At 63.7% G+C, this 48,855-nt stretch carries 42 protein-coding genes and 1 other annotated feature (1 of these 43 running past the window's edge); of the genes, 19 read left to right on the top strand and 23 right to left on the bottom strand.

Annotation, left to right across the window (positions count from 1 at the left end):
* The first annotated feature begins 239 nt into the window (after nucleotides 1–239).
* The 3 genes from AB5Y89_RS19910 (at nucleotide 240) to AB5Y89_RS19900 (ending at nucleotide 2,023) form a co-directional block, all read left to right on the top strand.
* A complete protein-coding gene (locus tag AB5Y89_RS19910; RefSeq protein WP_010674670.1) occupies nucleotides 240–380 on the top strand; it encodes a TIGR02808 family protein in 141 nt (46 codons plus the stop codon).
* 189 nt (nucleotides 381–569) lie between these two features.
* Nucleotides 570–1,127: a YaeQ family protein gene (locus AB5Y89_RS19905; protein ID WP_043760677.1), complete on the top strand. Its 558-nt coding sequence runs from the start codon at nucleotides 570–572 to the stop codon at nucleotides 1,125–1,127.
* 11 nt (nucleotides 1,128–1,138) lie between these two features.
* Nucleotides 1,139–2,023: an AEC family transporter gene (locus tag AB5Y89_RS19900; protein WP_368224338.1), complete on the top strand. Its 885-nt coding sequence runs from the start codon at nucleotides 1,139–1,141 to the stop codon at nucleotides 2,021–2,023.
* Nucleotides 2,024–2,224: 201 nt separating this feature from the next.
* Here the strand turns inward: AB5Y89_RS19900 and AB5Y89_RS19895 are convergent, their stop codons facing one another.
* The 4 genes from AB5Y89_RS19895 to AB5Y89_RS19880 all read right to left on the bottom strand — a co-directional run bounded on the left by AB5Y89_RS19895 (nucleotide 2,225) and on the right by AB5Y89_RS19880 (nucleotide 6,548).
* Nucleotides 2,225–3,454 (bottom strand): MFS transporter, encoded by a 1,230-nt coding sequence (locus AB5Y89_RS19895; protein ID WP_202043697.1) that lies wholly within the window; start codon nucleotides 3,452–3,454, stop codon nucleotides 2,225–2,227.
* A 55-nt stretch (nucleotides 3,455–3,509) separates the two neighbouring features.
* Nucleotides 3,510–4,280, bottom strand: coding sequence for an ABC transporter ATP-binding protein (locus tag AB5Y89_RS19890; protein WP_368224337.1), 771 nt, complete (start codon nucleotides 4,278–4,280; stop codon nucleotides 3,510–3,512).
* A complete protein-coding gene (locus AB5Y89_RS19885) occupies nucleotides 4,273–5,325 on the bottom strand; it encodes an iron ABC transporter permease (RefSeq protein ID WP_201873068.1) in 1,053 nt (350 codons plus the stop codon). The genes AB5Y89_RS19890 and AB5Y89_RS19885 overlap by 8 nt, the downstream gene beginning before the upstream one ends.
* Before the next feature lie 101 nt (nucleotides 5,326–5,426).
* The gene (locus AB5Y89_RS19880; protein ID WP_368224336.1) at nucleotides 5,427–6,548 is read right to left on the bottom strand and encodes an ABC transporter substrate-binding protein; all 1,122 of its coding nucleotides are present in this window, start codon (nucleotides 6,546–6,548) and stop codon (nucleotides 5,427–5,429) included.
* A gap of 596 nt (nucleotides 6,549–7,144) precedes the next feature.
* Between AB5Y89_RS19880 and AB5Y89_RS19875 the strand changes: the two genes are divergently transcribed.
* Nucleotides 7,145–10,363, top strand: coding sequence for an ExeM/NucH family extracellular endonuclease (locus AB5Y89_RS19875; RefSeq protein WP_368224335.1), 3,219 nt, complete (start codon nucleotides 7,145–7,147; stop codon nucleotides 10,361–10,363).
* Nucleotides 10,364–10,518: 155 nt separating this feature from the next.
* Here the strand turns inward: AB5Y89_RS19875 and AB5Y89_RS19870 are convergent, their stop codons facing one another.
* Entirely contained in the window at nucleotides 10,519–11,058 is a 540-nt protein-coding gene (locus AB5Y89_RS19870; RefSeq protein WP_010674678.1) for a glycine zipper 2TM domain-containing protein, read from the bottom strand.
* A gap of 160 nt (nucleotides 11,059–11,218) precedes the next feature.
* Nucleotides 11,219–12,016, bottom strand: a complete 798-nt coding sequence (locus AB5Y89_RS19865) for a helix-turn-helix domain-containing protein (protein ID WP_368224334.1) — start codon at nucleotides 12,014–12,016, stop codon at nucleotides 11,219–11,221.
* Between the two features lie 466 nt (nucleotides 12,017–12,482).
* Here AB5Y89_RS19865 and AB5Y89_RS19860 point away from each other — a divergent pair, with 466 nt between their 5' ends.
* The 3 genes from AB5Y89_RS19860 to AB5Y89_RS19850 all read left to right on the top strand — a co-directional run bounded on the left by AB5Y89_RS19860 (nucleotide 12,483) and on the right by AB5Y89_RS19850 (nucleotide 15,381).
* Nucleotides 12,483–14,105, top strand: coding sequence for an acyl-CoA synthetase (locus AB5Y89_RS19860; protein WP_368224333.1), 1,623 nt, complete (start codon nucleotides 12,483–12,485; stop codon nucleotides 14,103–14,105).
* A gap of 190 nt (nucleotides 14,106–14,295) precedes the next feature.
* The gene (locus AB5Y89_RS19855; protein ID WP_368224343.1) at nucleotides 14,296–14,994 is read left to right on the top strand and encodes a helix-turn-helix transcriptional regulator; all 699 of its coding nucleotides are present in this window, start codon (nucleotides 14,296–14,298) and stop codon (nucleotides 14,992–14,994) included.
* Nucleotides 14,995–15,060: 66 nt separating this feature from the next.
* Nucleotides 15,061–15,381, top strand: a complete 321-nt coding sequence (locus AB5Y89_RS19850; protein WP_048207631.1) for a hypothetical protein — start codon at nucleotides 15,061–15,063, stop codon at nucleotides 15,379–15,381.
* Nucleotides 15,382–15,473: 92 nt separating this feature from the next.
* Here the strand turns inward: AB5Y89_RS19850 and hisIE are convergent, their stop codons facing one another.
* The 11 genes from hisIE to hisG form a co-directional block, all read right to left on the bottom strand.
* Nucleotides 15,474–16,109, bottom strand: coding sequence for a bifunctional phosphoribosyl-AMP cyclohydrolase/phosphoribosyl-ATP diphosphatase HisIE (hisIE, locus tag AB5Y89_RS19845; protein WP_368224332.1), 636 nt, complete (start codon nucleotides 16,107–16,109; stop codon nucleotides 15,474–15,476).
* A complete protein-coding gene (hisF, locus tag AB5Y89_RS19840) occupies nucleotides 16,102–16,875 on the bottom strand; it encodes an imidazole glycerol phosphate synthase subunit HisF (RefSeq protein WP_010674684.1) in 774 nt (257 codons plus the stop codon). Before hisF ends, hisIE begins: the two co-directional genes overlap by 8 nt.
* A gap of 178 nt (nucleotides 16,876–17,053) precedes the next feature.
* The gene (locus AB5Y89_RS19835; RefSeq protein ID WP_368224331.1) at nucleotides 17,054–21,025 is read right to left on the bottom strand and encodes a PAS domain S-box protein; all 3,972 of its coding nucleotides are present in this window, start codon (nucleotides 21,023–21,025) and stop codon (nucleotides 17,054–17,056) included.
* Complete coding sequence (locus tag AB5Y89_RS19830; protein ID WP_323950091.1) at nucleotides 21,022–23,175, bottom strand: PAS domain S-box protein; 2,154 nt, start codon at nucleotides 23,173–23,175, stop codon at nucleotides 21,022–21,024. Before AB5Y89_RS19830 ends, AB5Y89_RS19835 begins: the two co-directional genes overlap by 4 nt.
* A complete protein-coding gene (locus AB5Y89_RS19825; protein WP_010674688.1) occupies nucleotides 23,168–24,277 on the bottom strand; it encodes a two-component system response regulator in 1,110 nt (369 codons plus the stop codon). Before AB5Y89_RS19825 ends, AB5Y89_RS19830 begins: the two co-directional genes overlap by 8 nt.
* Before the next feature lie 132 nt (nucleotides 24,278–24,409).
* The gene (gene hisA, locus AB5Y89_RS19820; protein WP_045524835.1) at nucleotides 24,410–25,156 is read right to left on the bottom strand and encodes a 1-(5-phosphoribosyl)-5-[(5-phosphoribosylamino)methylideneamino]imidazole-4-carboxamide isomerase; all 747 of its coding nucleotides are present in this window, start codon (nucleotides 25,154–25,156) and stop codon (nucleotides 24,410–24,412) included.
* 5 nt (nucleotides 25,157–25,161) lie between these two features.
* Nucleotides 25,162–25,785, bottom strand: coding sequence for an imidazole glycerol phosphate synthase subunit HisH (gene hisH, locus AB5Y89_RS19815; protein WP_124243848.1), 624 nt, complete (start codon nucleotides 25,783–25,785; stop codon nucleotides 25,162–25,164).
* Nucleotides 25,785–26,918 (bottom strand): bifunctional histidinol-phosphatase/imidazoleglycerol-phosphate dehydratase HisB, encoded by a 1,134-nt coding sequence (gene hisB / locus AB5Y89_RS19810; protein ID WP_128273211.1) that lies wholly within the window; start codon nucleotides 26,916–26,918, stop codon nucleotides 25,785–25,787. The genes hisH and hisB overlap by 1 nt, the downstream gene beginning before the upstream one ends.
* 19 nt (nucleotides 26,919–26,937) lie before the next feature.
* Nucleotides 26,938–28,008 carry a histidinol-phosphate transaminase gene (hisC, locus tag AB5Y89_RS19805; RefSeq protein WP_128273209.1) on the bottom strand — a complete coding sequence of 357 codons (1,071 nt, stop codon included), beginning with the start codon at nucleotides 28,006–28,008 and terminating at the stop codon, nucleotides 26,938–26,940.
* On the bottom strand, nucleotides 28,005–29,330 hold the full coding sequence (gene hisD / locus AB5Y89_RS19800; RefSeq protein ID WP_368224330.1) for a histidinol dehydrogenase: 1,326 nt from the start codon (nucleotides 29,328–29,330) through the stop codon (nucleotides 28,005–28,007). The genes hisC and hisD overlap by 4 nt, the downstream gene beginning before the upstream one ends.
* A 12-nt stretch (nucleotides 29,331–29,342) precedes the next feature.
* Complete coding sequence (gene hisG, locus AB5Y89_RS19795) at nucleotides 29,343–30,239, bottom strand: ATP phosphoribosyltransferase (RefSeq protein ID WP_103243148.1); 897 nt, start codon at nucleotides 30,237–30,239, stop codon at nucleotides 29,343–29,345.
* Nucleotides 30,240–30,267: 28 nt separating this feature from the next.
* Nucleotides 30,268–30,392 (bottom strand) — a sequence feature (His leader region).
* 190 nt (nucleotides 30,393–30,582) lie between these two features.
* On the opposite strand from hisG, the gene AB5Y89_RS19790 reads away from it, so the two are divergent.
* The 7 genes from AB5Y89_RS19790 (at nucleotide 30,583) to rnd (ending at nucleotide 38,119) form a co-directional block, all read left to right on the top strand.
* Nucleotides 30,583–30,828, top strand: a complete 246-nt coding sequence (locus tag AB5Y89_RS19790; protein ID WP_010674695.1) for a hypothetical protein — start codon at nucleotides 30,583–30,585, stop codon at nucleotides 30,826–30,828.
* 61 nt (nucleotides 30,829–30,889) lie between these two features.
* Nucleotides 30,890–32,809, top strand: coding sequence for an ATP-dependent DNA helicase (locus AB5Y89_RS19785; RefSeq protein WP_368224329.1), 1,920 nt, complete (start codon nucleotides 30,890–30,892; stop codon nucleotides 32,807–32,809).
* A gap of 97 nt (nucleotides 32,810–32,906) precedes the next feature.
* Entirely contained in the window at nucleotides 32,907–33,608 is a 702-nt protein-coding gene (tsaB, locus tag AB5Y89_RS19780; RefSeq protein ID WP_164882850.1) for a tRNA (adenosine(37)-N6)-threonylcarbamoyltransferase complex dimerization subunit type 1 TsaB, read from the top strand.
* A gap of 50 nt (nucleotides 33,609–33,658) precedes the next feature.
* Nucleotides 33,659–34,174, top strand: coding sequence for a Slp family lipoprotein (locus tag AB5Y89_RS19775; protein WP_039039136.1), 516 nt, complete (start codon nucleotides 33,659–33,661; stop codon nucleotides 34,172–34,174).
* Between the two features lie 9 nt (nucleotides 34,175–34,183).
* A complete protein-coding gene (locus AB5Y89_RS19770) occupies nucleotides 34,184–35,035 on the top strand; it encodes an alpha/beta fold hydrolase (protein ID WP_041215192.1) in 852 nt (283 codons plus the stop codon).
* A gap of 196 nt (nucleotides 35,036–35,231) precedes the next feature.
* Entirely contained in the window at nucleotides 35,232–36,908 is a 1,677-nt protein-coding gene (gene fadD / locus AB5Y89_RS19765; RefSeq protein WP_201888715.1) for a long-chain-fatty-acid--CoA ligase FadD, read from the top strand.
* Between the two features lie 98 nt (nucleotides 36,909–37,006).
* Nucleotides 37,007–38,119: a ribonuclease D gene (rnd, locus tag AB5Y89_RS19760; protein ID WP_042865294.1), complete on the top strand. Its 1,113-nt coding sequence runs from the start codon at nucleotides 37,007–37,009 to the stop codon at nucleotides 38,117–38,119.
* 158 nt (nucleotides 38,120–38,277) lie between these two features.
* On the opposite strand, the gene AB5Y89_RS19755 is transcribed toward rnd, so the two are convergent.
* The 4 genes from AB5Y89_RS19755 to dusC form a co-directional block, all read right to left on the bottom strand.
* On the bottom strand, nucleotides 38,278–38,646 hold the full coding sequence (locus AB5Y89_RS19755; protein WP_039039175.1) for a TraR/DksA C4-type zinc finger protein: 369 nt from the start codon (nucleotides 38,644–38,646) through the stop codon (nucleotides 38,278–38,280).
* An 81-nt stretch (nucleotides 38,647–38,727) separates the two neighbouring features.
* Nucleotides 38,728–39,693: a DMT family transporter gene (locus AB5Y89_RS19750; protein WP_323920694.1), complete on the bottom strand. Its 966-nt coding sequence runs from the start codon at nucleotides 39,691–39,693 to the stop codon at nucleotides 38,728–38,730.
* Between the two features lie 74 nt (nucleotides 39,694–39,767).
* Entirely contained in the window at nucleotides 39,768–40,595 is an 828-nt protein-coding gene (locus AB5Y89_RS19745) for an AraC family transcriptional regulator (RefSeq protein ID WP_128295888.1), read from the bottom strand.
* A gap of 56 nt (nucleotides 40,596–40,651) precedes the next feature.
* A complete protein-coding gene (dusC, locus tag AB5Y89_RS19740) occupies nucleotides 40,652–41,596 on the bottom strand; it encodes a tRNA dihydrouridine(16) synthase DusC (RefSeq protein WP_103243143.1) in 945 nt (314 codons plus the stop codon).
* A 176-nt stretch (nucleotides 41,597–41,772) separates the two neighbouring features.
* On the opposite strand from dusC, the gene AB5Y89_RS19735 reads away from it, so the two are divergent.
* The 4 genes from AB5Y89_RS19735 (at nucleotide 41,773) to AB5Y89_RS19720 (ending at nucleotide 45,937) form a co-directional block, all read left to right on the top strand.
* A complete protein-coding gene (locus AB5Y89_RS19735) occupies nucleotides 41,773–42,150 on the top strand; it encodes a YbaN family protein (RefSeq protein ID WP_039039141.1) in 378 nt (125 codons plus the stop codon).
* A gap of 132 nt (nucleotides 42,151–42,282) precedes the next feature.
* Nucleotides 42,283–42,828 carry an adenine phosphoribosyltransferase gene (gene apt, locus AB5Y89_RS19730; protein WP_010674707.1) on the top strand — a complete coding sequence of 182 codons (546 nt, stop codon included), beginning with the start codon at nucleotides 42,283–42,285 and terminating at the stop codon, nucleotides 42,826–42,828.
* Nucleotides 42,829–43,005: 177 nt separating this feature from the next.
* Nucleotides 43,006–45,483, top strand: coding sequence for a DNA polymerase III subunit gamma/tau (gene dnaX, locus AB5Y89_RS19725; protein WP_139737182.1), 2,478 nt, complete (start codon nucleotides 43,006–43,008; stop codon nucleotides 45,481–45,483).
* A 124-nt stretch (nucleotides 45,484–45,607) separates the two neighbouring features.
* Nucleotides 45,608–45,937, top strand: a complete 330-nt coding sequence (locus AB5Y89_RS19720) for a YbaB/EbfC family nucleoid-associated protein (protein ID WP_005301028.1) — start codon at nucleotides 45,608–45,610, stop codon at nucleotides 45,935–45,937.
* A 111-nt stretch (nucleotides 45,938–46,048) separates the two neighbouring features.
* Here the strand turns inward: AB5Y89_RS19720 and AB5Y89_RS19715 are convergent, their stop codons facing one another.
* Nucleotides 46,049–46,975, bottom strand: coding sequence for a LysR family transcriptional regulator (locus AB5Y89_RS19715; RefSeq protein WP_114522870.1), 927 nt, complete (start codon nucleotides 46,973–46,975; stop codon nucleotides 46,049–46,051).
* 118 nt (nucleotides 46,976–47,093) lie between these two features.
* Here AB5Y89_RS19715 and AB5Y89_RS19710 point away from each other — a divergent pair, with 118 nt between their 5' ends.
* Nucleotides 47,094–47,975 (top strand): pirin family protein, encoded by an 882-nt coding sequence (locus tag AB5Y89_RS19710; RefSeq protein WP_043152681.1) that lies wholly within the window; start codon nucleotides 47,094–47,096, stop codon nucleotides 47,973–47,975.
* Nucleotides 47,976–48,032: 57 nt separating this feature from the next.
* Here AB5Y89_RS19710 and AB5Y89_RS19705 read toward each other — a convergent pair whose 3' ends face one another.
* Nucleotides 48,033–48,855: the 3' portion of a YjiH family protein gene (locus AB5Y89_RS19705; RefSeq protein ID WP_010674712.1), read on the bottom strand. It continues 500 nt past the right edge of the window; the window shows 823 of its 1,323 coding nt (coding positions 501–1,323); the start codon falls outside the window, past its right edge; the stop codon is at nucleotides 48,033–48,035.

Below are 48,855 nucleotides of genomic sequence, written 5' to 3'. Positions count from 1 at the left end.
GCGAGGCGACCCCAAGGTCGCCTCGCTTTTTGTTGGGCGTACCTTTCCGGTTTGGGGCGGGGGCGCGAAGAAAAACGGGGCGGGGAGGGGTAAAACCTTGATCTGGCGCAAACTGGTGCCCCATTTATTACTTTGGTGGCATAGGACTCAGGCGCGGGTTGAGGTCAAATAGTCTTATCAGGAACGGGGGCGACCCCGTCACGAAAGGGACACCCATTTCACTGGATGAAGGACACACTATGAGTCTGCTTGAACACACCATCTGGACTGTATTGGGGTATGGGGCCATGCCCTTTATCTTCCTGAGCGGGTTCGTGGCAGTGGCAGTGACCTGCTGCCTGCTGCTCAATGCCTTCGGGGTCAAGTCCGCCGAGAAGTGAGTCACTCTCGTTCATGCCGCCAAATGCCAGTCTCACGACTGGCATTTGTTTTTTTGTGTCTTCTGAAGCACTTGCCCGCCCCTGATGGGGTAAAGGGAGCGCAAGACGGTCGAACCCGGCGGCCATTTTGATTACACTGACGCCCGGCATGTCCGCCCCCTTCTCTTTTATCAGGTATTCACGACTTCTATGGCGCTCAAGGCAACCATCTTCAAGGCCCAGATCAGCTTGTCTGACATGGATCGCAATCTCTATCAGGACTTCTCCCTCACCCTGGCCCGTCACCCCTCCGAGACCGACGAGCGCATGATGATCCGCCTCGCGGCCTTCGCCTGGCATGCCGCCGAGCGGCTGGAGTTCACCAAGGGGCTCTCAGCCGACGACGAGCCCGAGCTCTGGTGCAAGAACTACTCGGACGAGATTGAACTCTGGATTGAGCTGGGTCAGCCGGACGAGCGCCGTCTCAAGAAGGCATGCAACCGCTCTCGCCAGGTGGTGCTCTACCTCTATGGCGGTCGTGGCACCAGCGTCTGGTGGAAGCAGAACCAGGGCAAGCTCGGTCTGCACGACAACCTGAGCGTCATCGAACTCTCCGACAGCCAGACCCTTCCCCTGGCGGCCATGGTGGAGCGCACCATGCAGCTCACCTGCACCATCTCCGACGGCCAGCTCTGGGTCAGCAACGGCAACCAGGAGGTGACGCTGGACCCCGTGGTGCTGATGGGACGCCCGGCCCGCGAACTGTAAACGGGATACCCATGTTCAGCGCCCTGCTCAATATCGTCATTCCCGTGTTTGCGGTGGTGGGCCTTGGCGCCCTCTATGGACGGCTGCGACCGGGCGGGGCCCTGGGTTATGTCAACCGGGCCAATATCGAACTCTTCACCCCGGCGCTGGTCTTCTCGGCCCTGGTGAAATACCCCCTGGATCTCGCGGCGCACCTGCCCCTTGTGGGGGCCGGTGCCCTGGTGATCCTGCTGCCCGGCTTGCTGCTCTCCCTGCTCAAACTCAAGGCAATAGAGCGGGCCGCGCTGATCCTGCCCGCCATGTTTCGCAACACCGGCAACCTCGGCATTCCGCTGATGGTGCTCGCCTTTGGCGAGCAACAGCTCGGCGCCATCGTCATCCTCTTTGTGCTCTCCAACCTGCTCCACTTCTCGGTGGGGATGTTCATCCTCTCCGCCAGCAGCTCCCGCTGGCTCTGGCTGAGAAGCCCCGTGCTCTGGGCCGCCTTCGCCGGGCTGCTGGTGGCCAACCTGCATATCCCGCTGCCGGAATACCTGGTGACCAGCGCCGCCCTGCTCGGCCAGATAGCGGTGCCCCTGATGCTGTTTGCCTTAGGCATCCGGCTGATGGAAGGGGAGCTGGATCATCTGGGGCTGGCCATCAAGTGCAACCTGCTCTACCTGCTGGCGGGGGGCCTCTCCCTGGGGCTCGCCGTCTGGCTGCTGCCCCTCGAACCTGACTGGATACCACTCCTGATGCTGTCGGTGGCGCTGCCCCCGGCGGTGCTCAACTACATGCTGTGCGAGCAGTACCAGTGCCAGCCCGACAAGGTGGCCAGCATCGTGCTCGGCGGCAATGCGCTCTCTGTGGTGGTGATCCCCCTGGCGGTCTGGTTGGCGCTGCATCTGGGGAGTTGACCCTGCTCTGTCTTCCTCTTCAAGGACGCCCGATGGCGTCCTTTTTATTGCTATCGTGCATGTCCGATGTTGTTTTGCTCATCGAGTACAGCCGAGCTTGCTCGCGTATCTGACAAGGTCTTGAAGCCGGTTTAGCCGGATAAGGCAGAGAGTTGAAGGGGGAGAAAAGGGAATAAAACAGGGCGGCCTTGGCCGCCCTGTTTATTGATGGGGAGCAGGTTGAACCTGGCCATCCTTGCGCAGCTGGGTATAGAGACCAAACCCCGCCAGCAGGCCGGCGAGGGCCAGCAGCCACCAGATGGCGGTGGCGGGGCGGCTGCCCGCATCCCCCAGCATAAAGCCGATGAGCAGGTTGCCAAAGAGCGCCATGCAGCCCCCGGCGCTGGCATAGAAGCCGTAGTAGCTGCCGAGCTGCTCAGGGGGGGCGTAGCGGGGCAGCTGGGCGGCGAAGAGCGGGAAGCAGAGGATGGAGCCCAGGGAAAGCAGGGCCACCTGCGTCAACACGCCTGCCGTCGGCCAGGGTGCCAGCAGGGGCAGGGCGAGATAGCTCAGGCCCATCATGCCTATCCCCAGCCCCATGGCGAGCGGCACCCCCAGGCGGCGCTCCACCAGGCGGGAGGCCGGGAGCTGGAGCACGACACCGATCACCGCTGAGAGGGTGAAGACGCCGCCGAGCAGGTGGGTGGCGTCCGGCAGGCTCTGGATATGGGCGGGGAGGGCGAGGTAGAGCTGGTGGAACAGGATCTGGTAGCTGCCTGCCAGCAGGGTGAACCCCATGAAGGGGCGCTGGCGCACTATCTCCCCCCATTGGCGCAAGATGGCGCCACGGGGGCTCTGGTTGCTCACCGGGCGTTTGGGCAGCACCCGGTATTGCAGCACTCCGAGCAGGGCGAAGAGGCTCGCCGCCAGGATCCCCGTCAGGGCATAGCTCTGTTGGGTCAAGGTGAGGCCGACCAGGGGGCCGAGCAGCATGCCCGCCTCGCTGGCCAGATTGTGCAGGGCGAAGGCGCGCTGACGCTGGCTCGGGTTGTGGCATTCGCTGGCAAGGTAGGCCTGGGCACAGGGGGTGAACAGGGCCCCCGCAAAGCCGGTGAGGGCGGCGGCCAGCAGCAGGATGGGGAGGGACTCGGCCCAGCCCAGCAGCACGAAGCCCAAGGATCGTACCAGGCAGCCCCAGACGATGGCGGGATGGTAGCCGATGCGATCCCCAAGGGTGCCGCCCAGCAGGAAGAGCCCCTGCTGGCTGAAGACCCGCATCCCCATGACGAGGCCGCAGGCCCAGCCGGCCAGGCCGAGCCCGCTGCCCATGTGCTGGGCGAGGAAGGGCATCATCATGTAGAAGCCGAGGTTGAAGGCGAGCCCATTGGTGATGAGCAGGCGGGCGGCCGGGCTCATGCCCTGCCAGTCCCGCCAGTAGGAGGCGCCGTTCATAGTCGCCTCCCGCCAGCGCGTGGGGAGGTGGTCGCCGGGGTGGCGCAGCACTGTGTCATGATGTCTTTCGCAGGGTTCTGAGGAAGGGGATGCCGTGCTGATCGTGGCTTATCTCCACCGGCACCTGGTAGAGGCGCTCGATGAGGGCCGCGTCGAGCACCCGGGCGGGGGGGCCGAAGGCCTGCAGATCTCCCCCTGCCAGCACGATCAGCTGATCGGCAAATTGGGCGGCCAGGTTGAGATCGTGCAGCACCACCAGGGTGATCCACTGCTGCTCCCGTGTCTGCTGGCACAGGTGCTCCATCAGCTGCATCTGGTGGTGCAGGTCCAGGGCGCTGACCGGCTCGTCCAGCATCATGATGCGGGGGTCGCGCAGCAGCACCTGGGCGAAGAGCACCATCTGCCGCTGGCCGCCGCTCAGGGAGTAGAGGGGGCGATCCGCGAGATGGGCGATGCCGAGCGCCTGCAGGGCACGGCCGGCAGCCAGGATGTCCTCGTCCGCGAGGCGCATGGAGAGGCTGTCGAGGCGCCCCAGCACCACCACTTCGATGACGCTGAGATCCAGCTCCAGCTGGATGTTCTGGGGCATGTAGCCAAACTGCTGGCGCCACCTGGCCTGCGTCATCTGGCGGGCACACTGGTCCCCGAGGCGAATGTCGCCACTGTCCGGGGTCAGTTCACCAAAGAGGGTGCGCATCAAGGAGGTCTTGCCGGTCCCGTTCGGGCCGATGATCACATGGACCTGACCCGGATGCAGAGTGAGGCTGAGATCCCGCAGCAAGGTCTGCTGGCCGAGGGAGAGGGAGAGTCGGGATATTTCAAGCACGTTTACGCCCCCTGCCGAGGATCAACCAGATGAAGAAGGGCACGCCAATGAGCGCGGTGACGATGCCGATTGGGAAGAGGGCCCCCGGAATGATGGACTTGGAGAGCACCGAGGCCGCCGAGAGCATGCAGGCGCCGCACAGGGCGGAGAGGGGGATCAAAAAGCGCTGATCTTCCCCCACCAGCATGCGGGCGATATGGGGGGCCACCAGGCCGACGAAGCCGATCACGCCGACGAAGCTGGTGGCGGTGGCGGTGAGCAGGGCGACCAGCACCAGGGTTTTCATGCGCAGTCTGTCGACATTGACCCCGAGGCTGCGGGCGCGGGCTTCCCCGAGGCGCAGGCTGGTGAGGGCCCAGGCGTCACGGTAGATGAGCAGGGTGCAGATCAGGGTGACGACGGCGGTGATGATCAGGGAGTCCCAGGTGGTGCGCATCAGGCTGCCAAACAGCCAGAACAGGATCTGCTGGTTGAGTTCGGGGGAGGAGAGGAACTGCAGCAGGGAGAGCAGGGACTGGAACAGGAACAGCAGGGCGATGCCCGCCAGGATCAGGGTCTGGCTGCTGACATGGCGCATCATGGCCAGTCCAAACAGCAGGCAGGCGGCAAACATGCACACAATGAAGGCACCGGCCGGGATGGCCACCAGGGGAGGAAGTCCGAGGCCGCCGGTGTAGAGGGCCAGCGCCGCGCCCAGGCCCGCCGCCGCCGCGAGCCCGAGGGTGTAGGGGCTGGCGAGGGGGTTGTCCAGCAGGGTCTGCATCTGCACACCGCCAAGGCCGAGGGAGGCGCCGACCACCAGAGCCATAAGGGCGATGGGCAGGCGCATGTCGTGGACGATGGTGCGGGTCATGGGATCGGCCTGGGCGGGGGAAACCAGGGCATCGATCACGTCGTGCAGGGCCAGCAGGGAGGGGCCGGTGGCGATGTCGAGCACCAGGGTAATGCACAGGACCAGGGTGAGCAGCAGGAGCCAGTGCCAGCGACGGCGCTCCCGTTGCCGCTGCCGGGCGAGGGTCTGCTGCAGGGCAGCCAAATCATTCATGATGTCAATCCTGAAACGGGCGCCGCAAGAGGCGCCCACACAATCCAAGAGGGTTGCTGAAGAGGGCGTGGCCGAGGTGGGCCGCACCCGAATTGCCGGGGTTAGCTTGCGTCATCCTGCTTGATGCCCAGCATGAAGGTGCCCTGGGGACGGATGGGCAGGTAGTGCTGGTAGAACGCCTGATAGGTGGCCAGGGGATCGAGATCCTGGAAGAGGTCCGGATAGAGGGCCTTGGCCATGAACTCGATGAGGGCGGCATCCATGATGCTGCGGGTGGCGCCGTGATAGACCGCGTAGAGGCGACCCTCCTTCACCGCAGGCAGCTCGCTCCAGCCCGGACGGGCGGCAAAGCCTTGCAGACGCTGGCGCACGGTATCTGCCGACACATCCTGGCCGACCTGCATGGCGACAGCACTGCTCACGCTCTCGTAGCCCGCCATCAGGATCACCTCGGGCTTGCTCGCCAGCAGTTGTTCCGGGTGGATGGGGCCCCAGCGATCGACGAAGGGGGCGGCCACGTTGTCGCCACCGGCCAGCAGGGCCATGGCGCCCCACATGTCCTTGCCATAGGTGTAGCTGTACTCGGCCGGACCCTTGTCACCCAGCTCGATGTAGACCCGGGGCGGCGTGCGCTTCGCGGCGGCAATGCGGGAGGTGATGGTGTCAATCTTGGCCTTGTACTCGTCGGCCATCTTCCGGGCGCGGGCCTCCTGGCCGGTCAGCTTGCCAAGCAGCAGGGTGCTCGCCATGTGCTGTGCCAGGGTCTGGGCGTTGTAGTCGATGACCACCACCGGGATCCCCGCCTGCTCAAGGCGTGGCAGGTCGGCGCTCAGGGCCTCATATTGCCACTTCGCCAGGATCACCAGGTCGGGCTTGACCGCCAGGGTCTTCTCGATGGAGAAGCTCTGATCCTGCACGTTGCCAAGGTCCGGCACGTTGGCCAGTTGTGGCTGGCTGGCCACGTAGAGAGACCAGATGGCGGGACGGGACTTCATGAACCAGCCCAGGGACATGCCCACCAGGCGTTCGGCCCCGCCTTCACCGGCCACTGCCAGGTAATCTTCGGGATAGAAACCGAGCACGATGCGGTTTGCCGGAAGGCTCAGGGAGACCTTGCGGCCCATCACATCTTCCACTTCAACGGGGGGGGCGGCCTGCGCCATCCAGCTCACCAGGACGAGCTGGCCGAGCAGCAGCAACTTTGCCAGGGGGTGACGAAACATCTTGTAGCACCTCGAGAATAGAGACGGTCAAAAAAGAAAGTGAGAACTATTGCTATTCGCGAGCGCAAAAGCAACAAACGTTTGTGTCATCCCCTCTCTTGTTATTTCTGTCATTACTGGAACCGGTTCCACAAGAGCACCAGGAGAGCGTTCCACCCCCGGTTTTCTGCCTTCTCGGGCCACGAAGGGGACGGCGCCCGGTATGGCGCCCATGGATTTGCCCATGAACCGGAGTCTGTGAGTGGGGTTGCTCACGAGATGGTAGCGGGCAGAGGGCCGCCGTAGTGCTCCCCCCGTCTGCCCCGGCGCCGATGTCGCTCCCTGACAGAGGCCGCCAGCAGGGGCTGGGGGGCGACAACTTCCTGCGCAGCGATGGCAGACACTGCCCATTCGGGTATTGCCTGTCACCTTGGCGCAACATTTTGTTGTCATTGTTAGCCAGCTCGCAGCAGCCCCGGCGCCGACGGGGCAGAGTGGGCGCGCAGTTTCGGCCGGGGGCTGGCATGCCTCCCGTTGATGGCTGCATCCAAGGTGCTGCGGCCCGCCTTGTGCGGGGCGCCAATAACATGATCTGCAAATAAAAAAGGAAACTGACCATGTCAGGAAGACACTCTCTGGTGGCGCTGGCCGTCGGGCTGGCGCTCGCTGGACAGGCACAGGCGCAACTGCTTATCACCGAATACCTGGAAGGGTCCGGCAACAACAAGGCGGTGGAGCTGAGCAACCTCGGCAGCGACCTCGTCGATCTTTCCCAATACCGGTTGGCCCTCTACGCCAACGGCAAACCCATCAGCGAATCACCCACCAACAGCCTGGCGCTGCAAGGCACGCTGGCCCCGGGGGCCACTTTGGTGCTGGCCAACCCCTCCGCAAATGCCGAGATCCTGGCCAAGGCCAATCAGACCAGCGGCAACCTGGTGTTCAACGGCGACGATGCCCTGGTGCTCTATCGCGGCAGCCAGATAGTGGACAGTGTCGGCCAGGTGGGGATGGATCCGGGCACGGCCTGGGTGTCGGGCAACGTCTCGACCCTGGACATGACCCTGCGCCGCAAGGCCACCGTCACCATCGGCCGCACTGATGCAACCGCCCCCTTCGATCCGGCGCAGGAATACGTGGCGGCCCCGAAAGATGACGCCAGTGGTCTGGGTTGCAGTGGCGATGGCCCCTGCGATGGCACCCAGCCGCCCGCTTTCGTCTGCCCGGTGGATCAGTTGGTTCCCGTGCCCGCCATTCAGGGCCCGGGCAGCAGCAGCCCGCTGGTGCCGGCCGGCAAGTTTGAATCGGAACAGGCTTATGCCACTCGCGGCGTGGTAACCCAGGTAGTGAGCGGCCTCTACAAGGGCTTCTTCATTCAGGACGAGCAGGGGGACGGCGATCCGGCCACCTCCGACGGCCTCTTCGTTTACACCACCAAGGCCAACGCTGCCGTCGTGCCGGGGGCCGAGGTGTGCGTTTCGGGCAAGGTGAAGGAGTATTTCAACCAGACCCAGATCAACGCCGACGAGCTGGTGGTGACCCGGCCGCAATGGGCCATCCCGGCTGCGGTGGATCTGCTGCCGGTGGCGGGAGAGAGCCTGAGCCAGCTGCTGGAGCGTCACGAGGGGATGCAGGTACGGCTGGTGCCGGGCTCCAGCCTGGTGGTGACCCGCAACTTCAGCTTCGATTACGACGGCAAGCGCAACAACCTGGTGCTGGCCTATGGCGCGCCGCTCATCAAGTCGACCCAGAAATTTGCCGCCATGAGCCAGGAGGCGAGCGACTGGGCCCTTCGCAACCAGCAGAACCAGCTGGTGGTGGAGACCGACGCCAAGGCGCCGGACGGCGTGCTGCCCTGGTTCCCCGGCTTCAACGCCGAGGACGGTTACCTGCGCATCGGCGACAAGCTCAACGGGCTGGAGGGGGCCCTTGGCTACTCCTACAACCTGTTCCGGCTGGTGGCCAGCAACCGCATCGACGCGAGCCAGATTGATCACAGCGGCTGGGATCGGGTGGAAACGCCGGAACTTGCCGAGGCGGGGGATCTGCGGGTCGCGAGCTTCAACGTGCTCAACTTCTTCACCACGGTCGTGGGGGGCGATGCCAACCCCACCGGCAGCAACCGGGGCGCCCTGACGGTGGCGGAGTTCGAGTTGCAGCGCACCAAGATCGTCAGCGCCATCACCCGCCTCAATGCCGATGTGGTGGGGCTGATGGAGATCGAGAACAACGGCTACGGCGACAACTCCGCCATCGCCAATCTGGTGGCGGCCTTGAACGCCGCCCAGCCGGATGAGGCGGATCACTACCGCTGGATTGCCTCGCCGGATGGCAAGCCCATTGGCACCGACGCCATCACGGTGGGGCTCATCTACCGACCCGCCAGCGTGAGCCCGCAAGGGGCCGCCAGCCTCATCGCGCTGCCGGTGCAGCAGGCCGAGGCGGTGGACGCCAGCGGCAAGCCGGTGACCATCAATCAGGGGATGCGCGAGTCGCTGGTGCAGCGCTTCAGCTCGCCCAAGGGGGATGCGCCCCTGACCCTGGTGGTCAACCACCTCAAGTCCAAGGGCTCCGCCTGCTTCGAGGATTACCCCGACTACGCCACTGCCGATCCGCTGGATGGCCAGGGCCACTGCAACGCGCTGCGGGTCTCTGCCGCCAAGGTGCTGGGGGAGCAGCTCAAGGATCTGGCCGGGGATCTGCTGCTCATCGGCGACATGAACGCCTATGGCATGGAGGATCCCATTCGGGTGCTGACCGACTATGATCCGGCCGCCCAGGCGCGCCAGATCATGAGCGCCTCCTTCACCACCCTGGCGGGTCAGCCCTTTGAGGAGAGCGGCAGCGCCCTGGGCAAGGGGTATGGGTTTGTGAACCTCAACACCCGCTTCCACGGTACCGACACCTACTCCTACAGCTACGAAGGGGAGCTCGGCAACCTGGATCACGCCCTGGCAAACCCGAGCCTCGCGGCCAAGGTGATCGGCATCGAGGATTGGCACATCAACTCCGCCGAGAGCAACTTCTTCGAGTACGGCAGCAAGTACAGCGGCCAGCTGGCGAAATCCGAAGGGCCCTTCAGCGCCTCGGATCACGATCCCGTGCTGGTGGCCATCCAGTATCCGCTGCCGCCCGCCGGGGTATTGAGCCTCGAGAGCGCCGCTGCAAACGTGGAGGAGGGCAACACTCTGGTCTTGAGCGTGGCGCGCCGTGACGGCAGCCATGGGGAGGCGAGCGTGAGTTATCGCATCGTCCATGGCAGCGCCGATGCCAACGACGTGGCGCCCCTCATCGGCACCCTGCACTGGGCCGCCGGGCAGAGCGAGCCCCAGACCATCAGCATTCCGGTGAAGAGCGATACCCTGCACGAGGGGGACGAGACCTTTACCCTGGAGCTGTTTGACCCGAGCGGCGCGACCCTGGGGGATCAGCACCAGACCCTGGTGACCATCAAGGACAAGCTGGCACCGTCCACCATCTCGCTGGCTCAGGCCAGTATCACGGTGAACGAGGGGCAGTGGTTTGCCGAGATCCCCCTGGTGCGAAGCGGCGATCTGAGCAAGCCGGCCCGGGCCCGGGTGGCCCTTGACGGGGTCACGGCGCGCTGGGGGCTGGATTTCCTGCCCTGGTTCGGTCAGTCGGTGAGCTGGGCTGCGGGCGAGGGGGGCAGCAAGTCGGTCAAAGTGCTGATCATCGATGACTGGTTCGTCGAGCCCACCGAGCAGTTCAGGGTGAGCCTCGATCGGGTGGAAGGGGGCCAGCCCGGCGCCCTGCAGCAGACCCGGGTCGACATCCAGGACAACGACAAGCCCTGGTGGCCCTTCGGTCGCCACTGAGGATGATTGAGCAACAAGAAAGGGGCCTGCGGGCCCCTTTCTGTTGAGAAAACGTTTGTCGGGAAGACCTGTTGCAGACAGGTGGGGTTGCGAAGATGAAAAAGGCCCACCGTCATGGTGGGCCTTCCTCATGGCAGGGCGCTCCTAACGGAGTATCAACCCTGCGCGTTGCTCAGTACCAGCTTGCCATCCTTGACCGGAATGGTGGGGCCGGGTTGCTTCTCCATGCGTACCACCCCTTCCTGGCCGGCGAGGCGGTAGGTGACGTCATAGCCGATGGTGCGGGTGCTGCTCTCCTGCACCGTCTTGCAGCGCTGCTCCGTGGTGGTGTAGGTATCACCCGCCTGCATGTTGCCCTGCACCTGATTCCCGGCATAACCCCCTGCCACGGCACCGGCGGCGGTGGCCACCTTCTTGCCGCTGCCACCGCCAAACTGGTGGCCGACCACGCCGCCCAGTGCTGCGCCAACCACGGTACCCAGGATCTTGTGCTCGTCCTGCACCGGCTTGCGGTGGGTCAGGGTGACGTTGCGGCACTCCTGACGTGGCGTCTTGATGGTCTCGGTCACCGGCTTGCTGGCCAGCACCTCGGCAAATTGGGGCTCTGATGAAAACAGGGATCCGCTGGCGACCGCCGACAATGCCAGCGCAGAGGCCACACCGATCCCGACACCTGCCAACATGGATTTGTTCATCACTCTTCTCCTCGTACTCATACCCGTTGAGGGCTTGGGATCATTCTTGGCATTTTGCGCCGCAGGCTCAAGGCAAGGGCCACGGGATCGCGACAGGGGCTGACTGCGCAAAAAGTGACCACACAAAAATAGCGTCGGCGATTGGCGACAAAGAAGAGACCTATGTGGAGGGATTGAGGTTGACGGGTTGCGGCAACATGGGTTGATAACTGCCCAGTGCGCCCATGTCCAGGATGGTGTAGTCCGCTAGAGCCGGCGTGGCAGGGTCACGCTTGAGGCTCAGTTTGAGGGTGTCCAGCATGAGCGTCTCCAGCGCAAGGCGGTACTCCATGAACTCGGCTTCGGTCAGCCGAAGCCGGGCGGTGATGAGATAGGCCTGACGATCGCGGGGCGTCAGGTGCTGGACGCGTGCCTGCAACCCTTCGATGACTTGATTCTTGAAGCGCAGGGGGAAGCGGGCCGAGTCCCTAAATGCCACGTGCCGGGGCACCAGCAGACGAAAGCTGAGTCCGCTCTGCAGCGCCACGAGTCCGAGCTGCTCGAGCTCGCGCAGATACAGATAAAGCGAGGGGGCATTGAGCCCGAAGTGCTGGCACAGCGCATCGGGATCCGTGCCCTGTTGCAGGATCTGCAGCAACAGGCTGTAGAGCTCGGGGCGCTGGCAGAAGGCGGCATCCTGCTGCGGCGTGAAGTGGACGACGCTTGCGGCCAACTGCTCTGCCTCCGTCAGGATCTGGGAGAGGGGAACGCCGAGGAGCGTGGCAATCGCCAGCATGCGGTCCAGAGTGAAGGGTTGAGTCTGATTGAGCAGTCGTTTGACACTGGCTTCCGACATGTTCAACTCTCCCGCCAGCGCCTTGTACGAGATGCCGGCGCGCTTGAGGTGGCGCTTGAACAACTGGCACATGGCGTGATCGATGCTTTCTCTGTCCCGAGGGAGGGTCCTCTCTCTATCCATTTGGTATCTCCTGGTGACCATTAATTTGTATTTATGGCTTTGATGTGGTCTTGGCATGATGCTTTGCTCTCTTTTAGCACAGGAGAGGTAGTCATGTATCGCGATCAGATGAGGGGCGGTGTTCAGTGGATAGACAGGAGTGAGCACAGCCTGTGGGTGAGTGGGGGGCTCAGGGGACTGGCGCTGCCCCCCGTAGTCAACGTACTGGCGTGCCTTCTGGTTTGTCTGATGTTTGTGCTGGCGGCATTCATTTGAGGTTCGTTCATGCTCCTTGGCAAGGTGGTCGGTGGGGGCATGTGTCATCTCTTCACCACCCTAAGACGTTTCGCTAATACCTGGGCTCGGCCCCCCTTGATACCCTTTCATCCGGTTCCCGCCGGCGTCCTGGCCCCGCATCAGGGCGCAATGCCGGTCGTGGTGAACCGCGAGAGCCACCCCGTTTTGTGCCCCTGTGAGGAAGGATCCGATGACAGAGCAGAACATGTACGACGCCGGCCTTGGCAAGACGCCCGCCAATTTCGAGGCGCTGACCCCCTTGAGCTTTCTGGGGCGGGCCGCCCGGGTCTATCCCGACTATCCGGCGCTGATCCACGGGCCCCTGCGCCAGAGCTGGGCTCAGACCGAACGCCGTTGCCGCCAGCTCGCCTCGGCCCTGCGCCGTCGCGGCATTGGCGAGGGGGACACCGTCTCCATCGTCGCCCCCAATGTGCCGGCCATGTTCGAGGCGCACTTCGGGGTGCCCATGAGCGGCGCCGTGCTCAACACCATCAACACCCGGCTCGATGCGGACGCCATGGCCTTCATTTTCCAGCACGCCCAGAGCAAGGTGGTGCTGGTGGATCGGGAGTTCGGCGCCCTGGTGCGAAAGGCGCTCTCTCTCATTGACAGCCAGCCCCTGGTGATCGCCATCGACGATCCCCTCTACCGGGAAGGGGAGCTGGTCGGCGAGCTCGACTACGAGGGGTTCATCGCCCTGGGGGACGGGGACGAACCCGGCTGGCTGCCGGCGGACGAGTGGCAGGCCATTTCCCTCAACTACACCTCCGGCACCACGGGGAACCCCAAGGGGGTGGTCTATCACCATCGCGGTGCCCACCTCAATGCGGTCAACAATGCCCTCTCCTGGGAGCTGCCCAAGCACCCGGTCTACCTCTGGACCCTGCCGATGTTTCACTGCAATGGCTGGTGCTTCCCCTGGACCCTGGCGGCCACCGCCGGGGTGAGCGTCTGTCTGCGCCACGTGCAGGCGGCGGCCATCTACGGGGCGCTGCGCGAACACAAGGTGAGCCATTTCTGCGCCGCCCCCATCGTGCTCAATATGCTCAACAATGCCGATCCGGCCCTCAAGCAGGGACTCGACCACCCCGTCAAGGCGATGACGGCGGGGGCAGCGCCGCCCGCCACTGTGATCGCCGGCATGGAGGCCATGGGGATCGCCGTGACCCATGTCTATGGCCTCACCGAAACCTATGGCCCCTGCGTGGTGTGCGAGCCGCAAAGACGCTGGCAGGGGCAGGATGCCACCACGCTCTCCCGTCTCAAGGCGCGCCAGGGGGTGGCCTCCCCCCTGCAAGGGGAGATGCGGGTCATCAACCCCGTCAGCGGCGAGCCGGTTCCCATGGATGGCAAGACCCTGGGAGAGATAGTGCTGCGGGGCAACATCGTCATGAAGGGCTACCTCAAGAACCCGGCGGCGAGCGAGGAGGCGATGGCACAGGGATGGTTTCGAAGCGGGGATCTCGCGGTCTGGCACCCGGACGGCTATGTGGAGATCAAGGACAGATCCAAGGACATCATCATCTCCGGCGGGGAGAACATCTCCAGCCTGGAGGTGGAGGACGTGCTCTATCGCCACCCCGATGTGGAAGAAGCCGCGGTGATCGCCATGCCGGACGAGACCTGGGGGGAGGTGCCCTGCGCCTTCGTCAAGCTCAAGGAGGGGCGCGAGCTCACCCAGGCCGAGCTCATTGCGTTCTGCCGCGAGCAGATGGCCCACTTCAAGGCCCCCAAGCGCATCATCTTCACCCCGCTGCCCAAGACCTCCACCGGCAAGGTGCAAAAATTCATGCTGCGCAAGCAGTTGGCGTGACGACAAAGGCGCCGCGCCATCAACGGGCCTGCGGGCCCGTTTTGTGTTGCGTGATGCAAAGAAGCAGGGCCTCGCCGGTAGCGGTCGCCAGCCAACAAGACGTGCCTTTCGAGCCCGTCCCGGCTTACCATGGCCGCCATGTCCCGCCAGCCTGAGGATGCCTGTGAGAAAATCGGACCGACTGTTTCAACTGACCAACCTGCTGCGGGCGCATCAACCCCTGACCGCCCGGGATCTGGCGACGCGCCTGTGCGTGTCGGAGCGCACCATCTACCGCTATATCGACGATCTCTCTTTGGCGGGCATTCCGGTTTACGGGGAAGCCGGGCTGGGCTATCGGCTGAGCGAGGGGTTCGAAATGGCCCCGTTGCAACTGAGTGCGGCCGAGCTGGAGGCCCTCATCACCGGGGTGAACCTGGTGGCGGTGCTGACGGGCAAGGGGATGGCCGATCCGGCCCGCGCCCTGCTCGCCAAGATTGAGGCGGCCCTGCCCGCCAAGGAGGCTCGGGCACCTCGCGTCCCCGTGGTGCGGGTACCGGACTATTCCACGGCGCACCCTGCATACGCTCGCTGGGACAGGTTGCACGATGCCATCACGGCCGGTCACTGGCTGCACATTGGCTACCGGGATGCCAGCGCCAGCAGGACCGAACGTCAGCTCTTTCCCCTCGGGCTCTTCTACTGGGGCGGATGCTGGACGCTCGGCGCCTGGTGTGCGCTGCGCCGGGCCTACCGGGATTTCAGGGTGGATCGCATCGACACCCTGGCGCCGTGCCGACCGGGAGAAGGGGCACCATCTGGCGCGACCCTGGCCGATTACCTTGCCCTGCGCCAGTCGGATGCGTTTCCCCCTGGGCGCAGTGGCGCCGAAAAGGTCATTCAGGACTGACACAAGGCTGTCAGTAGCCCTTCGTTATGCTGGGTTCTCCAGACCATCCACAATGGAGAAAACGAGATGATCATCAAGGGTGACATGCAACAGGCAGGGGGCGTCGAATTTGCCACCTTCAGGCTCAGGGAAGGGGTGACGGAGGCGGATTTGCTCGCCCTGTCACGGCGGGTCGAGTCCGAGTTTCTTGTCCAGCAATCCGGGCTCATCATGCACTGCCTGCTGCGCGGCGCCGACGGCCTCTATGCGGACGTGGTGATGGCCCCCAGCCAGTCGCTGGTGGAAGCCTACTGCCAGCAGTGGCTGCACAACGACGTGGCAGGGGAGTACCTGACCCTGCTTGACCATCACTCGGTCAACATGAGCTTCTGGACCCGTATCGGCTGAGGGCGGCGCGGGGCCTGCCATTCCCCTGTGAGGTGGCAATCATGAAATGAAACGGGCCCATAGGGCCCGTTTTGTTGAACAGAATTCAATAATTACTTGGTGTGGCGCTCATGCAGGCGCTGCACCACATCCTTCAAACCCAAGCCTTCGTTTTGCAGCAAGACGGTCAGGTGGTAGAGCAGGTCAGCGGATTCGTTGATGAGCTCTTCTCTGTCTTTCGCCATGGCGGCCAGGGCCACTTCCACCCCCTCTTCACCCACCTTCTGGGCGATGCGCTTGGTGCCTTTGCCATAGAGGCTGGCGGTGTAGCTGGTGGCGGGATCTGCCCCTTTGCGTGATGCCAGGATCTGTTCGAGCTTGGCCAGGAAGCCGAGCGGCGGCACGGGGTGGCCGTCGAAGCAGGAGGGGTTGCCCAGATGGCAGGTGGGGCCGACCGGGTCGGCGGCAATGAGCAGGGAGTCCTGATCACAGTCGGTGGTGATGGCGACGAGCTTGAGCACATGGCCCGAGCTCTCGCCCTTGGTCCACAGGCGCTGCTTGCTGCGGCTGAAGAAGGTGACCTGGCCGGTGGTCTGGGTCTTTTCCAGCGCCTCGCGGGTCATGAAGCCCTGCATCAGCACTTCGCCGCTGAGGGAATGCTGGACGATGGCGGGGATCATGCCCTCACACTTGGCCCAGTCCAGGCGCTCGGCCAGCGGCAATGCATTGTCTACTGCTTGATTATTCACGGATGGCGACTCCTTCGTTTTTCAGCCAGCGTTTCAATTCGGGAATGGGAATGAGGCCCTTGTGGAACACGGAGGCGGCCAGCGCCCCGTCCACGTCGGCCAGGGTAAAGGCATCGCGAAAGTGCGCCATGGCCCCGGCGCCGCCGGAGGCGATGAGGGGCACCTTGCACACGGCGCGCACCAGCTTGAGCTGCTCAAGGTCGTACCCCTGACGCATGCCGTCCTGGTTCATCACGTTGAGCACTATCTCCCCCGCGCCCCGGCGCTGCACTTCCTGTACCCACTCCAGGGTGGTCCAGGTGGTGGTGCGGGTGCGGCTCTCGTCGCCGGTAAACTGTTTGACCTGATATTGACCGAGGGCGGCATCGAAGTAGGAGTCGATACCCACCACCACGCACTGCACGCCGAAGCGCTCGGCGAGCCGGGTGATCAGGGTGGGATCGGCCAGGGCGGGCGAGTTGATGGAGACCTTGTCGGCACCGAATTCCAGGATCTGGCGGGCATCCTCCACGCTTTTGATGCCGCCGGCGACGCAGAAGGGGATGTCGATGACTTCCGCCACCCGGCTTACCCAGCTCTTGTCCACTACCCGTTCGTCGCTCGAGGCGGTGATGTCATAGAAGACCAGCTCATCGGCGCCCTCGGCGGCGTAGCGGCGGGCGAGGTCGACAATGCCGCCCATCACCTCGTGGTTGCGAAACTGCACGCCCTTGACCACCACGCCATCTTTGACGTCGAGACAGGGGATAATACGCTTTGACAACATGCTCATTGCTCCATGTAAAGCACGGTTAAAGAAACGTCGTTCTGCCGCCGGCGTTGGCCCGGGCGGCGGACGGGAACAGGGTTGGCATGCCTTGAACGGGGGCCCATGAAGGGAGAAACGACAGGCCCGGCAGGCCGTCTCGTCGCCTCTGAGCACCCCACTATATGCATGACTTCATTCAGTGATTCAACCCTTTGTCGCCCTTCACCTGCCCCGGATGGCAGGCTGGCGCCTCGGGGAGGGGAGCCCGATCGTCCGGGTGGGTCTCGTCCGTTGCCATATGCTGGCGCAGGGTGAGCAGGGCGGCATCAAAATCAAACGCCTTCAGTTGCCTGGTCAGGGTGTCGCTGCGAGACCCCAGCATGAGGCGAAGGGGACCGGCATACTGCTCGTAGAGGGGGATCACGGCGGTGTCGCTTTGCACCAGTAGGGCTTCCATCTGGCCCAGCAGTTGCTGGCGCCACTGATCCCCCAGGGGCACCAGATCGGTGGTCGGGGTGGCGAGATCGTCCCCGAGCAGAGCGCAAAGGGCGGCGATCTCTTCATCGATGGATGACATGAGTCCGGTGGGCTCAGTGTTGCCGTCCGCGATGGCCTGCTCCAGGGCCAGGCAGTGGCGCGACAGCTCATGTGCCCCCAGGGTGCTCGCCACGCCGCGCAGGCTGTGGACCATGCGGGTTGCATCGCTGTGCTCCCCGGCCTGCAAGTGGCGGTGCAGCCGGGTCATGTCCTGGCCATGCTCATGGATGAAGTAGCGAAGCAGGGCCAGGTATTTCTCTTGATTGCCGTTGAGGGCCGCCAGCCCCTGGTCGAGATCCAGACCCGGGTGTGCCTGCAGGCGGGCAAGGGGGCCTGTCACGGGATGGCGAGTGCTGTCGTCCGGGGCAAGCTCGGGGACCTTGCCCTGGGGCAGCCAGCGCTGCAGGGCTTCAAACAGCTTGGCGGGGGTGACGGGCTTGGCAATGAAATCGTTCATGCCGGCCGATGCGCTCGCCTTTCTGTCCTCCTCGAAGGCGCTGGCGGTGAGCGCCAGGATGGGCAGCCTGTCCATGCCGGGCAGGGCCCGGATGGCGCGGGTGGCGCTGTAGCCATCCATCACTGGCATCTGTATGTCCATCAGGATGAGGTCGAAGGGGTGCTGGCTGACGAGGGCCAGGGCCTCATGGCCGTTGACGGCCGTCTCGATGACGAGGCCGCTGTGGCACAGGAGCTCGAGCACCACTTCCCGGTTGATGGCGTTGTCTTCCACCAGCAGGATCCGGGCGTGGCGAGGGAAGCTGAAGGCCTGTTGGTTCCCCTGCTCGGATGGGGTCCGGGAAGGAGCGTCCTCCTTTGCCTTGAACAGCCTGGCGGTAAACCAGAAGCAGCTTCCCTGGCCTGGCTCGCTGGTGACCCCGACCTCGCCCCCCATCAGGGCGGCGATCCGGCTGGTGATTGCAAGGCCAAGGCCAGTGCCGCCATATCTGCGAGTGGTGGAGACATCCGCCTGTTCGAACGCCTGGAACAGCTTCTCGCGCTGCGCAGGGGTGATGCCGATGCCGGTGTCTTCCACCTCGAAGCGCAGCAGGTAGCCGGTGGTGAGGGGGCGGGTCAGCCTGACGCGCAGGGTGACGGTTCCCTGCTCGGTGAACTTGATGGCGTTGGTCGCATAGTTGAGCAGGGCCTGGCGCAGGCGGGTGATGTCGCCGTGCACCCAGGCGGGGGTATCGCCGATGTCCGTCACTATGGTGAGCCCCTTGGCCCTGGCCTGGTCGTTCATCAGGGCGCGGACGTTGTCCAGCATGGCGGTGAGGGAGAAATCGGTCAGCTCCAGCGTCATCTTGCCCGCATCGATCTTGGAGAGATCCAGGATGTCGTTGAGGATGCTGAGCAGGTGCTGGGCGGCAGTGTCTATCTTGGTCAGCCGTTCGAGGTCGGTGGGATCCCGGGTGTCGCGCTTGAGCAGATAGGTGAGCCCCAGGATGGCGTTCATGGGGGTGCGGATCTCGTGGCTCATATTGGCAAGGAAGGCGCTCTTGGCGTGGTTGGCGCTTTCGGCCCGCTGGTGGGCCTGGGCCAGCTGCCGGGTGCGCTCGTTGACCATCTCCTCCAGGTGGTAGCGATACTGGTCCAGCTCCTCGCCGAGCTGCTTCTTCTCGGTGATGTCGGCCTGGACCGTGACGTAGTGGGTGATTTCACCGCTCTCCTGGCGGATCGGCGACACCGTGGCCAGCACCTGGTAGTGGGAGCCATCCTTGCGCTGGTTGATGAATTCGCCATGCCAGCGCTGGCCGTGGTTGATGGCATCCCACAGGGCGACATAGCTGGCATCCGGGGTGAGGCCCGAGCGCAGCAGGGACGGGGTCCGGCCTATCACTTCGTGCTGCTGGTAACCGCTGGCGGCGAGGAAGGCGGGGTTGACGTACTCGATGCGCGCCCGGGTGTCGGTGATGAAGACGCCGTCAGGGCTCTGTTCGAGGGCCAGGGACAACTGGCGCAACTGCTGCTCGGCCAGCTTGCTCTGGGTGATGTCCAGATGGATGCCAAGGAGGCGCACGGGTCGCTGCTGGGCGTCCCGATAGACGCTCCCTTTGCTCACCAGCCAGCGGATGACGCCATCTGGCAGCAGGATCCTGAACTCCAGCTCGACGGGGGCGCCGCTGACCGCCCGCTCCGCCAGCAACTGCTCGATGCGGGGCCTGTCATCCGGATGCAGGCAGGCCTGCCAGGCGGCCAGCTCGCCGAGCACCTCGGCACTGCGGCCATAGAGGCGGGCGCATTCCGGCGAGAAGAAGAGACGGTTGCTGACCATGTCCCATTCCCAGATGCCGACATGGGCCCCTTCCTGGGCCATCAGCAGGCGCTGCTCGCTCTCGCGCAGGGCGCTGCTGACGGTTTCGGCGCGCACCCGTGCACTGATGGCGTCGTCCATCAGGTTCAGGGCTGCGAGGCGAGCACGACGCTGGGTATCGAGCGCCATCTGCTGATTGTGTTGCAGGCGCTGCTCCGCGAGCTTGCGCTCCGTGATGTCCTGCACGGTGCCGTAGAGCTCGAGTATGGTGCCATCCCTGTCCCTGAGCGCCGCCCCGCGGGCAATGACCCAGGCGGTCTCCCCCTGCTCCGTGATCACTTCGGCATCGCACTCGTAGGGCTGCCCGTCCATCCTGCAGCGCTCGACGGCCTGGGCCACCGTGTGCCACCCCTCCTGGGTGAAGTATTTTCTGACCTCGGGATAGACGGCGGGGGGGAGGGCCGGATCCCGGCCATAGATGCGATAGATCTCCGGTGACCAGAAGTGGCTGTCATCGGCCACGCGCCAGCGCCAGTTCCCTATCTTGGCGAGACGCTGGGACTCGCGCAGTATGGCTTCGTTGCGGCGCAGCGCCTCCTCGGTCTCCTTGTTCTGCCGGTTGTCCTCGATGATGGAAATGAAGTAGTCGGGATTACCTTCGGCGTCGCGCACCAGGGCCACCGTCAGAGTGGTCCAGATGATCTCGCCCCCCTTGTGCAGGTAGCGCTTCTCCAGGGTGTAGTGGGGGATAGTTCCCGCCAGTACCCGGGCCACATGGGCCTCATCGAGGTAGAGATCGTCCGGGTGGGTCAACTGCTGGAACGTCATCCCGGTGAGTTCGTCGGCCCGGTAGCCCAGGATGTGGCACAGCCGCTGATTGACACGCAGCCAGTGTCCATCGGGGGAGACCAGGGCGATGCCGACCGCAGCCTGTTCGAAGGTGACCTGGAAGCGGTTCTCGCTCTGCTGCAACTGGTTCTGGGTGTTCATCAGCTCCTGCCAGCGCAGGACCTCTCTGGCCCGGGCGCGATGAAAGGCGGCACTGAGCACGCTGATGAGCAGACCGTTGGCGATGAGCAGGCACCATTGCACCAGATCCTGGCCAGCCTCGACACTCAGTGAATAAATGGGGGGGAGCATGAAATAGCTGGTGACCAGGGCGGTGATCAGGGTGCAGAGCAGACCTGGCAACAAGCCCCCCAACAGGGCGCAAACGATGATGGGCAGCATGAAGAGAACCAGCAGCGGTCGCTCGCCAAAGGCGATGGGCAGCTGGACACGGATTTGCAACATCAGAACGGGCAGCAGCACGGCCAGCAGGGAGATCCCCCAGCGCTGGGTGGAGGGGCGCACATGCCACAGGGGTGACCAGCTCATCATGGGAGATCCTCCGGTGGCATGGGGGCCTGGGGATAGGGGGGTGGCACTCCGAGCTGACGGGAGAGCCCGTTGATCTGGTGCTTGAGGGCCAGCATGGCGAGCTCCCTGTCTACCATCACCTTGTTGAACCGCTCCAGCTCATGGTTCTGCTGGCGCAGCTCGCTGGCCTGGCGGGTCAGGGCCTGTTCAACCTGCTCCCGTTCGGTGACATCGAGCAGAATGCCGATGATGGCGGGCTGGCCGAGGTAGTCGACGCGCCGCCCGTACAGCTCGACCTCCAGGGATTCCCCGTGCTGATGCAGGGCACTGAAGCGGGTGTGGATATCGCGCGCGTCCTGCTCGCACGCGTGCACCAGCTCGGCAACCCTGGTGCTGTCCTTGGGAGCGGCAAGGGCGTGCAACTGGCCAACGGCGATCAGCGCCCCCGGGGTGTCATAGCCAAACAGTCGGGCAAAACAGGGGTTGATGTAGCAGAGCCGACCCTGCTGGATGATGTAGATCCCGGCAAGGGATTGCTCCACCAGTGCACGGAACAGCCCCTCCCGCTCTCGCAAGTCGGCCTCGGCCCGTTTGAAGTCCGTGATGTCCCGAGAGATGCCGAAGATCCCGATCACCTGCCCCTCGCTGTCTTGCAAGGGGCCTTTGGTTGCGAGAAACACATGCTCGCCATCGGGCAGGGTCAGGTACTCCTCCTCGGTCTGCACCCGGTTGCGCTCTATGACCTGGCGCCCGGATGCCATCAGCATCTGCGCCTGCTGCGGCGGGAAGAGCGTCAGATCATCCTGGCCCAGCACCTCGTCAACCGGCTTGCCGACAAACTGGCTGGCGGCCCGGTTGAAGAGGATGTATCTGCCCTCCTTGTTCTTGGCGAAGATGGCGTCTTCCGAGCTGTCGGCGATGGCGGAGAGCAGTTGCAACGCCTCCAGCCGCTGGGACTGGGAGTGCTGAAGCTGCTCGGCCATCTGCAGCCGGGTGTGCTGGCGCAGCAGGATGATGCCGGCGTTGGTGACAAAGAGCACCAGCAGGCCGATGAGACCGATCCAGACGCTCTCCTTGAAGGTGGCCTGGTAGAGTTCCGCCTTGTCGATCTTGGCCAGCAGGTACCAGTCCGTGTTCATGACCGGATAGACAACCCCGAAGACCTCGCTGCCCCGGTAATCCTGGCCATAAAGCACCTGGGGCGTGCCGCGTTCGGCGAGCCGCAAATACTGGGCTGCCAGCAGGGTGGGGTGGGTGACGGGATAGTGCAGGGTGAGAGCCGGTTCCGGGCGATAGCGCAGGCTACTCAGATAGTGGACCTGATCCCCCTGCTGGCGAAACAGAATGGCTTCTCCGCTGCTGTCTGGGACGGGCCAGGACCCCAGGATCTGATCGAGCCAGCGATTTGCGCTTATCTGCATCACCAGCACGGGTGCCGGTCCTGCAGCAACCTCCAGATTGACCAGAAAGTCCAGCCTGGCGTGACCGCGATCATCGAGATAGGGACCAAGACGCATGACTTTGCCCTGCTCGAGCCGTGGCAGGGCGTCACGCAACGTGGCATTCATGGTGTCGCCACCCGGGGTATGCCACAGGGGCTGTCCGGCAGGATTGAACACGGCCGCACCGTGAAATCCGCGTACCGAGATGAATTCGAGCAGCCTTGCCAGTGGTGGCGTGATCGCTTCGGGTGAGGATGGTGCTTGTCCGGGACGATAGAAATCAGTACTGCCCAGACCCTTTATGAGCTGGTGAATATCCTGCTCGTGGGTTCCGAGCCACTCGGTGACGCGCTGGCTCTTGAGATCCGCGATGGCTTCGAGACGAGCCACCTCCTTGTTGCGTGCCAGTTCGATGTTGCGGGCGATGGCCATGGCGGTCAGGGCCAAAATGAGCCCGTTGAGCAACAGGAAGGGGATCCATTGACGCCTCGTAAAGACAGGTGTGCTGCCGGTGGTGTCAATGCGACGACGCAGCATGGCATAAAGCATGAGGGCCGTGATGAGGATGAAGAGCCAGCCCTTGATGGTGCTTGCCATGGCGAACTGGGCAGGGGTGCTGAACAGCCACTCCACCGCCTTGTCGGAGAGCAGGATCCACAGGCTTGCCACGGCGGCATAGGTGAGCACGACGTTGAGCACATGTGCCCGGGTCAGGGGAGCCTCAGCCATCCACGGCCTCGCTGCCATCCTGGTAGCGTTCGGCAATGGTGACGAAGGCGTCGAAATGGCGATCGAAGGCGGTCACGACATCGGGATCGAAATGGTGGCCACTGCCGGAGAGGATGAGGGCGCGAGCCTCGTCGTAGCTCATGGCCGGCTTGTAGACCCTGGCGCAGATGAGGGCGTCAAACACGTCTGCCAGCGCCATCAGGCGGGCCGAGAGGGGTATGGCGTCCCCTTGCAAGCCGTCCGGGTAGCCGCTGCCATCCCACTTCTCGTGGTGCCAGTGGGCGATCTCCTTGGCCAGGGTGAGGAAGGCCAGGGGCTGCTCCATGTCCTGTTCGGCCTCCTCGATGGCATCGCTGCCGAGCTTGGCGTGGGTGCGCATGATCTGCCACTCCTCCGGGGTCAGCTTGCCCGGTTTGAGCAGGATGTGGTCGGGAATGCCCACCTTGCCGATATCATGAAGCGGTGCGGAGCGGCTCAGCAGATCGATGTAACCCGGGGTCAGGGTATCGGCGAAACGGGGGTGATCAGCCAGGGCGCTCGCCAGCAGACGTACATAGCCCTGGGTGCGCAGGATATGGTTGCCGGTTTCGGGGTCGCGGATCTCCGCCAGATGGGCGAGGGCGCGGATGGAGACCTGCTGGATCAGGTCGTTTTCCGCCATTCGCCGCGCGACCTCGGCTTCCAGCGCCGCATTCTGGTTTTGCAGACCGTCACGGGCCTGCTTGGCCTCCAGCTGGGTACGCACCCGGGCCTGAACGACCACCGGTTTGATGGGCTTGGTGATGTAATCAGCGGCGCCGAGGGAGAGGCCGAACTCCTCGCTCTGGGGGTCGGCGAGGGCGGTGAGCAGAACGACGGGAATACGGCTGCTGATCGGGGACTGACGCAATTGCCTTAGCACTTCATAACCATCCATGCCGGGCATCATCACATCCAGCAGGATGAGGTCAGGCTTTGGATCCGCGCTGACGATGCGCAGGCATTTTTCCCCGCTCTGCGCAGCCAGTACGCGGTAATGAGGCGAAAGCAATTCGGTCAGTACCATCAGATTTTCGGGTGAGTCGTCGACGATCAGGATGGTGGCGTTGTGAGGTGTCAACATATGTCTTCCATGACGCTATCCCTGTGAGGTCGAGTATAGAGCCAATTGCTGCCAAATCATAAGGTTCGCCCCCATCGGGGAGAAAGAGGCCTGCCCGGATGGGCAGGCTGTCTGATGCCGGAAAGGGGCGCGTCACGCAGCGCGGCCGTCACCCCAGCAGTGAATGGCTTCTGCCACGTCAAACTTGCCCTCCAGCAGGGCACGGCCGAGGATGATCCCCTTGACGCCGGTTCCCTTGAGCGCCTCGATATCCGCCAGACCGCCGATACCGCCGGACGCCTGGAAGCCGACGCTCGGGTAGCGGGCGCAGAGATCCCGGTAGAGTTCGACGTTGGTGCCCGCCAGGGTACCGTCCCGGCTGATGTCGGTGCAGAGCACGTGTCTGAGTCCGGCGGGGAGGAAGCGCTCGATCAGCGCCTCGATGGAGATGCCGCTGTTCTCCTGCCAGCCAGCCACTGCGATGTGGCGGTTGCCCTGTTCATCGATGTTGACATCCAGGGCCAGCACGATGCGCTCGGGGCCATATTTCTCCATCCAGCTGGCCACCAGATCCGGGGATTTGACGGCGGTGGAACCGATCACCACCCGGCTGGCGCCGGCCGCCAGCAAGTCGGCCACGTCCTGTTCGCTGCGCACGCCGCCGCCGACCTGCACCGGTGCCTCGGTGGCGGACAGCAACTGGGCGATGAGGGCCAACTGGCGGGCCTTGGCATCCTTGGCGCCGTCCAGATCCACCAGGTGCAGCTGCGCCGCCCCCTGGCTGACATAGTCATCGAAGCGGGCCTGCGGGTTGTCGCTGTAGGCGGTTTTCTGGCCGTAGTCGCCCTGGTAGAGGCGCACGACCTGACCGTTGATGAGGTCGATTGCGGGAATAATCATGCCTGTCATAGCTCCAGAAAGTTTTGCAGTAGGCGGGCACCGGCCGGGCCGGATCGCTCCGGGTGGAATTGGGCGCCAAAGAAGTTGTCCCGCCCGACGATGGCGGTAAAGGGCAGGCCGTAGTCGCAGGTCGCCAGGGTCGCGTCGGTCACCTCCAGCGCATAGGAGTGGACAAAGTAGAAGTAGCTGCCGCTGGGGATGCCTTTGAGTAGCGGGTGGGTCTCGTCGTGTTCAATCTGGTTCCAGCCCATGTGGGGCAGGCGCAGGTTGCCCACCTCCATCAGGCGGATCCTGCCAGGCACGATGCCGAGGCAGTCGATGAGCGCTCCTTCGCTGCCATCGGCGCTCATGTTCTCTTCCGAGGCCTGTGCCAGCATCTGCATGCCGAGGCAAAAACCGAGCAGCGGCTGCTTGGCGGCGCGAATGAGGGGCACCAGTTCCCGCTCATTGAGGTTCTTCATGGCGGCGATGGCAGTGCCGACGCCGGGCAGGATCAGCTTGTCCGCCTGCTCGATGTCGGCGGCCTTGCAGCTCACCCTGGGCTGCACGCCGAGGCGCTCGAACGCCATGCGCACCGAGGCGAGGTTGGCGCAGCCGGTGTCGATGATGACCAGGTTCTGTCTCCCCATCACAGCACCCCCTTGCTGGAGGGAAGCTCGCTCCCTTCCACGCGAATGGCCTGGCGCAGGGCGCGCCCAAAGCCTTTGAAAAGCGCCTCCACCTGATGGTGGGTGTTGCCGCTGCCCACCTTCATCTGCAAGGTGATGGCCATGGCGTCAGAGAGGGAGCGGAAGAAGTGGGGTACCATCTCGGTGGCCATCTCTCCCACGCTGTCGCGACCAAAGCCGCTCGGGCAGTCGAACACGAAGTAGGGACGGCCGCTCAGATCCAGCGCCGTGGCCACATCCAGCTCGGTCAGCGAGGTGTTGTCAGCCTCCTGGCGGGGACGCCCGTCGATCACCGCTTGCACCTCGTCCATCGCCAGCACGAAGCCGAAGCGGCCGATGCCGCGCTTGTTGCCAAGGGCCTGGCGCAGGGCTTGACCCAGCGCCAATCCCACATCTTCCACCGTGTGGTGATCGTCGATGTGCAGATCGCCGCTCACTTTGAGCTTGAGGCGAAAGCCCGCGTGGGTCGCTATCTGATCCAGCATGTGATCGAAGAAGCCGATGCCGGTGGCGATCTGGTTGCCACCGCTCTTGTCGAGATCCACCGCCACCTGGATGCGGGTCTCCTTGGTGTAGCGCTCCACCTCGGCCACGCGCCCCTTGGAGAGCAGCTGATCACGAATGGCATTCCAGCCGTGATCTTGCGGGTGGTAGCGTATGCCGCGGATGCCCATGTTCTCGGCAAGCTGGATGTCGGTCTGTCTGTCGCCAATCACGAAGGAGTTGGCAAAGTCGATGCGGCCCGAGGCGAGATACTCCTTCACCAGCCCAAGGTGAGGCTTGCGGCAGCTGCAACCGTCGGTGGGGAAGTGGGGACAGATCAGCACTTGCTCCCAGGTGACGCCCTGGGATTCGAAGAGGTGCATCATCAGGTCGTGGGGCGGCTGGAAGTTTTCAAGGGGCAGGCTGGCGGTGCCGAGCCCATCCTGGTTGGTCACCATCACCAGCACGTAGCCGGCGGCCTGGAGCTCACGCAGCACAGGTATCACCATGGGCTCGAAGCGCAGCTTCGCAAGGCTGTCCACCTGCTTGTCGGTGACCGGCTCCTCGATCAGGGTGCCGTCACGGTCGATAAACAAAAACGGGGTTTTCATCGCTACATCCTTGCTTGTCTTACAGAGAGGGTGGGGGCAGGTCACGCAGCACGGCCAGCACGGCGTCCATTTCGCCCTGATAGCCAATGGTGATGCGGATGCTGTTGTCAAGGCCAGGCTTGCTGGAGAAATCACGCAAGATGATGCCGGCGGCCTTCATGGCGGCGAACACGGCGGCGCCATCTTTGAAGCGCACCAGCACGAAGTTGCCCTTGTCCTCGAACACTTCCTTGACGCAGGGCAGACGAAGCAGCTCCGCCTTGATGAGCGCCTTTTGCTTGTTGAGCTCCTGCACCCGCTCCTGCATCAGTTCCAGCCCCATGGGAGAGAGCGCCTGGGCGGCAATCTGGGCGATGGGGTCGGGAATGGGGTAGGGCGCGATCACCTTGGCCAGCATGGCAATCACCTCGGGATCCCCCAGGGTAAAGCCGCAGCGGATCCCTGCCAGGGCGAAGGCCTTGGAGAGGGTGCGGGTCACCACCAGGTTCGGGTATTGGGCGAGCAGGTCCACCACGGAGGCCTCCGGGCAGAACTCGATGTAGGCCTCGTCCACGACGATGATGGCGCGGTCCCGGGCCTTCTCCAGCAGGGCGACGAGTCCCTTGCGGCCCACCAGATCCCCGGTGGGATTGTTGGGGGAGCAGAGGAACACCAGCTTCACGTCAGAGAGGCGATCGGCGATGGCGGGCCAGTCCGGCTGACGGCTGGCGGTCAATGGCTGCTCGACAATCCCCACGCCACAGGTCTCGGCGCTGATGGCGTACATGCCGTAGGTGGGGGGACAGATGAGGATCTGATCTTCCCCTGTCTCGCAGAAGGTGCGGATCAGCAGCTCGATGGCCTCGTCGGCGCCGCGGCTCACCAGCACCTGATCCGGATTGACCCCGGCGTAGGCGGCATAGCCATTCACCACCTCGGCCGGCTGGCACTCGGGATAGCGGTTGAGACGGCTCCCCTCGACGGTGAAGGGGTAGGCCAGGGGGGCCTCGTTGGCATTGAGCCAGACGTGGCCCTGGCCGCCGATGCGGCGCGCGGACTGGTAGGGAGTGAGAGCCCGCACGACGCGACGGGCCAGATTGACGATGCTCATGACAAATCCTTCTGCTGTGCTGTTTGTTGGGGCTCGGCGGCCAGGGCGTTCAACCTGAGGGTGACGGCATGCTTGTGGGCATCGAGTCCCTCGGCCTGGGCGATGCGCTGGACGATGGGGCCAAGGCCGCGAATGCCGTCTGCAGTGAGCTCTTGAACCGTGTAGCGGCGCTGATAGTCGGCAAGTCCCAGGCTCGAGCAGGTGCGGGCATAGCCGTAGGTGGGCAGGGTGTGGTTGGTGCCGCTGGCGTAATCACCGACCGACTCCGGTGTCCATGCCCCGAGGAAGATGGAGCCCGCGTTCTCGAGCTTGTCCAGCAGATCCCGGGGGGCCCGGGTCTGCACGATGAGGTGTTCCGGGGCATAGGCGTTGGAGATGGTGCAGGCCTCCTCCAGGCTGTCGCAGAGGATCACCAGGCTTGCCTTCAGGGCTTGCTCGGCGATGTCGCGGCGGCTGAGGTCGGCGAGTTGCGCCTGGATCTCGCTGCCGATGGCATCGGCCAGGGGAGCAGAGGTGGTGACCAGCACCACCTGGCTGTCGGGGCCGTGCTCGGCCTGGGAGAGCAGGTCCGATGCCACGAAGGCCGGGTTGGCGCTCTCGTCTGCGATCACCAGCACCTCGGAGGGGCCGGCTGGCATGTCGATGGCGGCGCCCCGCCAGTCACGGGAAACCTGGCCCTTGGCTTCGGTCACATAGGCGTTGCCCGGGCCGAAGATCTTGTCCACCTTGGGGATGGTCTGCGTGCCATAGGCCATGGCCGCGATGGCCTGGGCGCCGCCGATGGCGAACACCTGGCGAACGCCACAGGCGCGGGCGGCAAACAGGATCTCGTCGCTCGCCGGAGACGGGGTGCAGAGCACCACCTCACGGCAACCGGCCAGGCTTGCCGGAATGGCCAGCATCATCACGGTGGAGGGGAGCGGCGCGCTGCCTCCCGGGACATAGAGACCGACCCGGCTGATGGGTTGGGTGCGCAGCTCGCACAGTACGCCTGGCTGGGTCTCGACGCGCACGACGGGCTGCACCTGGGCGGCGTGGAAGGTACGGATATTGGCGATGGCGGCCTCGATGGCGCCCTTGATGTCATCACCGAGTCGAGCGCAGGCGGCATCCACTTCCGTGTCGCTCACCCGAAGCTGTTCGCGGGGCGCGCGTTCGAAACGCTGGCTCAGCTCGCGCAGGGCCTCATCGCCCCGGCTGCGTACCGCGGCAATGATGTCTCGCACCACGGTACCGATGTCGGCTTCGTCGCCAAGGGCGGGCCGGGTCAGGACCTCGGCTTGCCGGGCGGGGGAGAGGGTCTTCCAGATCAGGGTCTGCATGATGTGTCTTCCTTATTCCATCATCTTTTCAATGGGCAGCACCAGGATGGAGCTGGCACCCAGGGCCTTGAGCTGTTCCATGGTCTCCCAGAACAGGGTTTCGCTGGAGACGACGTGCAGGGCCACCTGGTTGGTGTCACCGGCGAGCTGCATGATGGTGGGACGCTCCGCCCCCGGCAGCAGATCGGTGATGGCATCGAGCTTGTCTTTGGGGGCGTGCAGCATGATGTATTTGCTTTCGCGCGCCTGTTGCATCCCCTGGATGCGAGGCAGCAGCTTGTCGATGAGTTTCTGCTTGGCATCGTTCAGGGGGTTGGGGGCCTGCACCAGGACGGCCTTGGAGCGGTAGATCACCTCGACCTCTTTCAGGCCGTTGGCTTCCAGGGTTGCGCCGGTGGAAACCAGATCGCAGATGGCATCGGCCAGACCCGCGCGGGGGGCCACTTCCACCGAGCCGCCCAGCATCACGCTCTTGAAGCCCAGGCCCTTCTCGTCGAAGAAGCGCTTGAGCAGACCGGGGTAGGAGGTGGCGATGCGCTTGCCGGCCAGGCTCTGTGGCCCTGTGTAGTTGACATCGTCCGGCACCGCCAGAGAGAGGCGGCAGCCGCCGAAGTCGAGCTGCTTGAGGGTCTTCACCGCAAAGGGCTGCCCCTGGGCTGCGCGGATGAGCTGCACCTCTTCGAGAACGTTCTCGCCGATGATGCCAAGATCGACCACCCCTTCCATCACCAGACCCGGGATGTCGTCATCACGCACTCGCAGAATGTCGATGGGCATGTTCTCGACATGGGCGATGAGGCGCTGTTCCCGCAGGTTGATCTTGAGGCCGCAGCTCTTGAAGAGGGCCTGGGAATCCTGGCTCAGACGACCGGACTTTTGCATGGCGATGCGCAGACGTTGTGTTTCCATTGCTCGATTTCCTTTTAGTCAAAAACGAAAAAACCCTCGGAAGTATGTGCTTCCGAGGGTTCATGAATCTTGCGGTCCTTTTGGAAGTCACCAGTTAAGTGTCTTCCAGCAGTCAACCTCCTGAAAGACTATTCGGGATGATGATGGTGATGATGAGTCTTCAGGTTGGTGAACTTCATGATGTAATCAATCCTTTACAAATCAGATGCCGTTGTTGACGCCCGGTTTAAACTACCTGCCTTGACAGAAAATGCAACCGAAAAATGTGATCCGGACGATTAAAGTTGAGAAAACGGTTTTCTGGTCGATAACTAGACAATGAGATGCCAAAGGAGGCGACATCATGCCCAGCCAGGACCTGTTATTTCCCATCCTGCCCCGCGCACCCTCGACACCGAGCCCGGATGACATCAAGCGGGAGGTGACCCAGATCAGCCAGAAACATCAGCTGCGCAAGATAGGCACCGACAATGGCGGCGGTGGCCAGCATCACCAGCAGAGAGAGCAGCCGCCAAAGCCTGATCAACCAGCGGTGCAGGATGATGATCACAAACCGGATCCGGACCACCGGATTGATCTCTTCGTCTGAACGCATTATCAGTCCCGCTTTTTCCGCGCTTTTGGCATAATGCCCGCTTTTGCAGCGGGACATGCCTTTGACCATCATCCAGACCCTGTTCAAGCCAGACGGCCCCCTGGCCCGCCATATCGACGGCTTCAAGGCCCGTGCCCCGCAACTGGAGATGGCCGAGGCGGTGTCGCGCGCCATCAAGCAAGGTGGCCGCTTGCTGGTGGAGGCTGGAACGGGCACTGGCAAAACCTATGCCTATCTGGTGCCTGCGCTGGAATCCGGCAAGCGGGTGGTGATCAGCACCGGGTCCAAGAACCTGCAAGAGCAGCTCTTCTATCGGGATCTGCCCACCATCACGGGGGCGCTTCACTACACCCCGCCGGTGGCACTGCTCAAGGGGCGCAGCAATTACCTCTGCATCGAGCGGATGAACCGGCTGTTGAGTGAATCCCATCTGCAAAAGCCCGAGATCCTGAGCGATCTCGTGAAGGTCAAATCCTGGTCGACCGCCACCGACAACGGCGATGTGGGGGATATCCCGGGGATACAGGAGAACGCCGAGATCCTTGCCCACGTCACCAGCACCAACGACAACTGCCTGGGTCGCGACTGCCCCTATTACGATGATTGTCACCTGGTCATCGCCCGGCGCCGTGCCATGGACGCCCAGGTGGTGGTGATCAACCACCACCTCTTTTTCGCCGACATGGCGGTCAAAGACACCGGCTTTGGCGAGCTGGTGCCCGAGGCGCAGGTCTATGTATTCGACGAGGCGCACCAGCTGCCCGAGATCGCCAGCCACTACTTCGGCAAGTCCGTGGGCAGCCGCACCATCCAGGATTTGGCGCAGGATATCCAGCTCGCCTACCGGGCAGAGGCTCATGACATGGCCCAGCTTGGCAAGGCGGCGGACAGGCTCGCCATTGCCAGTCAGGATCTGCGCCTTGCCTTCGGCGTGGAGGGGGGGCGCGGCAACACCCGGGATCTGCTGAGACAATCCCTCTGGGCCCAGGCGCTGGCCCGTCTCAACGATGCCATCGGGCTCTGTTATGAAGTGCTGAAACTGGCGCTCGGGCGAGGGGAGCAGCTGGATCACTGTTTCGAGCGCATCAGCGAGCTGCGTACTCGCCTTGGGGAGGTGCTGGCGATCAACCAGACCGGTTTCTCCTACTGGTATGACTGTTCGCGTCTGCACTTTACCCTCAATCTGACGCCGCTGTCGGTCGCCGAGCGCTTCGGTGCCGAGGTGCAGCGCCCCGAGGTGGCCTGGGTCTTCACCTCGGCCACCTTGACGGTGGACAATCGCTTCGCCCACTTCGTCGCCGAGATGGGGCTGGCCGGCAGCGCCGAACTCATTCTCGACAGTCCGTTCGATTACGCCGAGCAAGCGCGCCTGTGCGTACCCCGTTTCTTGCCAGAGCCCAATGCCTTCGGGCGCGGGGAGCAGCTGGCGACCCTGATGATCCCCCTCATCAACAAGACGCCGGGGGGGTGCTTCTTCCTCTGCACCAGCCATCAGGTGATGCGCCAGGTGGCTGAGGTGCTACGCCGGGAAATCGGCCGCACCGTCCTGCTGCAAGGGGAAGACAACAAGCAGCGGCTGCTCAAGACCTTCGTGGAAAATGGTCGGGCCGTGCTGGTGGCCACCAGCAGTTTCTGGGAGGGGATAGACGTGCGGGGGGCGGCATTGTCCTGTGTTATCATCGACAAGCTGCCCTTTGCGAGCCCGGACGATCCCCAGCTCAAGGCTCGGGTGGAGGATTGCAAGCTCAAGGGGGGGGATCCCTTTGCCGAGCTGCAGTTGCCCAAGGCGGTGATTGCCCTCAAGCAGGGGGTGGGGCGGCTCATCCGTGATCGCAGTGATCACGGCGTACTGGTTATTTGTGATCCCCGTGTGGTCAACAAGCCCTATGGCGCCACCTTCATCAAGAGCCTGCCTGCCATTCCACGGACCCGGGAGCTGGCGACCCTGGGAGAATTTTTCGGACCACGGGAGTGAGTCCGCCGCGCCGGGGCTGATTGCCCCCGGCCATGCATGACGGCAGGCCTTGGCCATGCTGACGATTTAACTGACTGATGTGAAGAGAATAAAAAGAATGGATGAGTTGAAGATCCTGGCCGTGGATACCGCCACCGAAGCCTGCTCCGCAGCCCTCTTGGTGGGCGATACCCTCTACTCCCGCTGGGAAGAGGCGCCGCGTGACCATACCCGCAAGATCCTGCCCATGGTTCAGGCTCTGTTGGATGAAGCCGGTCTATCGTTGGATGAGCTCGACGCCATCGCCTTCGGTCGTGGGCCTGGCTCCTTCACCGGGGTACGGATCGGGATCAGCGTGGCCCAGGGGCTCGCCTTTGGTGCCGGCGTGCCGATGATCGGTGTCTCCACCCTGGCAGCCATGGCCCAGGGGGCCCATAAGCTGGAAGGGGCCGAGCAGGTGCTTGCCGCCATCGATGCGCGCATGGACGAGGTCTATTTCGGCCACTACGCCTTGGTGGACGGGGTGATGACGCTGGTGGGCGAGGAGGTGGTGAGCGAACCAGCCGCACTGGTGCAGGCCCGTGACAAGCTGACTGGCGCGGTGAGCTGCGTTGGCACCGGTTTTGAAACCTATGGCGAGACCCTGTGCGGCCTGGCAGATGTGCTGATGCCAAGCCAGGTGCGTTTCCCGGCGGCCGCCGACATGCTGCCTCTGGCACGCCAGGCCTGGTTTGCGGGTGAGGCGGTGCCGGTAGAGCAGGCCACCCCTGTCTATCTGCGTGACAAGGTGACCTGGAAGAAACTGCCGGGTCGCGAATAGGCGGCAACGGCTGCCCCGGGCTGCTTTGTCGGACGATGAAGGAGAGACGAATGAGAAAATCCGTGATCATGCTGGGATTGGTGGGGCTGCTGCTGGGCGGTTGCAGCACGGTGCCCAAAGAGCTTGCCTATGAGCCTGCGGATCAGCTGGTGGCCTATCAACCTGCCCTGCAGGGGATGGAAGGCAAGCCGGCCCGCTGGAGCGGTGTCATCTCGGCGGTCCACAACAAGGCGGATCAGAGTGTCATCGAGGTGGTCTATCTGCCCCTCAAGTCCAACGGGGTGCCGGAGCAGACCGAGCAGAGCCCAGGTCGTTTTCTCGCCATCATGCAGGGGTTTGTCGACCCGACCCTCTATGCCAAGGGTCGCAGCCTGACGGTGCTCGGCACCCTCGACAAGCCGGTGGACAGCCAGATTGGCGAGCACAAGTATCGCTTCTCGGTACTCAAGGTGACGGGGAGCAAGCTGTGGCCACCGGTGAAGGAGGTGGAGATCCGCTACATGGATCCCTACTTTTACGATCCTTTCTATGATCCCTTCTGGCCCAGACGGCCCCTGCGCCGCTGAGGAGCCCGGATGACGGCGACATTGCAGGAGCGCAGGCTGCGCCTGGCGGACGGGCGGCACATCGCCCTGCTGGACAATGGTCAGGAGGGCAGACCGCTGCTGGTGGCCCTCCATGGCTGGCTCGACAACGGTGCCAGCTTTTTGCCTCTGGCCCCCTGGCTGGGGGCGTTTCATCTGGTCTGCGTCGATCTGCCGGGCCATGGTCACTCCGATCACAAGTCGACTCCCTATGTCTTCGTGGACTGGCTGGATGATCTCTACCAGATCACCCAGGCCGCGGGCTGGCAGCGTTTCATCCTGCTTGGTCACTCCCTGGGGGCGCTGATTGCCTCTGCCTATGCCGGCGTTTTTCCCGAGCAAATCGAGCGGCTCATTCTGCTGGAGGGGCTCGGCCCCTTGAGCCAGCCCGACGAGGAGGTACCGGGGCAGCTGCGCCGCGCCATCCTCAACCGCACTCGTACCCGTGAGCGTGCAACCAGTGGATTTGCCACCCTCGAGGAGGCGGTGGCTGCCCGCTGCAAGGTGGCGGACATCCCCCCGAGTGCGGCACGCCTTATCTGCGAGCGACAATTGGAAGCGCGGGCAGGGCGCTGGTATTGGCGCAGTGATCCCCGTCTTCGCGATCTCTCCCCCCTTCGCATGAGCGAGGGGCAGGCCCAGGCCCTGATCCGGGCCATCGTCTGTCCGGTGCTCTTTATCCGGGGAGAGCAGGGCTTCCCCGGGCTCCTGGCACAGTGGCAGTTGCGGGAGGCGGCCTTTGGCCACATTGAACGGGTGACAGTGGCAGGAGGCCATCATTTTCATATGGAAAATTCATCAGAAACCGCCGTTTATATCGAAAACTTCGCTCAAATCCGGTAGGATCGGCGGCTTTGAATCATGTCAGGTTTGCTTTCTCCTTCACATTTCCCGTTGTTAATTCACTGTTAATTGATGTTGCCTTATGTAAATATGTGCGGCATTAGAGCATGAACTTAAAACAATTGATTGAAATGGATGTGACAGGGACGGAGGCAACACAGTGAGCGCACAGGTGCGAGTTATGCAGGAGAAGTTCGTGGAAAGAGTCTGGCTGAAGCGTTATCCAGAAGGGGTGCCCGCCGAGATCAATCCAGACCAATACGGCTCTCTGGTCGAGATGTTTGAAGAGTCGGTGACCCAGTTCGCCGATCAACCCGCCTTCGTCAACATGGGGCAGACCATTACCTACCGCCGGCTGGAGGAGCAGTCCCGAGCCTTCGCCGCCTACCTGCAAAACGAGCTGAAGCTCGGCAAGGGGGACAGGGTGGCCGTGATGATGCCTAACCTGCTGCAATACCCCATCGCGGTATTCGGCATCCTGCGGGCCGGCATGACGGTGGTGAACGTCAACCCCCTTTATACCCCGCGCGAGCTGGAGCATCAGTTGAAAGACTCCGGCGCCAAGGCCATCGTCATCGTCTCCAACTTCGCCCACACCCTGGAAAAAGTGGTGTATGACACCCCGGTCAAGCATGTGATCCTGACCCGGATGGGGGACAACCTGGGGCTGGCCAAGGGGACCCTGGTCAACTTCGTGGTCAAATACGTCAAGAAGCTGGTGCCCAAGTACAACCTGCCTCATGCCAGCACCATGCGCCAGGCCCTCGCCAAGGGGCGCTACCTGCAGTACATCAAACCCGAGATCAGCAACCAGGACATCGCCTTCCTGCAATACACCGGCGGGACCACCGGTCTCTCCAAGGGGGCCATGCTGACTCATCGCAACATGATCGCCAACGTCGAGCAGTGCCTCGGTGTCTATGGCCCTGTGCTGGAGCGCGGCAAGGAGTTCGTGGTCACGGCGCTGCCGCTCTATCACGTCTTCGCCCTGACGGTGAACTGCCTGCTGTTCATGCGTCTGGGGGGCTACAACCTGCTCATCAGCAACCCCCGCGACATCCCGGGTTTTGTCAAAGAGATCAAGAAGTATCCTTTCACCTGCATCACCGGGGTGAACACCCTGTTCAACGCCCTGGTCAACAACGACGAGTTCAAGGGCATGGATTTTGCCAAGCTCAAGCTCACCATCGGTGGCGGCATGGCGGTGCAACGGGCGGTGGCCGAGCAGTGGAAGGGGCTGACCGGCACCCCGCTGCTGGAGGGCTATGGCCTGACCGAGTGCTCGCCCCTGGTGAGCGTCTGCCCCTATGATCTGGTGGATTACAACGGCTCCATCGGCCTGCCGGTCTGCTCCACCGAGATCCGTCTGGTGGATGACGAGGGGAACCAGGTCACCGAACGGGGTGCCCCCGGCGAGATGCAGGTGCGCGGTCCTCAGGTGATGACCGGCTACTGGCAGCGCCCGGAGGCGACCGCCGAGGTGATGCAGGATGGCTGGCTCTGCACCGGCGACATCGCGGTATGCGACGAGCAGGGCTTCTTCAAGATCGTCGATCGCAAGAAGGACATGATCCTGGTCTCCGGCTTCAACGTCTACCCGAACGAGATAGAAGACGTGGTGGCCCTGCATCCCAAGGTGCTGGAGGTAGCCGCCGTCGGCGTACCCAACCCGGTGTCCGGCGAGCAGGTGAAGATCTTCGTGGTCAAGAAAGATGCAAAGCTGGCGGAAGAGGAGATAATTGCCCACTGCCGCAAACATCTGACTGCCTATAAGGTGCCGAAACTGGTAGAATTTCGCGACGAACTTCCCAAGACCAACGTGGGCAAGATCCTGCGCCGCGTGCTGCGCGACGAGGAGATTGCCAAGCAGTAACCGGCATGCACTGCTTTGCAGTCCAGCGCTGTCGTTATGCAAAACCGTGGGACATCCACGGTTTTTTCTTTCTGGATCCGACCAACGTGCAGGCAACGATGCAATATCAACTCATTTCACAGCAAGCCGAACTGGATCAGTATCTCGCTTCTCTGGCCGACGTTCCCCTGGCCATCGATACCGAATTCGTTCGCACCCGTACCTACTATCCCCAGCTCGGTCTGTTCCAGATCTACGATGGCAAGCAGCTTGCCCTTCTCGATCCCCTGACCCTGGAGCTCTCCGGTTTGTGGCAGCGCCTCGGTCGGGCCGGACAGATTGCCATCCTGCACGCCTCCGGTGAGGATCTGGAGCTCATCCAGCATCAGGCGGGTCACCTGCCCAACCAGATGCACGATACCCAGCTGGCGGCAGCCTTCCTGGGCCATGGCGTGTCGGTGGGGTTTGGCGCCCTGGTCAACGAATTCCTCGGGGTCGAGCTTGAGAAGGATCAGGCCCGTACCGACTGGCTGGCGCGCCCCCTTACCCCTCGTCAGCTGGAATATGCCGCGGCGGATGTCTTCTACCTCATGCCCCTCTACGAGAAGGTGATGGCCAGACTGCGCGAGAGCGGCAAGTTCCCCTGGTTCGAACAGGAGTGCCAGAACCACTCCGCCCGCAAGACCCAGGGCAGCGATCCCCGTCAGGCCTACCTCGAGATAGTCAACGCCTGGCAACTGGGTCGCCGCGAGCTGGCCATCCTGCGCGAGCTGGCCGCCTGGCGCCAGCAGGAAGCGGTACGTCGGGATCTTGCCCTCAACTTCGTGGTCAAAGAGCTGCACCTGTTCAAGGTGGCGGAGCGTCGTCCCGCTTCGCTTCGGGATCTCAACGAGCTGGGCCTCTCGCCCATCGAGATCAAGATCCACGGCAAGCGGATGCTGGACATCGTCGCCGCCGCCCAGCAGAGCGACCCTGCGAGCTGGCCCGATCCCATCCGCCGTCTGGTGGACTTCCCCCAGTACAAGGCCGAGCTCAAGCGCATCAAGGCCATGGTGGAGGAGAAGGCCAAGGCCAGCAACATTCCGCCGGAGCTGGTGGCGAGCAAGAAGATCATCCACCAGTACTTCACCTGGAGCTGGCGCATGAGTGCCGAAGAGCGGGCCAGGGCGGACAAGCCCATGCTGCTGCAAGGGTGGCGTCATGAGCTGGTAGGCCACCTGCTGGCCCAGTGACGAGTACGCAGTACGAGAAGGGGAGTCCATGACTCCCCTTTTTCATGCCTGTGCGGCTGCCCCCGGGGTTGCCGGGATCGTCGCGCCAGGGGGTTGGTCATGATGGGAAGCGAGTAGGGGGGGGAGGAGGAAAATGGCGGGCACAAAGGGTGCCCCCATCAGAGTTCGTGAGCGTGGAATCCCTTGCGGTAGCGGGCCTCGCAGCGCGGGCAGCGTTGCAGGGTCGGATCCTGTTCCAGCTGTTCAGGGAGCAGCGGCTCCTCACAATCGGAGCAGAAGCCATAGAGCCCCAGATCCATCTGGCAGAGCGCCGCGTCGAGCCGTTTGAGGCGTGCCACGCTGTGTTCCACCCCGGGCAGATCGAGACGGCTGGTCAGATCAACCAGTTGATCCCGCTCGCAGCGCTCCACCTTCTGTGCCCAGTCATCTTGTCGACAGGCCTTGAGCTGACGGATCAGCTCCTCTCTTGTTTGCGCCCAGTCGGTCAGAAGGCGCTGATGCCATTCGGCCAACCGGGCTTGCGTCACTTCACACACAGCAGCCCCCAAAAACGAGTGATAAAACTCGGCCAGTATAGGGAAACCCGCGGTTTATCAAGATGACATGAGTCAAGTTAACCGTGCTTTGACGGGTTTTTCCGGCAGGTGCTGCGGCTTGCCGGTGATGACGTAGAGCACCCCCGCCACCAGACAGACGACACCTACCAGGGTACTCATGGGGGGCATGATCCCGCGCAGCATAAAGGCGTACAAGAGCCCCGCCAGAGTCTCGAACACGATGAGCGGCCCGACCAGCACGGTCGGCAGGCGCTGGCTCGCCTCGTTCCAGCACAGGGTGCCGAGCCAGGAGCAGAGGAGCCCCACCGCCCCCATCAGCAGCACGAAGCGCAGGGGCGTCGGCCCGAAGGGCAGGGGAAAGTCCGGTGCGCTCAGGGCAAGATGGCCGAGGCTGCCGAGATAGGCAATGAGCGCCACCGGCAGGGTCACCAGCCCCTGGGCGGTGGCCCAGACGGCCGGACTGCGACCCGGGTGCTCGCGCAGCCAGCGGGCGTTGCGCAGGGGATACCAGGTCCAGCACAGCACGGCGCCCACCGCCAGGGCGAGCCCAAGCAGTTGTTCGGTGCGCGCCTCGGTGTGCCAGGTCAGCTCGGCGCTGTTGACCAGATAGAGGCCGGCCCCCATCAGCACCAGGGACGGGTAGAGCCGGGTGCGGGAGAGGCGACCGTCCCGTGCGCCATAGAGGCGGTTGGCGGCCAGGGCCGTCACCACCGGCAGGGTGCCGATAAACATGGCCGCCAGGGGTGAACCGATGCGCAAGATGGCCCCCGACAGGCAGAAGTAGTAAAGGAGGTTCCCCACCAGAGTGAGGGCGAGGGCCTCTCGCCAGTCGCTGGCCGAGAGGGCCGCCAGGTGTTTGCGGGCCTGCCAGGCGAGCGGCAGTACGATGAGGCCGAAGGCGAGGTAGCGGCCGCTCGCGAGCAGGGCGGGGGGATAGCCGTCCACCAAGAGGGGGGCGACGAAGATGAGCCCCCACATCAGGCCGGCCAACAGGGCAAACAGGACTCCGATCAACATGTTTCATATCCGGTAAAGAAGAAGGAGGCCAGCCTAGCAGGGAGGAAGGGGGGCGTATTGAACCAGATTGCGCTTTAGCGGCCAGCCTGCACCTGTTTCTGGTAGCGGACCGGGGTGGTGCCATAGCGGCGCAGGAAGGCACGGTTGAGGTGGGACTGATCGGCCAGACCACAGGCGGCGGCCACTTCGGCTGCGGGCAGGCCGGAGGCCAGCCACCCCTTGGCGCGCTGCAGGCGGATGGCCATCAACATCTGCTGGGGGGTGACGTGAAAGCGGGCCTTGAAGCTGCGCTGGAAGTGGTAGGGGCTGAGGTTCACTGCACCGGCCAGCTCGGCCAGGGTAATGGGGCGAGCGAAACAGGCCTGCATATAGTCGATGGCGCGGCCCAGAGGGTGTGCCGCTTCGCGCGGGGCCGCCAGGGCCCGGGCATGGGGGCGCAGGGTCTCGCACACCCTTAGCAGCAGGCCGTCGGCGGCGAGCTCGCTGTCACAGTGCCAGAGGGCATCCAGGGCCGCCTGCAGGACGGGGGCAGTGCGCGGATCGCTTCGCACGGCATCGGTGAAATACCAGTCGCGCTCGCCGCTGATGGCCTCGAGCCGATCGGCGGGCAGGTAGAGCATGCGATAGCGCCACCCCTGCTCGCAGGCTGACTCGCCCGTGTGCAGCTCATCGGGGTTCATCAGCACCAGGCTGCCGGGACCGGCCAGGAGCTGGCTGCCGCGATAGCGAAAGCGCTCGGCACCGCACTCGATGACACCAAGGCCAAACCCCTCGTGACTATGGGGATCGAAGATGTGGTGCTGGATGTGGGCGCGATAGAGCTCGGTCGCAGGCTGCCCCGGCAGGGCGCGAAAATCGGCCCTGTCGTGCTGATGGGTAAAGTTGACCGGCACTCCCTGCATCCTGACCTCCTGTCAATGAGCCTTCATCATAGGGCGCCGCGGGGCGGCGGCCAAGTCTAGGCCTGTGAGGCGCACTCGCGCTCAAGGGCGGTGCGGATCTCCTCTGCGGTCTTGATGGTGCGGATGCGACGAAACAGCTCGTCGGCCTGGGGGTATTCCCGCACTATGTAGGAGAACCACTGCTTGATGCGACTGGGGTAGTAGTCGGCCTTGTCGCTCGCCAGATCCTGCTCGGTGTAGGTCACCATCAGTTGCAGTACCTCGGCCCAGCTCATGTGGGCACACCCCGTCTTCATCACGTTGGCCAGGTTGGGGAGGGAGATGGCGCCTCGGCCCACCATGAGGGCATCGCAACCGGACACCCGGGCACAGGTCAGGGCATCGGCATGGTTCCAGATCTCGCCGTTGGCGGTGACGGGGATGGGCAGGGCACGGCGGATGGCGTCCACGTACTCCCAGTGTGCCGGTGCCTTGTAGCCTTCGCGCTTGGTGCGGGCATGCACCGCCAGCTCGTTGGCCCCCCCCTGATAGACGGCCTGGGCGTTGTCCAGATAGAGATCCTTGTCATCGTATCCCAGACGGATCTTGGCGCTCACCGGCAGGTGGGCAGGCACGGCCTCCCGCACCGCCTTGACGATGCGATAGACGGTCTCGGGCTCCTTGAGCAGCACGGCGCCCCCCTTGCTCTTGTTGACCGTGGGGGCAGGGCAGCCGAAGTTGAGATCGACCCCGGGAGAGCCGAGCTCGATGGCCCGGATGGCATTTTCTGCCAGCCACTCCGGATGTTGTCCCAGCAGTTGCACCCGTACCGGGGTCCCTGCACGGGTCTTGCCATCCTGTTTCAGCTCGGGGCAGAGGCGATGGAAGACCTTGGCGGGCAGCAGTTGATCGACCACCCGGATGAATTCACTGACGCAGAGGTCGTAATCATTGACGGAGGTGAGGACCTCCCGCATCAGGTGATCCAGCACCCCCTGCATGGGGGCCAAAATAACGCGCATAGCTGCTTCCGAAGACAAGGGGAGAAAAAAGAGCGCAGATTGTAGTGGCAATGGCCGGGATTGTCAGCCGTCTGCCCACTCGATGGCCCCCATCGACGGCCGCAGACTGGGCCAGGCTGTCAGCTTCCGGGCCAACTCTGTTAGGCTAAAGGCAGAGAAACACTAGAGGAGTACCCATGAAACGCTGGTGTCTGATGGCCCTGGGCTGGCTTGCCTTCGCCACCGGGATAGTCGGGATAGTCCTGCCCCTGCTGCCGACAACCCCCTTCATGTTGCTGGCGGCGGCGCTGTTTGCGCGCTCCTCCCCCCGCTTTCATGGCTGGTTGCTGGCGCATCCCTGGTTTGGCCCCCCCATCCTCGACTGGCAGCAGTATCGCGGCATTCGCCGCCACGCCAGACGCCGCGCCATCATCTTCATCCTGATCTCGTTCTCGGTATCGCTGCTGGTGGTGCCATTGCCCTGGGTGAGATGGCTGCTGGTTGTCATAATGGTGATCCTGCTCACCTGGTTGATGCGTCTGCCGGTGCTGGAGCCGGTTGCAATGAAGAAGTGAAATCCCTAAGCTATCGCGGCAATAATGCTATGGAGTTGGCTCGTCATTTTTGCGTGACGGGCCTTTTTATTGCCCCCAGGCGGAGACCCCGTGCGCCGCCATGGCAGGGCTCAAAAAATAAGCGGTCAAATAATGAATCCGGAAACCCTGAAGTTTATCGAAGCGAGCATCAAGACCATTCCCGACTATCCGAAGCCGGGCATCCTGTTTCGCGACATCACCAGCCTGATCGAGAATGCCGAGGCCTTCAAGGCCACCATCGATCTGCTGGCCGATCATTACCGTGATCAAGGCATCACCAAGATTGTCGGCACCGAGGCCCGTGGCTTCATCTTCGGCGCCCCGGTTGCCTACGCCATGGGGCTGGGGTTCGTGCCGGTGCGCAAGCCGGGCAAGCTGCCCCGCGCCGTCATCGAGGAGTCCTACGCCCTGGAGTACGGCACCGACACCCTGCAACTGCACACCGATGCCATCGTGCCCGGTGACAAGGTGCTGGTGGTGGACGATCTGCTGGCCACCGGCGGCACCGTCGATGCCACCGTCAAGCTCATCCGCCGCGCCGGCGGTGAGGTAGCGGATGCCGCCTTCATCATCTCCCTGCCGTCCCTGGGCGGTGATGCCCGCCTGACCGCCGCCGGCGTCAAGGTGGTCTCTCTGGTGGAACTCGCGGGGGCGTAAATCGCCCCTTCGCGCGGCAGGCCTCGTCACCCTGCTTTCTGCCGCAAACCGGTGCCTGAACGGGCACCGGTTTGAAATTCAAGCGATCCCTCCCAAGGCGGCGCATCCCCCATACAGCCAGCCCTCCATTTGTGTTAGCATCCAGCCTCAATGCCTCGTTTCCCAGCATCGAGATCTATGAGCTATCAAGTTTTGGCGCGCAAATGGCGCCCCCATACGTTTGAACAAGTGGTCGGCCAGCAACATGTGCTGACTGCCCTGACCAATGCCCTGGATCAGGGACGGCTTCACCATGCCTACCTGCTGAGCGGGACCCGCGGGGTGGGCAAGACCACCATCGCCCGCATTCTGGCCAAGAGCCTCAACTGCGAGCAGGGGATCAGCAGCCATCCGTGCGGTGTGTGCGATACCTGCCGCGAGATCGATCAGGGCAATTTCGTCGATCTGCTGGAAATCGATGCGGCGTCTCGCACCAAGGTGGAAGACACCCGCGAACTACTCGACAACGTGCAGTACCGTCCGGCCCGTGGTCGTTTCAAGGTGTACCTCATCGATGAAGTGCACATGCTGTCGCGCCACAGCTTCAATGCGCTGCTCAAAACCCTGGAAGAGCCGCCCCCCTATGTGAAATTCCTGCTGGCCACCACGGATCCGCAGAAGCTCCCCATCACCATCCTCTCGCGCTGCCTGCAGTTTCATCTCAAGAGCCTGGATCAGACCCAGATCGCCAGGCAGCTCGAATGGGTGCTGGATCAGGAGGGACAACCCTTCGAGCCTCGCGCCCTGCTGGCCCTGGCCAAGGCGGCCGACGGCAGCATGCGCGATGCCCTGAGCCTCACCGATCAGGCGTTGGCCCACGGCAACGGCAGCGTGCGCCTGGAGAGCGTGCTCACCATGCTGGGGACCCTCGATCATCACCACCTGCACCAGTTGCTGGAGGCGGTGCTGCGCCAGGATGCCCCGGCCACCATGGCCAAGATCACCGAGATTGCGACCCTGGGGCCGGATTTCGATCAGCTTCACGCCGAGCTGGAAGCCTTGCTCCACCGGGTGGCCATGGCGCAACTGCTCCCTGCGAGCGTGCAGGAGCAGGGGGCGGATGCCGATGCCTTGCTGCAGCTTGCCGGAGCCATGAGCCCGGAAGAGGTGCAGCTCTGCTATCAAATCGTGCTGGGGGGGCGCAAGGATCTGCCCTGGGCCCCTGACGGGCGCACCGCACTGGAGATGACCTGTCTGCGGATGCTGGCCTTCTCTCCCCGGCGCGAGGTGGTCCATCCCGCCAACCTGGCGGCCCAACCTCTCATGACAGGGCACTCCGGCGTGATGGCGGCAGCGAGGGAAAGCGCGCCGCTCCTGCCGGGAAAGCCCCAGGGGGCTGAGTCGGCCCCGGCTGCCAGCGCAGCACCACAGGCTCCCGCCGCGCCAGCATCGGTCCTTGAGGCCGAGCACGTCGCCCCCGCACCCAAGGCGGAGGAGGGTGCAGTGCTGGATCCGCTCTTTGCCGAGCAGGATGAGCTGCTGCGCGAGGCCGAACGGATGGGTTACGAGGCCGTGGTGCCCGCCAGTCCGCCTGCAGAGCCTGCCTCTGCGCCGTTGGCGGCGGATGACGCCGGGCAGATGCAGCAGGTTGAGGTCCAAGGGGAAGACGTCACTATCTCTTCGACCTCCAGCATGCAGAGCCTGCTTGGCAAGCGCAATTTGCTGCGAAGCCGCCTGCGTGGCGAGCAGAGTGCAAACGCCGCGCCTGCCCGGGTCACTCCCGTCAAACCGGTGGCCGCTACCAAACCGGCCCCGATGCCTGCCGTCGCGACTTCGCCCCAGGCCGAGGTGCAACCAGCGGCGCGGCCCGAGATGCCGGGGCAGGGATCTGCCATGCAAACGGGGTATGACGACCTGCCCCCTCTGGATGCCTATGAAGAGGGGGCCAGTGACTACGAAGAGTATCTGAGTCAGGGGTTTGACGAGGGGTTTGCCAGTGCCCCGTTGCCCACGCGGGCAGTGACTTCCGCCCAGCCAGCTCCCGCCACCATGGATCCTCCTTCGCAGGAGGATCTGCCGCCCTGGGATCTGGGCGCTGACGTCGGCAGCGCGGATGCGGCGGCACCTGCTGTTGCCGCTATGGTGCCTGCCGCGCCTCCAGTGGCCGCGAGCGAGCCTCAGCCCGCCATTGCATTGATGGAGACCATCGACTGGGATGCCCTGGAGAGCGACGCCCAGCCCGAGGAGGAGGGAGAGGTCGCCCGTCTGATCCCCTCGTCCTTGCTGGTCAATTGCGGGGACGCCTGGGCCGAGCTCATCGCCCGCACCGGGGTGGGGGGTCGGCTGCGTCAACTGGCCATCAACGCGGTGATGACCCGGGAAGGCAATCGGGTCTCCCTGCTGCTCAAACCCGAGCAGCGCCATCTGGTGAGCGACAAGGCCCGCGCCGATCTGGCCGAGATCATCAGTCCCGAGCTGGGCGGCCCGGTTCACATCGATGTGACCCTGGGCTCGGATCCCGCGCGGGAGACGCCGCTCGAGATAGAGCACCGTCTCTATCTCGGGGTGCGTGAACAGGTGAGCCGGGATCTGGCGGCGGATCCCAACGTACAATTCTTGCAGCAGCGTTTCGGCGCCGTGCTTCATCCCGAGAGCATCGAACCCCTGAGTCGCTGAATTGCGGTGAAAAAACCGTGCCGGGGTTTGTCCCCGGTTGAAAAGACCTTTGGCTGCCCCCATTTAGGGCAGATGAACCCACAGCCCGGCGCTGGATGCCGGATTTCAAGACGAGAGACGATCTATGTTTGGTAAAGGTGGAATGGGTAACCTGATGAAACAGGCCCAACAGATGCAAGAGCGCATGCAGAAGATGCAAGAGCAGCTGGCCCAGATGGAAGTGGTCGGCGAGGCGGGCGCAGGCATGGTCAAGGTGACCATGGCCGGCAGCCACAGCGTGCGTCGTATCGAGATCGATCCCAGCCTGATGGAAGATGACAAGGAGATGCTGGAAGATCTGGTCGCCGCCGCCGTCAATGACGCCGTGCGCCGCGTGGAAGAGCAGAACAAGGCCAAGATGGGCGAGCTGACCGGCGGCATGCAACTGCCCCCGGGCTTCAAGATGCCCTTCTGAGGATACTGCCCGTATCCGTTTCCCCTCCTCTGGGAAGGGGAAAAATGAAAAGGCCAGAGCCAAGCTCTGGCCTTTTGCATGTCGGCAACCCCGGGAACGGCCATGCGCAGATCATGGCGGGGGCGGCGCACTTGCCTGCGCCAGGGGGGAGAAGCCCTCGACCAGATGATCGATGAGGGCGCGGATGGCAGGCAGCAGACCGCGGCGTGAGGGGAAGACCGCGTGGATCACCTCCTGGCGCGGGGCCCAGTCGGGGAGCAGACGCACCAGCCGGCCATCGGCCAGGGGCTCATTCATCATCATGGTGGGCAGTTGCACGACCCCGAGCCCGTCGATCGCCCCCTGACGCAATGTCTGCATGTCGGTGGTAGCAAAGCGGGGGCTGTGGTGCTGTTTGACTCGGGCCCCATCGGGGCCCAGCAGGGTCCAGTGATGGCCTTCCAGGCTGGCGCCATGACCGAGGCTCGGCCATGACAGCAGATCTGCGGGGGCCCGGGGCATGCCGAGTGACGCGACAAGGGCCGGGCTTGCCACCAGACACTGGGTCGCATAACCCAGCACCCGCATGGCGAGATCGCTGTCCTCCAGGGGCAGTGGTCGCACCCTGAGCGCCATGTCCAACCCCTCCGCGACCAGATCCACCGCCCGGTTGACCCCGACGAGCTGCACCTTGACGCTGGGATGGGCCAGGGCGAACGAGACCAGCATCCTCCCTACGTGGGCGTGCAGCAGATCGATGGGGCAGGCGATGCGCACCAGACCGCAAGGCTCGCTCTGGGTCGCGGCGATGAGATCCTGCGCCGCATCGGCTTCCACCAGCATGGCCCGGCAACGGGTGTAATAAGCCTGCCCGAGTTCGGTGACGGTGAAGCTGCGGGTGGAACGCTGGATAAGACGCACCCCGAGTCGCTCCTCCAGCATGGCGATGCGGCGGCTGAGCCTGGATTTGGGCATGCCGAGGGCCCTGCCGGCCTGGGCAAAGCCCCCGTGATCCACCACCTGGACATAGAAATAGAGGTCGTTGAGATCCTGTTGCATGGGGTTATCGTTCACAAAATAGGACGCTGATGGCCAATTTTACGTCTACCGGACGCAGCGTTCCAGACTCACAATGCGAGCAACGACACATCCCGTGACGATCACCCAGGAGAGCATCATGAAAAGAGTCATCGGTATTTACAGCGCCCCTCGACAACACTGGGTCGGCGACGGATTCCCGGTTCGCTCGCTGTTCTCGTATCAGACCCATGGCCGCGCCTTGAGCCCCTTCCTGCTGCTGGACAGGGCTGGCCCGGCACATTTCGAGCCCGCCGATCATGCCAGGGGAGTGGGGGAGCACCCGCACCGTGGCTTCGAGACGGTCACCATCGTCTATGAAGGGGAGGTCGCCCATCGCGACTCGACCGGTCAGGGGGGGATCATCGGTCCGGGAGACGTGCAGTGGATGACGGCCGCCGCCGGCATCATGCACGACGAATTCCACTCCCAGGGGTTCACCCGTCGTGGTGGCACCCTCGACATGGTGCAGCTCTGGGTCAACCTGCCCGCCAAACACAAGATGTCGACGCCCGGTTATCAGGGCATCACCAGCGACACCATCCCGCAACTGAGCCTCAAGGAGGGCGACGTGCGGGTGCGCATCATCGCCGGGAACGATGCCGGGTTGCAACAAGGCGAGGTAGAGGGGCCAGCCCGCACCTTCTCGCCCATGAACATCTGGGATTTGCGGCTCAAGGGCGGGGCCAGCGTGGTGCTGCCGGCGGTAGCGGGATGGAACAGTGCCTTGGTGGTACTCAAGGGCTCTCTCATTATCAACGGTCAGGAGCGCGCGGGCGAAGCACAACTGGTGCTGCTCGATCCCAACGGGGAGGAGTTCATGCTGGAGGCGGAGGGCGAGGCCAGCTTGTTGCTGTTGAGTGGCGAGCCCATCGATGAACCCATCGTGGGTTATGGGCCCTTTGTCATGAACAGCGAGGCAGAGATCCATCAGGCGATAGATGATTTCAACAGCGGCCGGTTCGCCGTCATCGCCCCCTGAGACAATCCCGATAAAAACAAAGCGCCTGATGGCGCTTTGTTTTTTTATGGGCCCTGGTCAACCGAGCCAGCCGAGGGCCAGCGCCAGCCTGCCGCACAAGGCGGCCAGCAGGATGCCAAGCAGGGTGCGCAGCAGCCAGATCACCACCAGCTGTCCCACGCTCACCGGGATCCGGGTGGCCAGGATGCAGGGGATGGAGGCAGAGAAGAAGAGCACCGAGCTGACCGAAACCACGGCCGCGACATAGCGCACCAGCAGGTCGGCATCCTTGAGCAGGATGGCGGGCAGGAACATCTCGGCCAGACCGGCCGAGAGGGCCTTGGCGGTGGCGAGCGGCTCGCCGAGATCCAGCAGCCAGGTCAGTGGCCAGAGCAGCCAGCCCAGCAGATCGAACAGGGGGGTGTGCTTTGCCAGCAGCAGGCCCAGCAGACCGACGGACAGTATGGTGGGCACCACGGCAGCGGCCATGTGAAGACCGTCCCTGAGGTTGTCCTTCAATTGCCGCAGCAGGGGATCTGCCTGGTGGGACTGGGTCAGGCCGCAGGTGAGGGCCGCCTGCCAGCGGCTCATGCCAGCCGGTAGAGGCTCGTCGGTCTCCCCATGGTGAGCCAGGCGACTGATGGGAGGAACGCGCGCCAGGATGGCGGTGATGACGAAAGTGATCACCAGGGTGGACCAGAAGTAGAAGTTCCAGTGTCCCATCAGGTTGAGGGTCTTGGCCACGATGATCATGAAGGCGGCTGAGACGGTGGAGAAGCCGGTGGCGATGATGACGGCTTCTCGCACCGTGTACTTGCCCGCGAGGAAGACCCGGTTGGTGATGAGTAGGCCCACCGAGTAGCTGCCGACGAAAGAGGCGACCGCATCGATGGCGGAGTGA

This window comes from Aeromonas sp. s4 (assembly GCF_040907855.1).
Taxonomy (GTDB): Bacteria; Pseudomonadota; Gammaproteobacteria; order Enterobacterales; family Aeromonadaceae; genus Aeromonas; species Aeromonas caviae.
Note: the sequence above shows the minus strand (reverse complement) of the source record. Positions and strands in the feature narration are given on the sequence as shown.

Coding starts and splice junctions, on each gene's coding strand:
- AB5Y89_RS19910 (WP_010674670.1), top strand. CDS start 240: ATGAGTCTGCTTGAACACACCATCTGGACTGTATTGGGGTATGGGGCC.
- AB5Y89_RS19905 (WP_043760677.1), top strand. CDS start 570: ATGGCGCTCAAGGCAACCATCTTCAAGGCCCAGATCAGCTTGTCTGAC.
- AB5Y89_RS19900 (WP_368224338.1), top strand. CDS start 1,139: ATGTTCAGCGCCCTGCTCAATATCGTCATTCCCGTGTTTGCGGTGGTG.
- AB5Y89_RS19895 (WP_202043697.1), bottom strand. CDS start 3,454: ATGAACGGCGCCTCCTACTGGCGGGACTGGCAGGGCATGAGCCCGGCC.
- AB5Y89_RS19885 (WP_201873068.1), bottom strand. CDS start 5,325: ATGAATGATTTGGCTGCCCTGCAGCAGACCCTCGCCCGGCAGCGGCAA.
- AB5Y89_RS19880 (WP_368224336.1), bottom strand. CDS start 6,548: ATGTTTCGTCACCCCCTGGCAAAGTTGCTGCTGCTCGGCCAGCTCGTC.
- AB5Y89_RS19875 (WP_368224335.1), top strand. CDS start 7,145: ATGTCAGGAAGACACTCTCTGGTGGCGCTGGCCGTCGGGCTGGCGCTC.
- AB5Y89_RS19870 (WP_010674678.1), bottom strand. CDS start 11,058: ATGAACAAATCCATGTTGGCAGGTGTCGGGATCGGTGTGGCCTCTGCG.
- AB5Y89_RS19865 (WP_368224334.1), bottom strand. CDS start 12,016: ATGGATAGAGAGAGGACCCTCCCTCGGGACAGAGAAAGCATCGATCAC.
- AB5Y89_RS19860 (WP_368224333.1), top strand. CDS start 12,483: ATGACAGAGCAGAACATGTACGACGCCGGCCTTGGCAAGACGCCCGCC.
- AB5Y89_RS19850 (WP_048207631.1), top strand. CDS start 15,061: ATGATCATCAAGGGTGACATGCAACAGGCAGGGGGCGTCGAATTTGCC.
- hisF (WP_010674684.1), bottom strand. CDS start 16,875: ATGTTGTCAAAGCGTATTATCCCCTGTCTCGACGTCAAAGATGGCGTG.
- AB5Y89_RS19835 (WP_368224331.1), bottom strand. CDS start 21,025: ATGATGAGCTGGTCACCCCTGTGGCATGTGCGCCCCTCCACCCAGCGC.
- AB5Y89_RS19830 (WP_323950091.1), bottom strand. CDS start 23,175: ATGGCTGAGGCTCCCCTGACCCGGGCACATGTGCTCAACGTCGTGCTC.
- AB5Y89_RS19825 (WP_010674688.1), bottom strand. CDS start 24,277: ATGTTGACACCTCACAACGCCACCATCCTGATCGTCGACGACTCACCC.
- hisA (WP_045524835.1), bottom strand. CDS start 25,156: ATGATTATTCCCGCAATCGACCTCATCAACGGTCAGGTCGTGCGCCTC.
- hisH (WP_124243848.1), bottom strand. CDS start 25,785: ATGGGGAGACAGAACCTGGTCATCATCGACACCGGCTGCGCCAACCTC.
- hisB (WP_128273211.1), bottom strand. CDS start 26,918: ATGAAAACCCCGTTTTTGTTTATCGACCGTGACGGCACCCTGATCGAG.
- hisC (WP_128273209.1), bottom strand. CDS start 28,008: ATGAGCATCGTCAATCTGGCCCGTCGCGTCGTGCGGGCTCTCACTCCC.
- hisD (WP_368224330.1), bottom strand. CDS start 29,330: ATGCAGACCCTGATCTGGAAGACCCTCTCCCCCGCCCGGCAAGCCGAG.
- hisG (WP_103243148.1), bottom strand. CDS start 30,239: ATGGAAACACAACGTCTGCGCATCGCCATGCAAAAGTCCGGTCGTCTG.
- AB5Y89_RS19790 (WP_010674695.1), top strand. CDS start 30,583: ATGCCCAGCCAGGACCTGTTATTTCCCATCCTGCCCCGCGCACCCTCG.
- AB5Y89_RS19785 (WP_368224329.1), top strand. CDS start 30,890: ATGCCTTTGACCATCATCCAGACCCTGTTCAAGCCAGACGGCCCCCTG.
- tsaB (WP_164882850.1), top strand. CDS start 32,907: ATGGATGAGTTGAAGATCCTGGCCGTGGATACCGCCACCGAAGCCTGC.
- AB5Y89_RS19775 (WP_039039136.1), top strand. CDS start 33,659: ATGAGAAAATCCGTGATCATGCTGGGATTGGTGGGGCTGCTGCTGGGC.
- AB5Y89_RS19770 (WP_041215192.1), top strand. CDS start 34,184: ATGACGGCGACATTGCAGGAGCGCAGGCTGCGCCTGGCGGACGGGCGG.
- rnd (WP_042865294.1), top strand. CDS start 37,007: ATGCAATATCAACTCATTTCACAGCAAGCCGAACTGGATCAGTATCTC.
- AB5Y89_RS19750 (WP_323920694.1), bottom strand. CDS start 39,693: ATGTTGATCGGAGTCCTGTTTGCCCTGTTGGCCGGCCTGATGTGGGGG.
- AB5Y89_RS19745 (WP_128295888.1), bottom strand. CDS start 40,595: ATGCAGGGAGTGCCGGTCAACTTTACCCATCAGCACGACAGGGCCGAT.
- dusC (WP_103243143.1), bottom strand. CDS start 41,596: ATGCGCGTTATTTTGGCCCCCATGCAGGGGGTGCTGGATCACCTGATG.
- AB5Y89_RS19735 (WP_039039141.1), top strand. CDS start 41,773: ATGAAACGCTGGTGTCTGATGGCCCTGGGCTGGCTTGCCTTCGCCACC.
- apt (WP_010674707.1), top strand. CDS start 42,283: ATGAATCCGGAAACCCTGAAGTTTATCGAAGCGAGCATCAAGACCATT.
- dnaX (WP_139737182.1), top strand. CDS start 43,006: ATGAGCTATCAAGTTTTGGCGCGCAAATGGCGCCCCCATACGTTTGAA.
- AB5Y89_RS19720 (WP_005301028.1), top strand. CDS start 45,608: ATGTTTGGTAAAGGTGGAATGGGTAACCTGATGAAACAGGCCCAACAG.
- AB5Y89_RS19715 (WP_114522870.1), bottom strand. CDS start 46,975: ATGCAACAGGATCTCAACGACCTCTATTTCTATGTCCAGGTGGTGGAT.
- AB5Y89_RS19710 (WP_043152681.1), top strand. CDS start 47,094: ATGAAAAGAGTCATCGGTATTTACAGCGCCCCTCGACAACACTGGGTC.